General features: G+C 42.3%; 50 protein-coding genes, 8 tRNA genes and 1 pseudogene (1 of these 59 running past the window's edge). 12 read left to right on the top strand and 47 right to left on the bottom strand.

The features are described from left to right. From AC04Q4_RS15075 to AC04Q4_RS15035, 9 genes are all read right to left on the bottom strand, one after another. Nucleotides 1-464, bottom strand: the beginning of a protein-coding gene (locus AC04Q4_RS15075) for a DUF4832 domain-containing protein (protein WP_243251474.1). The gene continues 901 nt to the left of window position 1, outside the view; the window shows 464 of its 1365 coding nt (coding positions 1-464); it begins with the start codon at nt 462-464; the stop codon falls past the left edge of the window. Further along, nucleotides 457-1128 carry a DUF4956 domain-containing protein gene (locus AC04Q4_RS15070; RefSeq protein ID WP_008707171.1) on the bottom strand — a complete coding sequence of 224 codons (672 nt, stop codon included), beginning with the start codon at nt 1126-1128 and terminating at the stop codon, nt 457-459. The genes AC04Q4_RS15075 and AC04Q4_RS15070 overlap by 8 nt, the downstream gene beginning before the upstream one ends. Beyond that, a complete protein-coding gene (locus AC04Q4_RS15065; protein WP_055199889.1) occupies nt 1125-1877 on the bottom strand; it encodes a polyphosphate polymerase domain-containing protein in 753 nt (250 codons plus the stop codon). Before AC04Q4_RS15065 ends, AC04Q4_RS15070 begins: the two co-directional genes overlap by 4 nt. Then, the gene (locus tag AC04Q4_RS15060; RefSeq protein WP_476389242.1) at nt 1864-3648 is read right to left on the bottom strand and encodes a CotH kinase family protein; all 1785 of its coding nucleotides are present in this window, start codon (nt 3646-3648) and stop codon (nt 1864-1866) included. Before AC04Q4_RS15060 ends, AC04Q4_RS15065 begins: the two co-directional genes overlap by 14 nt. Then, nucleotides 3635-5104 carry an exopolysaccharide Pel transporter PelG gene (gene pelG, locus AC04Q4_RS15055; RefSeq protein WP_476389241.1) on the bottom strand — a complete coding sequence of 490 codons (1470 nt, stop codon included), beginning with the start codon at nt 5102-5104 and terminating at the stop codon, nt 3635-3637. Before pelG ends, AC04Q4_RS15060 begins: the two co-directional genes overlap by 14 nt. Further along, a complete protein-coding gene (gene pelF, locus AC04Q4_RS15050; protein ID WP_476389240.1) occupies nt 5085-6527 on the bottom strand; it encodes a GT4 family glycosyltransferase PelF in 1443 nt (480 codons plus the stop codon). Before pelF ends, pelG begins: the two co-directional genes overlap by 20 nt. A gap of 5 nt (nt 6528-6532) precedes the next feature. After that, on the bottom strand, nt 6533-8362 hold the full coding sequence (locus AC04Q4_RS15045) for a DUF2194 domain-containing protein (RefSeq protein WP_476389393.1): 1830 nt from the start codon (nt 8360-8362) through the stop codon (nt 6533-6535). Next, complete coding sequence (locus AC04Q4_RS15040) at nt 8359-9036, bottom strand: hypothetical protein (RefSeq protein ID WP_476389239.1); 678 nt, start codon at nt 9034-9036, stop codon at nt 8359-8361. The genes AC04Q4_RS15045 and AC04Q4_RS15040 overlap by 4 nt, the downstream gene beginning before the upstream one ends. Nucleotides 9037-9248: 212 nt before the next feature. Beyond that, the gene (locus AC04Q4_RS15035) at nt 9249-11357 is read right to left on the bottom strand and encodes an NAD-dependent epimerase/dehydratase family protein (protein WP_476389238.1); all 2109 of its coding nucleotides are present in this window, start codon (nt 11355-11357) and stop codon (nt 9249-9251) included. Nucleotides 11358-11594: 237 nt separating this feature from the next. Between AC04Q4_RS15035 and AC04Q4_RS15030 the strand changes: the two genes are divergently transcribed. Next, on the top strand, nt 11595-13337 hold the full coding sequence (locus tag AC04Q4_RS15030; RefSeq protein ID WP_476389237.1) for an IS1634 family transposase: 1743 nt from the start codon (nt 11595-11597) through the stop codon (nt 13335-13337). A 686-nt stretch (nt 13338-14023) separates the two neighbouring features. Then, complete coding sequence (locus AC04Q4_RS15025; protein ID WP_476389236.1) at nt 14024-14413, top strand: hypothetical protein; 390 nt, start codon at nt 14024-14026, stop codon at nt 14411-14413. A 5-nt stretch (nt 14414-14418) separates the two neighbouring features. Here AC04Q4_RS15025 and AC04Q4_RS15020 read toward each other — a convergent pair whose 3' ends face one another. The 3 genes from AC04Q4_RS15020 to AC04Q4_RS15010 all read right to left on the bottom strand — a co-directional run bounded on the left by AC04Q4_RS15020 (nt 14419) and on the right by AC04Q4_RS15010 (nt 18616). After that, nucleotides 14419-14883, bottom strand: coding sequence for an HAAS signaling domain-containing protein (locus AC04Q4_RS15020; protein ID WP_476389235.1), 465 nt, complete (start codon nt 14881-14883; stop codon nt 14419-14421). 365 nt (nt 14884-15248) lie between these two features. Then, nucleotides 15249-16493: a galactokinase family protein gene (locus AC04Q4_RS15015; protein WP_195456050.1), complete on the bottom strand. Its 1245-nt coding sequence runs from the start codon at nt 16491-16493 to the stop codon at nt 15249-15251. A gap of 161 nt (nt 16494-16654) precedes the next feature. Further along, the gene (locus tag AC04Q4_RS15010) at nt 16655-18616 is read right to left on the bottom strand and encodes an alpha-L-rhamnosidase-related protein (protein ID WP_476389234.1); all 1962 of its coding nucleotides are present in this window, start codon (nt 18614-18616) and stop codon (nt 16655-16657) included. A gap of 263 nt (nt 18617-18879) precedes the next feature. Between AC04Q4_RS15010 and AC04Q4_RS15005 the strand changes: the two genes are divergently transcribed. Next, nucleotides 18880-19770 carry a helix-turn-helix domain-containing protein gene (locus AC04Q4_RS15005; protein ID WP_476389233.1) on the top strand — a complete coding sequence of 297 codons (891 nt, stop codon included), beginning with the start codon at nt 18880-18882 and terminating at the stop codon, nt 19768-19770. A gap of 27 nt (nt 19771-19797) precedes the next feature. Here AC04Q4_RS15005 and xylB read toward each other — a convergent pair whose 3' ends face one another. From xylB to AC04Q4_RS14980, 5 genes are all read right to left on the bottom strand, one after another. Next, the gene (gene xylB / locus AC04Q4_RS15000) at nt 19798-21255 is read right to left on the bottom strand and encodes a xylulokinase (protein ID WP_173739057.1); all 1458 of its coding nucleotides are present in this window, start codon (nt 21253-21255) and stop codon (nt 19798-19800) included. Nucleotides 21256-21398: 143 nt separating this feature from the next. Then, nucleotides 21399-22883, bottom strand: a complete 1485-nt coding sequence (locus AC04Q4_RS14995; protein WP_119239178.1) for an L-fucose/L-arabinose isomerase family protein — start codon at nt 22881-22883, stop codon at nt 21399-21401. 95 nt (nt 22884-22978) lie between these two features. Continuing rightward, nucleotides 22979-23596: a DUF4867 family protein gene (locus tag AC04Q4_RS14990; RefSeq protein WP_476389232.1), complete on the bottom strand. Its 618-nt coding sequence runs from the start codon at nt 23594-23596 to the stop codon at nt 22979-22981. 134 nt (nt 23597-23730) lie between these two features. Then, nucleotides 23731-24621 (bottom strand): helix-turn-helix domain-containing protein, encoded by an 891-nt coding sequence (locus AC04Q4_RS14985; protein WP_476389231.1) that lies wholly within the window; start codon nt 24619-24621, stop codon nt 23731-23733. After that, a complete protein-coding gene (locus AC04Q4_RS14980) occupies nt 24605-25579 on the bottom strand; it encodes a bile acid:sodium symporter family protein (protein WP_173739060.1) in 975 nt (324 codons plus the stop codon). Before AC04Q4_RS14980 ends, AC04Q4_RS14985 begins: the two co-directional genes overlap by 17 nt. A 176-nt stretch (nt 25580-25755) precedes the next feature. On the opposite strand from AC04Q4_RS14980, the gene AC04Q4_RS14975 reads away from it, so the two are divergent. After that, on the top strand, nt 25756-28371 hold the full coding sequence (locus tag AC04Q4_RS14975; RefSeq protein WP_476389230.1) for a YfhO family protein: 2616 nt from the start codon (nt 25756-25758) through the stop codon (nt 28369-28371). Beyond that, on the top strand, nt 28368-29309 hold the full coding sequence (locus tag AC04Q4_RS14970) for a glycosyltransferase (RefSeq protein WP_476389229.1): 942 nt from the start codon (nt 28368-28370) through the stop codon (nt 29307-29309). Before AC04Q4_RS14975 ends, AC04Q4_RS14970 begins: the two co-directional genes overlap by 4 nt. A gap of 5 nt (nt 29310-29314) precedes the next feature. On the opposite strand, the gene AC04Q4_RS14965 is transcribed toward AC04Q4_RS14970, so the two are convergent. Together AC04Q4_RS14965 and crcB are read right to left on the bottom strand one after the other, a co-directional pair. Further along, entirely contained in the window at nt 29315-29878 is a 564-nt protein-coding gene (locus AC04Q4_RS14965) for a prolyl-tRNA synthetase associated domain-containing protein (RefSeq protein WP_412333514.1), read from the bottom strand. 22 nt (nt 29879-29900) lie between these two features. Then, on the bottom strand, nt 29901-30266 hold the full coding sequence (gene crcB, locus AC04Q4_RS14960) for a fluoride efflux transporter CrcB (RefSeq protein WP_173739064.1): 366 nt from the start codon (nt 30264-30266) through the stop codon (nt 29901-29903). Nucleotides 30267-30452: 186 nt separating this feature from the next. On the opposite strand from crcB, the gene AC04Q4_RS14955 reads away from it, so the two are divergent. Continuing rightward, nucleotides 30453-30896, top strand: coding sequence for a transporter (locus tag AC04Q4_RS14955; protein ID WP_476389228.1), 444 nt, complete (start codon nt 30453-30455; stop codon nt 30894-30896). A 114-nt stretch (nt 30897-31010) separates the two neighbouring features. Here the strand turns inward: AC04Q4_RS14955 and AC04Q4_RS14950 are convergent, their stop codons facing one another. Next, nucleotides 31011-32576, bottom strand: coding sequence for an alpha-L-rhamnosidase-related protein (locus tag AC04Q4_RS14950; protein ID WP_476389227.1), 1566 nt, complete (start codon nt 32574-32576; stop codon nt 31011-31013). Between the two features lie 299 nt (nt 32577-32875). Between AC04Q4_RS14950 and AC04Q4_RS14945 the strand changes: the two genes are divergently transcribed. Continuing rightward, entirely contained in the window at nt 32876-33931 is a 1056-nt protein-coding gene (locus AC04Q4_RS14945) for a helix-turn-helix domain-containing protein (protein WP_476389226.1), read from the top strand. On the opposite strand, the gene AC04Q4_RS14940 is transcribed toward AC04Q4_RS14945, so the two are convergent. The 7 genes from AC04Q4_RS14940 to AC04Q4_RS14910 form a co-directional block, all read right to left on the bottom strand. Continuing rightward, nucleotides 33928-34674, bottom strand: coding sequence for a copper homeostasis protein CutC (locus tag AC04Q4_RS14940; RefSeq protein WP_476389225.1), 747 nt, complete (start codon nt 34672-34674; stop codon nt 33928-33930). The genes AC04Q4_RS14945 and AC04Q4_RS14940 overlap by 4 nt on opposite strands. Before the next feature lie 4 nt (nt 34675-34678). Next, the gene (locus AC04Q4_RS14935) at nt 34679-35686 is read right to left on the bottom strand and encodes a calcium/sodium antiporter (protein WP_476389224.1); all 1008 of its coding nucleotides are present in this window, start codon (nt 35684-35686) and stop codon (nt 34679-34681) included. 350 nt (nt 35687-36036) lie between these two features. Further along, nucleotides 36037-36846, bottom strand: a complete 810-nt coding sequence (locus AC04Q4_RS14930) for a Cof-type HAD-IIB family hydrolase (RefSeq protein WP_476389223.1) — start codon at nt 36844-36846, stop codon at nt 36037-36039. 15 nt (nt 36847-36861) lie between these two features. Further along, nucleotides 36862-37092 (bottom strand): purine biosynthesis protein PurH, encoded by a 231-nt coding sequence (locus AC04Q4_RS14925; protein WP_173739093.1) that lies wholly within the window; start codon nt 37090-37092, stop codon nt 36862-36864. 413 nt (nt 37093-37505) lie between these two features. After that, the gene (locus AC04Q4_RS14920; RefSeq protein ID WP_015543171.1) at nt 37506-37901 is read right to left on the bottom strand and encodes a protein-export chaperone SecB; all 396 of its coding nucleotides are present in this window, start codon (nt 37899-37901) and stop codon (nt 37506-37508) included. A gap of 10 nt (nt 37902-37911) precedes the next feature. Continuing rightward, a complete protein-coding gene (locus AC04Q4_RS14915; RefSeq protein WP_173739092.1) occupies nt 37912-38148 on the bottom strand; it encodes a hypothetical protein in 237 nt (78 codons plus the stop codon). Further along, nucleotides 38148-38735 carry a poly(ADP-ribose) polymerase family protein gene (locus tag AC04Q4_RS14910; RefSeq protein WP_173739091.1) on the bottom strand — a complete coding sequence of 196 codons (588 nt, stop codon included), beginning with the start codon at nt 38733-38735 and terminating at the stop codon, nt 38148-38150. The genes AC04Q4_RS14915 and AC04Q4_RS14910 overlap by 1 nt, the downstream gene beginning before the upstream one ends. A gap of 259 nt (nt 38736-38994) precedes the next feature. Here AC04Q4_RS14910 and AC04Q4_RS14905 point away from each other — a divergent pair. The 3 genes and pseudogenes from AC04Q4_RS14905 to AC04Q4_RS14895 all read left to right on the top strand — a co-directional run. After that, nucleotides 38995-39202 (top strand): annotated as a pseudogene (locus tag AC04Q4_RS14905) (transposase zinc-binding domain-containing protein); the annotation flags it as partial. Between the two features lie 273 nt (nt 39203-39475). Further along, nucleotides 39476-40717: a substrate-binding domain-containing protein gene (locus tag AC04Q4_RS14900; RefSeq protein WP_476389222.1), complete on the top strand. Its 1242-nt coding sequence runs from the start codon at nt 39476-39478 to the stop codon at nt 40715-40717. After that, on the top strand, nt 40611-41480 hold the full coding sequence (locus tag AC04Q4_RS14895; protein WP_476389392.1) for a diguanylate cyclase domain-containing protein: 870 nt from the start codon (nt 40611-40613) through the stop codon (nt 41478-41480). Before AC04Q4_RS14900 ends, AC04Q4_RS14895 begins: the two co-directional genes overlap by 107 nt. A 140-nt stretch (nt 41481-41620) precedes the next feature. On the opposite strand, the gene AC04Q4_RS14890 is transcribed toward AC04Q4_RS14895, so the two are convergent. The 7 genes from AC04Q4_RS14890 to AC04Q4_RS14860 form a co-directional block, all read right to left on the bottom strand. Beyond that, complete coding sequence (locus AC04Q4_RS14890) at nt 41621-41998, bottom strand: leucine-rich repeat protein (protein ID WP_173739089.1); 378 nt, start codon at nt 41996-41998, stop codon at nt 41621-41623. Continuing rightward, nucleotides 41925-42245 carry a hypothetical protein gene (locus AC04Q4_RS14885; RefSeq protein ID WP_476389221.1) on the bottom strand — a complete coding sequence of 107 codons (321 nt, stop codon included), beginning with the start codon at nt 42243-42245 and terminating at the stop codon, nt 41925-41927. Before AC04Q4_RS14885 ends, AC04Q4_RS14890 begins: the two co-directional genes overlap by 74 nt. Before the next feature lie 427 nt (nt 42246-42672). Next, nucleotides 42673-42746: transfer RNA gene (locus AC04Q4_RS14880), tRNA-Arg, on the bottom strand. A gap of 158 nt (nt 42747-42904) precedes the next feature. Next, the gene (locus AC04Q4_RS14875; protein WP_195456057.1) at nt 42905-44137 is read right to left on the bottom strand and encodes an ABC transporter permease; all 1233 of its coding nucleotides are present in this window, start codon (nt 44135-44137) and stop codon (nt 42905-42907) included. After that, nucleotides 44130-45950 (bottom strand): efflux RND transporter periplasmic adaptor subunit, encoded by a 1821-nt coding sequence (locus AC04Q4_RS14870; protein WP_476389220.1) that lies wholly within the window; start codon nt 45948-45950, stop codon nt 44130-44132. Before AC04Q4_RS14870 ends, AC04Q4_RS14875 begins: the two co-directional genes overlap by 8 nt. A 6-nt stretch (nt 45951-45956) precedes the next feature. After that, a complete protein-coding gene (locus AC04Q4_RS14865; RefSeq protein ID WP_173739085.1) occupies nt 45957-46664 on the bottom strand; it encodes an ABC transporter ATP-binding protein in 708 nt (235 codons plus the stop codon). 253 nt (nt 46665-46917) lie between these two features. After that, complete coding sequence (locus AC04Q4_RS14860) at nt 46918-48312, bottom strand: aminopeptidase (RefSeq protein ID WP_119239194.1); 1395 nt, start codon at nt 48310-48312, stop codon at nt 46918-46920. A gap of 200 nt (nt 48313-48512) precedes the next feature. Here AC04Q4_RS14860 and AC04Q4_RS14855 point away from each other — a divergent pair, with 200 nt between their 5' ends. After that, nucleotides 48513-50225 carry a P-loop domain-containing protein gene (locus AC04Q4_RS14855; RefSeq protein ID WP_476389219.1) on the top strand — a complete coding sequence of 571 codons (1713 nt, stop codon included), beginning with the start codon at nt 48513-48515 and terminating at the stop codon, nt 50223-50225. A 274-nt stretch (nt 50226-50499) separates the two neighbouring features. Here the strand turns inward: AC04Q4_RS14855 and AC04Q4_RS14850 are convergent, their stop codons facing one another. From AC04Q4_RS14850 to AC04Q4_RS14800, 11 genes are all read right to left on the bottom strand, one after another. Then, entirely contained in the window at nt 50500-51231 is a 732-nt protein-coding gene (locus AC04Q4_RS14850; RefSeq protein WP_173739083.1) for a histidine phosphatase family protein, read from the bottom strand. Nucleotides 51232-51320: 89 nt separating this feature from the next. Next, the gene (locus tag AC04Q4_RS14845) at nt 51321-51731 is read right to left on the bottom strand and encodes a metal-dependent transcriptional regulator (protein ID WP_173739082.1); all 411 of its coding nucleotides are present in this window, start codon (nt 51729-51731) and stop codon (nt 51321-51323) included. Nucleotides 51732-51850: 119 nt separating this feature from the next. Beyond that, nucleotides 51851-52438 (bottom strand): TetR/AcrR family transcriptional regulator, encoded by a 588-nt coding sequence (locus tag AC04Q4_RS14840; protein ID WP_173739081.1) that lies wholly within the window; start codon nt 52436-52438, stop codon nt 51851-51853. A gap of 284 nt (nt 52439-52722) precedes the next feature. Beyond that, the gene (hydE, locus tag AC04Q4_RS14835) at nt 52723-53763 is read right to left on the bottom strand and encodes a [FeFe] hydrogenase H-cluster radical SAM maturase HydE (protein ID WP_173739080.1); all 1041 of its coding nucleotides are present in this window, start codon (nt 53761-53763) and stop codon (nt 52723-52725) included. Between the two features lie 282 nt (nt 53764-54045). Continuing rightward, entirely contained in the window at nt 54046-54798 is a 753-nt protein-coding gene (locus AC04Q4_RS14830) for a tRNA threonylcarbamoyladenosine dehydratase (RefSeq protein WP_173739079.1), read from the bottom strand. A 177-nt stretch (nt 54799-54975) separates the two neighbouring features. Next, nucleotides 54976-55059: transfer RNA gene (locus AC04Q4_RS14825), tRNA-Leu, on the bottom strand. 24 nt (nt 55060-55083) lie between these two features. After that, nucleotides 55084-55156: transfer RNA gene (locus tag AC04Q4_RS14820), tRNA-Val, on the bottom strand. Between the two features lie 9 nt (nt 55157-55165). After that, nucleotides 55166-55239: transfer RNA gene (locus tag AC04Q4_RS14815), tRNA-Asp, on the bottom strand. 23 nt (nt 55240-55262) lie between these two features. Then, nucleotides 55263-55336: transfer RNA gene (locus AC04Q4_RS14810), tRNA-Ile, on the bottom strand. A gap of 4 nt (nt 55337-55340) precedes the next feature. Continuing rightward, nucleotides 55341-55413 (bottom strand) — tRNA-Thr (locus tag AC04Q4_RS14805). A gap of 54 nt (nt 55414-55467) precedes the next feature. Further along, nucleotides 55468-55539: transfer RNA gene (locus AC04Q4_RS14800), tRNA-Glu, on the bottom strand. Between the two features lie 309 nt (nt 55540-55848). On the opposite strand from AC04Q4_RS14800, the gene AC04Q4_RS14795 reads away from it, so the two are divergent. After that, nucleotides 55849-56415 (top strand): flavodoxin family protein, encoded by a 567-nt coding sequence (locus AC04Q4_RS14795; RefSeq protein ID WP_173739078.1) that lies wholly within the window; start codon nt 55849-55851, stop codon nt 56413-56415. A 117-nt stretch (nt 56416-56532) separates the two neighbouring features. Here AC04Q4_RS14795 and AC04Q4_RS14790 read toward each other — a convergent pair whose 3' ends face one another. Further along, the gene (locus AC04Q4_RS14790; RefSeq protein WP_173739077.1) at nt 56533-57426 is read right to left on the bottom strand and encodes a ribokinase; all 894 of its coding nucleotides are present in this window, start codon (nt 57424-57426) and stop codon (nt 56533-56535) included. 94 nt (nt 57427-57520) lie between these two features. Continuing rightward, nucleotides 57521-57593, bottom strand: a tRNA-Asn gene (locus AC04Q4_RS14785). Nucleotides 57594-57671 lie beyond the last annotated feature (78 nt).

The raw sequence follows: 57671 nt of genomic DNA, 5'->3' as shown, positions 1-57671 counted from the left end.
TGATATTGTATCATCTGTTCATTATTATAATCAGGAGCATATCCCTTTCCATACTCCATATCATACCAGGTTCCCGCATGATCAGTTTTGTCATATAGCCATTGTGGAATGTCCATATGCTCTTCCTCCCCGGGAATGTCACACACAAACCTCAATACCAGGTGTTTCCCTTCTTCTCTCCATCTGTCAGTCTGATTTTCTCTTTCGATTTTCTCCCAGTCATATTTTCCTTCCTCCGGTTCCAGTTCAGCCCAGGTAATATCCATATACAGTAAAGATATATCGTCTCCTACTGTTTCTTCCCAGGCACAAGGTGCATATCCCATTAATGGATTTCCAAAAACTTCTTCTGTTTTTTCATATATCTGAGTTTTTCTTCCAAATACCATCCATACTCCTGCTGCTATAATAACTAAAAGTCCAAAACCCACCAGAACCAGATATCGTTTCTGACATTTAGCCATGATATTCTCCATTATACTGAATCAATGTAACATCTTCCACTCCACCGATATCCCGGATTTTTTCCATGAACTCCATATCATTCTGTCTGCAATATATTTCAACTGCCATTTCTGTTTTTTCATTGCGCATAGTTTTTGATTTTACAAAATATTTTCTTTTTCCAAAACAGCGGATAATTTCATCTCCCGCCTGAGTTCCCTGATAATGAATCACTGCAATATAAATTCTGCCATTTTGTTGTTTGTGATAAAACAGGGTGATCATCAGAATGATAATCACAGCTGTCAACAGAGTTAATGCATACATACCTGCGCCGGCCGTAATCCCCGATGTGATTGCCCAGAACAGATACAGAAGATCCATCGGATCTTTAATTGCTGTACGAAAACGTACAATAGACAATGCACCAACCATACCAAGAGAAATCACAATATTGCTGCTGATTGCAAGTGTTACCATACAGGTAAGCACTGTCATTCCCACAAGTGTAACTGCAAAACTTCTGGAGAAAATAACTCCAACATAAAATTTCTGATAAACCAGATAAATCACACTTCCCAAAATCAAAGCCACTGCCAGAGCAGCCAATATCTTAGGTATATCATACTGACTGAACATTCCTGATTCCAGTACGGATTTTTTTATCATATCCTGTACACTCATCTTATCATCCTCCCCTGTGTATCATACCAATACTCAAATCCATTCATGTACCGCGTTTTTTCATAACACAGTACATATTTAGAAACTGCTGTAAATTCTTCTGCCTGCGGCGGCAGAAGATTTCTCAGAATCTGAGGCAGCAGCTCTGTAAATTTCACTTCCATGATCAGTTTTCCCGGTTCCAGTACAGATAAAGCCGGAAGCGTACTGTCGAAAATATCATAGCTTCCAACAGCAGCTCTGACATCTGTATCAAATGTGATCCTAACTGTTCCCTCATCCATAATCCATGGTTCTCTCTCATAATCTACGATTGTTCTCGGCCGCATCATATTACTCATACATTCTGTGTAAAATTCCCTGCAAAGATTATACGGACTTTTCAGAAGAAATTCATACTCGCCGGAAAGAATTTTTTGCACCTCATCTTTTGTCAGCGGAGCATCTTCTTTATAAATATAACTGCCGAACTTCTTTTTTCTCTCCAGCTTGATACTTTCAGCACTATAATTATAAATTCGTATCCTGTATTTCTTCCTCATAAGAACGCCGCTTTCCTTTTCTTCATATGCACTGTTCCAGTAATCATCAAAATACAGGCTCCGTATCAGATATCCTCCATTTTCTGCATGAGGATCCAGTTTCATAAGTGGCTTCATCCGAAGATTCAGGACTTCTTTCTCACTGGTACTGATAAGATATTTCCATTCATTACGAAAATGTTCTTTCTTCCTGTCAGCCTTCTTCATAATTGTCTTCCTCTACCGTACTATCTTCTGTTATGTAAAAGCACTTCATACCATAATGTTTTCCTTCATCTGTTACATAATAATCAAATGCATCCTGCGTTTTTCCAGATGTATTTGTTGCTCTTACTCTCACAAAGTACTGTCCTGCTTCCGGAAGGTCCATCTCAGCTTCCGGAACAGTCAGGGTTGTGTTCTGATAGATTACATCCTGAAACAGATAATCTCGCGCAACCTCTACAGAATACGTAATGTCCTCTGCGTCCAGATCATAAGATACATCCCAGTTAAATTTCAGCTTATTACCGTGTATTGTCGGAACACCTATATAAAATGGCATTGGTGTTTCCAGGCTTTCCAGATATAACTGATAGTTCTTCTCTATCTCATCAGGAAGTGATGCTGCAATCTGATCGTATTGTTCAGATGTAAGCGGTTCATACTCTGCATCAGGCATCGAATATAAATAGGGCTTCAGTATGTTCTTATAGCTCTCTATCTTTGATGTGAGCATATCTTTGTTCAGATATTCCCTCAGATCCAGAATGGCATCATTTAATTTTTCCCGGAAAGACCGTGACTTCAGACACCTTTGAAACAGAACATTTCCCCAGTAATTACTGATTCCCTTTTCCCAGCTGCCCTGATCCGAAAAATTCTTTAATTCATATTCCGATCTCATCAGACAGCCATCGTTATCCCAGGCAATAAAGTACCAGATATCTGAATTCAGAGGACTGTATAAATAAACATTTCTGTTCTGTGTGTCTACGTTTCCCATCAGAATCTGAAATGCCATCCAGTAAACAATATTTTCTTCATCAAAATGTTCTTTCAGTACATCTTCAATCCCTATAGAGTAATCATTCAGATCTGTCAGCATATCGATCAATTTGGTATGATCTGAATCCCCTTTTATTTCCAGCATTTTTTCAAAGGCTGTTTTATCATATCCTGCATCATCTTCTTTTTTTATAATATCTTCGTAACGATAGAATTCAAAAGAATTAATCTTATACAATTGTCCGTTTGAATCCAGTCCATGACTCTTTAATGCTGTCTTATTCAGTTGTTCAACCTGTGTATAAATTCCATAATCCTCAAATTTTCCACCTGATTCTTCTGTATTATCCTTTACATACAAATGCACAAACTGTGTACGTAAACCAACCATCTGAGGAATTCCCCTGATCAGATCATATGCCAGCTTATTTCGAAAGCGCATTCCTTCTGTCATATGTTTATTCAGGTTAATGGTTCTCTGTCCTCTCCACGTTCCTTTATTCTTTTTTAACTCAATTTTATAATTTTTTTGTGCATTCTGGCTGGATGTCTGGCCTCTGATCTGAACAGTTGCATTAGGCACGCTTTCTCCATATCCGACTTCCCCTTCTATCGGTCCATTCTCATCTCCCACCTGTAAAAGTCCTGCCACCTGATATCTCTCCACTCCCATATCTTCGTAGTCATAAACAGAATAGCTGTTGATTTCCTCCCATGTATGATATGTATTTTCGGATGAATTTCCCTTAGATACAGTAAGATACATGGTAACAACACTGGTATCATCATCATTTTCATACAAAGAATCCTTATCTCTTAAATGCATCTCATTGATTTCTGCTTTTTCTGTCTTTACCTGTTCTGTTTCGTTATCTTCCTGTACTGCCTGATCCTGCGAAGAGTTTCCCGCTTTTTCCAGAGTGCAGCCTCCACAGAGAGAAAGGCTGACTAATACTGCACTTATCAGATTTATTTTTTTAATTCCTGTCAACGTTCGTTCTCCTTTCCAGTTTCTCATCCATAAAACATCCGATTCTGGTAAATACCCCCGATTTGTCTTCTGCTACCACCGGCTGTATGCTGAGAATATAATATGACAGACGTCTGGTATAACGTTCCAGACGGATCATAACTATAAAATAAAACAGTACACATCCTGCCAGAAACCCAAAGCCATAATATACCTGCGGACAAAACAATGAAATCACAGTAAACACAGAAGTTCCCACGGCAAAAATTACAGAAGCAGCCAATGCTCCCCTGTAATCTGTAAAATATAAAAGAAGCAGAAGCATCGTATTTGCAACTGCATAAATGCCGTACCCAACACAAAGTGTCCGGAAATATCCATACATCAGATCATTAAATCCCAAAGGAAGGTACTTCAAAAGACTCTCACCCACTGAAATCGCCAGTGCAGTAGTCAGTAACTGCTTCAAAGCGGTATATTTCAATTCTCTGTTCAGTACATCCAGCATTTCTGTACCAGCCTGCATAATATCCTTAATGGTTCCCCCATCATTAAATAAACTGTAATAGTTCCTGTATTTCGGATAAAAATTAACTTCTACAGAAACCACAAAATTTACAGTGGTAATCAGAATTGTCAGAAATGCAATCAATGCCGGTACGTCATGAGACGGTGACCCATAAAAAAGCCCTTTTACCTGTTTCCCCAGCGGTCCGGCCCACATGATCACAAGATGGGCAAACAGCCCGATATTAATGCAGAGTCCTGTAAATGCCAGAGGCAGAAACTCATCTGCCCATCTTAAAAATAAGAATGCACTGATATCACTTTGCGGAAAATACTCATACAGCAAAACAGCATCCCATAAAAGCATGATCCCATATCCAATGCATACCGCAGCCATCAATGCCTCCACATGAGAAATTCCCAGAAACAGCAATAAGGCTCCCGAGAGAAAAGTAACAGCGATTGCAGCAAGAAAGGATAACATAATTCCTCTGTAATCTTTAATTGCAGTAAGATAACTCATTGCATTCCATGTAACGATCAGTTCTCCAAACAGCCCAAAACATAAAAACTTATCTATAAGCCCAACTCCGGAAAATATCAGAAAAATCCCATATAAAATTCCTCCTGCAATGAGCATTAAGCCTGTCGAACCCCAGAAAGATGACAGAACAGCCTCATTTTTTTCTTCATAAAGCATATCTGCAATAAATCTTATTACTACCATTGATAAGAAACTGGTTACCGTCAATGATGCAAGAAGTGTATATGTGATCATGCAGACCAGTAATTCTCTGCTCTGTTTCGAAGCGCCTGTCCTGTCACACAAAAACATAACCCCCAGCAGAAGTACGATACCAAGCAGCATGGGACCGGTACAGATAATCCCTGCATATCCATAGGCGCGGAAAGAAGCAAACAGCCCTCTTCTGCTGAACAGTTTTTTGAGTTCAAATCCAATCCCTGCCATATGCTTCCTCTACCTCCCTGTAAAGTTTTCTATATTCACTGATCATGCGCTCATGCCTGTAATATGCCTTAGTTCTTGCCTGTCCGCTTTTTCCCATCCTGATCCGCCTTCTCCTGGATTCACACATTTTTTCCATAGCGGCAGCAAGTCCATCCCTGTACATGGGCGGAACACAATAACCGGCACATCCAAAATTATCTCCTTCTTTTCCATTCAGAAGTTCCCGGCAGCACCCTACATCAGTCGTTACACATGGGCGTCTGGCTGCAAATGACTCCAGCACTGATAAGGGTTGTCCTTCTGATATACTGGTAAGGATCGTAAAATCCAGTTTTCTCATATACTGTACAATATCTACCCTTCCGGTAAAGACAAGGTTCCTGATATCCAGCTGCTTCACCAGAGCATAACACTCATCTGCATATTCCTCGTCATCTACCCCTCCCAGAATATGAAGTCTCACATTCTCCATTCTGGATGAAAGTTCATAAAATGCATATATCATAGTCTTTATATCTTTGATGGGTGCGAGACGGACTACCGCACCTATATCTACCCATCCATCTTCCTCTTTCAGAGGGATCTGTGACAACCTGTCATAATCAATACCATTTTCGATTACTCTGCATTTCTCTGCATCACAGCCAATCTGTATTTGCGTAAGCATCGCATTCGTAAATAAACTGGTTACCCGAAAAGCCCTTTTATAAATTGCTTCTGATAACATATAAAAGAAAGAAATCCACTGCTTTTTAAATGATGGGATTACCCATTTTGCCCTGATGATCTCTTCCTCTCTTTCTCTTGTATATATTCCATGCTCTGTAAGTAATACCGGTCTCCTGTAAACATATCCTCCAAGGCAGGCAAGAAGTCCCCCGTATCCTGTTGAAATGGCATGATAGGTATCTGCCTGAGGAACCTCAGAACCCAGAAGATATAAAACCGGAAGCAGCATGGAACGCATTGTATGAAACGCATCCGCAAATGCAATATACGGATATTTTTCCAGACAGCTCGCTGTTAATATATTTAAAAACTGCTCACTTTTCAGAAATGACATCGGATTCATTTTCCGGTCGTGATATAAATGGAACAATACTTCCCAGTCAGGATGACTGCATTCCATCAATTCTCTTAAACTCTTTGTTTCTTCTTCCGAAAAATGATTGATTCTGTACCGCTGTCCATTTGGGTTTCCATATTCCTTCAGTTTTAATGCATCATCCAGAAATACCTCATGGACTTCCACCACATTATCCGGCAATTCATAGACAAATTTTCCACGGTCACATGCATGTGCTCCTATCACCCACAGTACAAACTCATGCTCTTTCATAACAGTGATATACTGATGCATCCATGTAGAAACTCCACCATGCACATACGGATAACAGCCTTCCAAAACCAGACAGATTCTCAATTCTCTCACCTTATTTCTATTTTCACTGATTTCTCTTTTGCCCGAAGCAGATAGAGATTTCCGGTAATATGCGTCAGTTCTCCACCTTCTATATTACCCGGAGTCCCTTCATTCATTCTTATCATAATATAAGCTTCATCATAAAAATTATCTAATTTAAGATTAAGTTCCTGATCTGATACATCCTTATCGATCACCAGTGCCCCATACCGCTGTATTGCGCCTGATAGTTCGGAAGCAGTAAGATTTCTCAGACATGGAGCTGAAGTATACAGCCAGTCCATATATTCATCCAGCCGTTTTTTCAGTTTCTCCCATCCCAGTCTGGCACCTCTGTCTTCATCCAGCAGATCATCCGGATGCATAAAATGTGTATTGACAAAATGCATATTCAGTTCAGATACAGCCGCAAGTTCCATATAATCATCAATCACAGCACCTGAAATAATACGGGGCTGTTCCACAATTCCATCTTCTGCAACTTCAAACTCCTGTGTATATGCCATATCTCCGACAAAATAATTACTTGCAATTGTACGTATCTCCGGAAATTCTTTTACGATCATTTCCCGCCCTTCATCTGACAGTACATTAGACGGCGGTACATAAACAGACAACTCTGTCCCCGGAAACATCTCTTTTCCAAACCGTATCAGCTCTGTCATGGCTTTTTTCATTGCATCATAACTCTCCCATGTTTTGTATGGAAGGATATTTGCATAATCCACATTTGACAGGCTCAATGGCTGATGATTATATCCATGATATCCCAGTTCTCCTCCCTGATGAAGCAGCATATTCCCAAAATACTGAAATCTCTGCACATCTTCCTGTTCCACAACATTTCCAGACACATCATCTTCATAATTATCAATAATAACACCTGTATATTTCACGCCGTGTTCCTCTGCCAGATCCAGCATATCCGGCCACCAGATATTTGTATAAAACGCTTTGATGCTGAGACCATAATCACGTTTGATATATGTTCCGTCTCCACTCGGCACAGGAGATGGAAAATCATCCAGATAGAATACAGATCCATTAAGCACCGGGTAAACCATCACATCTGTCAGCAGACTATAGGATGCCGCAAAGAATCCTCTTGTGACTTTTTCACATAATCCAAAATTGTCAACTACAAACTTACCTTTTCCATAACTGTTTTCCCAGATAAGCGGAACCTTATTTTCATCATCTGTCCATGCATAAACCTTCGCCGTTTCTCCAACACTTACTTCCCATGCTGAATCATATGCGTCCGGAATCTGGTAAGATCTTCCCCCTCCGATCATGAAATCATCATCAATATAGATTTTATCTACCAGAACATTTCCATAATCAGAGTCTGTAATTCCCAATTTCTGCTCAATGATCGAAACATATATATCCTTCTGAAGTGTTAATGCAAAAAGAACACGTCCTCCTTTTTCTACCCAGTTTCCAATCTTTATAACTACATCCTTCAATGGGTTCAGATCCGACATCAGCACCACTATTGTTTCATAGCCTGAGAAATCAGGAATCTCACTCTGTCTGATATCTGCCAGATCTACTCCTGTTTTCATATCCATGAAAATTCTTTCAAACTGTTCCCATGCCTCCACACTGTCTGCCTGACTGCTGTCCATCAGCACCAGACAACTGCTCTCAATATTTTTGACTGCCTGTTTTTCGGTTACAACAGTATCCCTGTCCAGATATGCATTCTTCTTGATATCTGCCTGATACTGAATTCCTGAACGCTCTGTCCAAAGCACCACACTGATTGCCAGAAAAACTCCCAGAATAACAGTCATACCCTTAAATCGAAAAGACTGTAAATATTTTATCATTCCTGCCAAAAAGCCAATGCCTCCTTTCCTTTCGCCGACAGATAAATATGCTCCTGCTGAATCTGCTCTAATGTTTCCCTTAATTCTTTTCCCTGTTTCAGTTCTACGTAATATCTGATTCTGAGTATCCAGTATTCTTCATTTCTGTGCCACTTCTTATCTATTCTTTCCAGGCTTTTAAGAACCTGTTCATACTCCTTCATCTGCATTTGATTCTCAATCAGACATACATATGTATGAAGATCCTCTTTAAATTTCAGTTTTTTCTTCAGGAGTTTTATATATTGATTTCTTTGCACCAGTTCCATCTGTCCTTCCAGAAGTCCCTGAGATAAATACTCCTGAAGGAAATCACAGTACTCTGAAATAAGCTGTTGATTTTCCGGTTCTTTTGCATATCTGTATTCTATCTTCTGCAGTCTGCTTTCATATTCCTTAGACAGCTCTACCATTCCTGTGATCGCATAATGCACAACCTCTACATCTTCATTCATCCTTGCCTGTTTAAGCATATCTATGTAATTCTCCGGATCATCATTCAATACATTCATAATCAGATCACGCCTCATAGCGGCTTCATCAATAAGAAGCGCTTCCTCCAGTGGCACAATATTTCTGTCACTTTCTTCTTTCGGTGCTATAATGCTCCTGTAAATTTCTTCATTAATCTTCATTTTTTCTATTCCGATTTCACGCTTTTTATCCTGGTGAAAAAATATCTGGAAATGCAGAAGCAATACACAGATCGTTCCCCATACCGGTACAAAGATCACAGGTAATATGAGATACCTCTTCACCTTCAGTAAATGGGAGTTTATTCCTGTCCATACCAGAACACAACAGATAATATGAAATATAATAAAGACAACCCCTGTTATACTCTGTATCATTCTTCGTCTACCCTGCTTTCGTTACGGGTGTCAATCACTCTGCAATGAAATCCGTTTTTTTCAATCCTTTCAATTACTATCGGTAACGTGGCATCATCCACCTGCGACAGGATCAGATAAAGTTGTCCATCCTCCGCTATTCCCAGTATGTCATTCTCTCTGATTTTATTTCTTAATATCCTGTCTGTTTCCTCCAGTGTCATTTCCGGATTTTCAATCTGCAACAGAGCATATGATCCTATTTTCTGCTCTTTTATGGAATGAAATAATTTCAGTCTTTCCATAAAATACTCTGTTTTTAATATATGAGTTCCTTCCACATATTCCCTGTCTTTGACTGCTTCCTGATATTCCAGTGCACGCAGCAGAGAGACTTCTACCAGACCACATAAAATTTTGATAAGATTCAGATAATACAATGTCATCTGATTACTGGCTGCATCCTGAATAAATACCAGCATTACAAGTTCTCCATTTCTCTTTATCCCTGCAATATATGCCGGATATCCGGCAAGCAGTTCCCTGTTCCTCCAGACCTCATCCTTTTCCAACGTTTCTATCGCATTCTGATACTCTTCAACCCTTATAGAATTTGGCATTTTTCTGCGAATTTCAGGTGATGACATTTCCATCCTTCCAAAACGTTTCCATGAATCCAGTGAATAAAGTACAATTGTATGATTTTCCAGAATATCTTCCATTACCCTTATGGTTTCCATAAACAGTTTCTGTGGCTGTATCACATCCAGCTTTCTTGTTATATCAAAAATTTTTCCAAAGCTGTCCCTGCTTCCGAGAATCTGCTTCTTATATTGTCTTTTATCCTGAAGCGTCTCCTGATACATTTCCTGCATAAAGAAAAATTTTTCCTTGATCAGTCTGTTTTCTTTTGTTACAAATTCTATATCCTCTTTATTCTTCAGCCTTATATAACCACAGACAGCACCTGCGGCAAAATAAAAAATAAATGGAATCCAGTTAGAAGCCTCATAAAACAAAGTATATATGTTTACATTCTCCTGCCTGTATGCTGCAATCAAAGAACAGGTTTCCAACACAGCTGCTGATATTCCATAATTAATTCCATAAAGACTTCCCATGAATACAATAAATACAAGTCTCAGGTCAATCATTTTAAACTGGGCATAAGTTCCTGTATATCTGTTTAAAAATTCAAATAAAATAAATCCTGAAAGCAATTCCAGAATATGAACCAGCAAAGTATTTTTCGATATCCAATTCCTGATATTTGCAAAATGTCCGGAATCTGAATCTGATAATTTTTTATACTCCTGATACATCCCGGGAATATCTTCAAAAACAGATATCTTTGGAAACCACCCATATTCATATCTTATGATCTGATCATCCGGCTGTACCTTATAAATCTGGCCGCTGTTCTGGTAGCTTACATCCAGCCTACCGGGAATTGTTTTTCTGATTTCTTTTTCCAGATCACTGAAACTCTGCCCGAAACAATCCGGAACATTTAGACAGCATTCTTTTCCCCAATTATCATATACTTTATAAAGCAGTTCTGCCAGATCATCCATACATAGGAAATAAATATTTTGTTCCGGCGATTCCTCAAAAACAATTTTTCCGCTTTGTTCTGCCGCTGTAAATAGCTTATAAAAAAAATCCTGTGTGTATACCGCTGAATATAAATGAGGAATTCTCAGAATCTTGGTGTTTATCTGATACATATTTCCATATTCCATAACTACATTTTCTGCTGCGGATACCAGAAGTGTTTTTCCACTTGTAATATTATAAATGCTCTCCTGGCAGGTCAGATACAACATTCTTATTTCCTTATTCTTTTTGCATAACTGAAGTATCTGTCTCAGTTGTTCCAGTTCTCCAATCATCCTTCCATGCATGGTCAGATAATTTGAAAAATAAACAATTCTTTCAAACTCATATGTTTCGAAAATCTCTTTCAGTTCTTTCTCATCTTTTATGAACGGATGAGATAATATATTCTTTTTTCGATTTGATTTCAGCATCTCATTTCCCAGCACAACTACATCACACTCAGGAAATGATTCTTCTATAAAAGTTTCTGTTACATATCCTGTATTTCCTGCCAACAATACTTCCATACTTATTCACCTCAATAAAGTAAAGTATAACAAAGTTATTTTTTCTTTTCAATATCACCACTTTACAACTTTTTCATAAAAAATAATCGTACAGGACTCGGGAGTTTGACAGTTGAATAATTAAAAATCACCCTGCAGGCCTTATAAAACCTGCATTCTTTATGTCAAATTTCATGTTTTTGTATGTACTTGTTTGTAATAGTGTGGTATAATGGAAGAAAAAAGGATTTATTTATCATGTATATCGCAATCACAGGCAGTAAAAATAATAAAGATGTATATATTTATCGTTCCTTCCGCAAAGAAAACGGAAAAGCCTCTTCATGTATTTATAAAAAACTCGGGAAGTACAATCTCCTTCTGGAACAGTTTGATGGAGATGAAGACAGGTTGATGGTGTGGGCAAAGGAACAGGCAGCAAAAGAAACAGAACTTTATAAGCAGCATACCGGAAAAGTGTCTGTAGAGTTCTCCAAAGCTGCAACTATCCCTATGAATGAGCGTCGTTCTTTCAATGTTGGATATCTGTTTCTTCAGGAACTGTGCACTCAGCTCCGTTTAGACAAAGTCTGTCGGACAATCAAAAGCAGACATAAATTTAAATATAATCTGAATGCAATACTCACAGATCTCGTTTATGCAAGGATTCTTTCCCCAGCCAGCAAGCTGGCCAGCTATGAGTACTGTCAGTCTCTATTGGAACCGCCTAAATACAGTCTCCAGGACGTATATCGTTCTCTTTCCGTGATCGCAGGGGAATCTGATTTTATACAGAGTGAACTTTATAAAAATACAAATTTTCTCTATCCAAGAAACGATCGTGTCCTTTATTATGACTGCACGAATTATTACTTTGAAATCGAAGAAGAAGATAATCTCCGACGCTATGGAAAAAGTAAAGAAAACCGTCCTAATCCAATCGTAACTATGGGATTGTTTATGGATGCAGATGGCCTTCCTCTTGCCTTCGACATCTTTCCGGGTAACCAGAACGAACAGACGACTTTGAAACCATTGGAGTCTAAAATCCTTCAGGATTTTAATTGCAGCGAATTCATTTATTGTTCGGATTCGGGACTTGGAAGTACAGCCAACCGAAGATTCAATCCCTTAAGAAACCGCGCTTATATCATCACACATTCTTTGAAAAAAATGAAAAAAGAGGATCGTGAGATTGCTCTGAACCCGACTCAGTTCCGCAGGATCGGAGCGGATAGATTTATAGACATCCGCACGCTGGACGAATCGGATGAAGAAGTCTATAACACGATCTACTACAAGGAAATACCTGTTGTTACAGGTGACATGGATGAGACTTTAATTGTCACTTATTCTCCTAAGTACAAAGCCTACCAGAGAAAGATCCGCGCCCGACAAATTGAACGGGCTGAACGGATAATCACAACACCTGGGCGCAAAAGAAAAGGGAAGAGCCAAAACGATCCTATGCGTTTCGTAAAAAAGACTTCCGTTACTACTGCTGGTGAGATTGCTGAAAAACAAGTTTACGATCTTGATAAAGAACAGATCCAGAAAGAAGAAATGTATGATGGGTTTTATGCAGTTATCACAAACCTGGAAGGTGATGTTTCAGAGATCATAAAGATCAATAAACAACGCTGGGAAATCGAAGAAAACTTCCGGATCATGAAAACAGAATTCGAAGCAAGACCAATATATGTCAGAAGAGAAGATCGGATAAAAGCCCATTTCATGACTTGTTATATCAGCCTTCTACTCTACCGTCTACTGGAAAAGAAACTTGGGAATCTTTATACAGCAGACCAGATATTGGAAACATTACGCTCTATGCAAATGACTCTGCTGAACACAGCGAGCGGATATATACCCTCTTATACAAGAACTGAACTAACCGATGCCTTGCATAAAATATTTGATTTTAGAACGGATCATGAATTCATTACTAAAGCAGATATGCGAACCCTCATCAAGAATACAAAACAGATAAAATCAAAGTAAGAATAATATAGTACATATCGATGCAAAAAGAAAAACGGCCACAATACCCATATTTACTGGGTTTGTAGCCGTTTTGTCACCTTACAACTGTCAAAGATGGGATTATACAACGAAAAGACATTGATTGGTAGACTTCATAAATATTTTTCAGCATATTTTGAAACTTTTTCAGCCCCAAGTGCTGAAATGCTGTTTCTGTTGATACTCTCAATACTGGCTTTGGAGTCGGCTCATTCCATACGTTTTTTGTACCGACACTTTTTATCCGGTATTACGACAAAGTCGCTGAATGCCTTTTATTATGCGTGTTCCTATAGAATCTGGTTTCTATCATTGAAGAATATGAAAACCTTGATCTGATTGGAAACGCAAGATCCGACTCTGTCATTTATGACTTTGCCCCGGCTCCTACAGGTCACAGGGGCAGACCAGCAAAACACGGAAGGCGTCTTTCAATAGAAGATGATTTTACTCTCTCTGATGAAAAGGCTGGCGATTATTATACCGGTGTTCGCCGTGTCCTGACAAATCTTTTTGGAACACGCGAGGTTCTTGCTTATGTTACATCAACAGCCAGAACCGTAGGAACCAAACGCCTGTTTTTTAGCACGATATCGCCCGAAGAACTGCAGATTTTCTGTGCATGGCAGGAATCTTCACCTTTAAATCAAACCGGAAGTGACCGGATGAAATATATTCCGCTATTTCTTTATTCGTTTCGCTGGAATATTGAAATCAGCTACTATGAACAGAAAACTTTCTGGTCACTATGCAGCTACATGGTACGGAGCTGCAAGGGCATTGAGATGATGATCAATCTGATCAATGTTGCTTATTGTGTGATGAAGTTATTGCCATATCAAGATGAAAGCTTTTCTGATTTCCGAGATAAAAGCGTGCAGGATTTCCGTTTTGCATTAAGCGAGCGTATACGCCAGCAGGTATTTTTTGCCACTTTCGTGAAAAACATCGAAATCCGAATAAAATCATCCTCAGTAATAAATGCCTTAAAGCGGGCGATTGTTAAGCAGGAGCATTATTTTATAAAGTTGTACAGTGGTATTATAATATTATAGGACAATTATGCTCTTCTTTTCTTAAACCATGATATCAGATACAAAACTATACAAAAAGTTATCACAAAAGGAGCAACTGCTACCAAAACGGTTGCCAAAAGTATCACAATTATCACTGCAATGGCGATCACAATTGCTTTTCCGTACCATGTGCCAAGATCCAGTCTGTAGCTTTTAGTCCGACTGGTTGTATTTCCGGTACTGTTTTCTGCATAGTCATCAGAGCCGTAGCTCTCCTCTGCATACCCTGATTCATCATAAACTTCTGTTCCATCATCTGTATCAATAAGAGTTCTTGCGATCAGTCTTGGATCACCAAGTTCTGCAAGCACATCTGTCTCACTTCGTCCGCTGCGGACCTGAGACTGGATATAATCTTCATAATACCGTACATGCGCCGCAGCCTTTCCCTGTGCCATCTGCCCGGACAACTGCCCTCTCAAAATCTCCAGAAATTCTCTTCTGCCCATATTTATCCGTTTAACCTCTCTTTACAAAGTATAATATCGTGATATACACAAATCAGGCCGTTACATACAGCTTCTTCAATCTTCATGTATATATATGATCATAATTTTTCCTCATTATACCATACTCTGCCATATCCATTCAGAAACAAACCATAAAATTTTGATTAAAAAATCGGAAGCATCCGTCAGAAAAAGCGGCCCTTCATGGATTGCCTGATGCAAATGCAAAAGCTATCATTCCATGTTCCGGCCGCCTTTTTAACGTAGAAATTTATCTATTATACCTGTTTATCTGTGTTCTGATCATCTGATATGTATCGATGCATTACCCGACCCATATGATATGTTTTATCTGATGATCCGTATTATCCGATATGTACAGCTCCTGTGCTGCGGATGTTCATCGGGTAAACATTCTCGCGTCCAACATACTCAGACATGTAATCTACATAAGCGTCTGTATCTTTGATCGGCAATACGCACATGATAACACCAGCAAAACCGCCGCCGTGAACTCTGCAGATACCTGCACCGATCTTGTTCAGGAAAAGTTTGGTAAGTGCAAGGCTTAATGTGATCTTCTGCTCCTTGCAGTTCTGGAGAGAATAACAGTTCTGCAGCCACTCCCAGGAAGAATTTCCGGATTCCTCGAGAAGACGTAAGAATCCCTCTCCATCTTTGTTCTCAACAGCTTTTACAGCATCTGCAACGCGTCTGTTTTCTTCATAGAAGTGCATAGCACGGAGAACAGCACGGTCATTCGGGATATCCTTAACATGAGCAAGAAGCTTCTCCATGTTGGACTCGCAGAGAAGCTCTACGCCCATAGCTTTTGCAGCTTCTTTCATCTCCATAGGAATCGAAGAATATTCCTCGCTGAGATCTGCATGACCTTTTCCCGTATTTACGATCACAAGTCTGTAACCCATATCCTCGAAGGAAAAAGCGATCTTCTCACAGCTGATATTCTCTTTGTCAGAAAAATCCAGAAGGATCGGGCCGCCGGCAGCGCATGCCATCTGATCCATCAGGCCGGAAGCTTTTTTCCAGTATACATTCTCTGCGTACTGTCCTGCTCTTGCGTACTCACCATACTCAAGTTTTCCTTCATTAAAGAAATGATTGGTAATGGCACAAACAAGCATCTCAAAAGATGCGGAAGAGCTGACACCTGCTGCTGCAATAACCTTAGTGGAAACATAAGCATCAAAACCGCCTGTTGCATAGCCTTTTTTCTGCATATATTCCATGATACCTGCAACAAGTGCATCTGTTCCCTTTGTGTATCTCTCTGTGCTGAGCTTGTCAAGGTCTACAACCACTTCCTGTTTGTATCCTTCACTTACCATATGGATCACATTGGTTCCGTTAGGGCATGCAGCACCAATAGTATCAAGGTCGATACTTGCAGCAATGATCTGTCCGCCGTTATGGTCAACATGGTTTCCGATGATCTCCGTACGTCCTGGTGCAGTGAAGAATTCTGCATTGTCATGATGATACTTTTTCTCAAAGTTCTCTGCCAGGCTTGTAAAACGCGCACTGCTCTCTTCTGTTTCTCCGTAAATTTTTTTCAGCAGGTCTGCTGATGGAATTTTGATTGCTCCCATTTTAATTTCCTCCTGTTTTTCGCAATATTCCGGGGTTCATCACTCCGGTGATCTCTTTGTCCGCGGCCGCCGTACCGGCTGCTTGTTTCCGTCACATCAGTGTATCTTTATTATAACAGCCTTACTATCTATGTCCATAAAGATTTTGCGTAAAAACAGTATTATTTTGTGGTCTGAACCATTTTTCCTGGCTCCAGTGCATATTCTTTTCCACCATAGATCAGAATTCCACCGGAAACGCTGCTCTCTACTGTCAGAGTCTTCTCATCCCACTGTACATGAACCAGGCCGCCTTTTACAGGGAAAGTGCAGTCCATGATCTCAAAAGTCTCTGTCTCAGGCTTTACAGTGAAGGTCTTATATGCGGTATCTGTAAGCTGGATGCCTGCAAAATATCTACCAAGAAGATAAATCGGGCTTGCAGCCCATGCATGGCAGAAGCTCTTTCCAAAAGGATCTCCGTACATCTCATACTGTTCCTCCGGCTTCTTCTCCGGATCAAACTCCTCCCAGAATGTGACAGCTCCCTGTGCGAGCATGCCGCCCCAGTAGCTCTCCATCATCTTCTTCACATTATCAAAACGTCCCATCGCGCACATGGCCTCAAGCTCATAGAACTTGAAGTACGGAGTTGTGATCTGTGGGATATCATCATTCTCGATCACATTTTTCATCAGAAGTTCTTTGCGCGCATCATCTGCAAAGCCAAAGAGGATTGCAAAAATATTGGCATGGCGTGTCACATTGTTCTTTCCTGATGAAAAGCTGTCGATGTATGCGCCCTTTTCTTCATTCCAGTAAAACTCCTCAATCTGCGCTGTCAGTGTCTTATATTTCTCCTGCCACTGGGAACCGTCACCAAGAACAAGCTCATCTGCCTGCGCCATAGTCTGATAGCACATAGCAAGAAGCATCTGCTCTGCACAGATTGCGCCTTCTTTGTCTATATCAGCCCAGTCAACAAAGATCCAGTCACCTTCGCGTCCTACGATAAAGCCATTCTCATCCAGCTGACCACCCAGGAAATCCATCATTGCAGTCATTCTCGGATAGATTGCATTTACAAACTCTTCGTCACCCGTCATGCGGTAATGATTCAGGATTCCAATGACCCAGTACATAGAATAATCCACGATGGTATTGATATGCTGGCGGATCGGGCTGTTTCCAATCAAAGCCCAGAGAGTTCTGCGGTTGATGTCCTCATCAAACATCAGATACTGGTTTACAAAATAGCTCTGGTATGCATCTCCGGACCAGATCCAGCGGTCGCGTTTAACACCGTCAATAAAGAAGATTCCGCTGCAGAGCTGAAATGTCCACACTGCCACATCCCAGATCTTATTGATCAGTTCATCTGAAGAAGAGAAAGATGCGCGAACCGGGATGTCCACATACTGATGGATCGCCTTAATACTGATCTCATCTTTATGTGCGCCCGGCACAAACACATAGCGAAACGCTCTCCGGATGATCTCATCTTCCGGCGCATGTAAAGTCTGGCTGTAATAGCAGTTTACTGTATCTCTGGCTTCAGTCTCAGACTCACCGTAACACAGTGTCATCTCACGGAATCCTTTCGGGAACTCTGCCTTCAGAACAGCTGTAAGCTCTGTCTCAAATACGAACAGGACACCGCTTTCATCCTCACGGATCTCAGACGGCAGATATTCTTTTTCGTCGTATACCCATACGGACGGGTTCTGCTCCCTCGCTGTGTAGATCTCATTATACCCTACAGGTACCGGATTGCTGACAAAATCATCCGCAAACCATCCCCTGTCTGAGGTGATCGTTTCGCCCTCGATACGCACAGACGGAACTCCTGCCGGCATTCCTGCGTAGATCTCAAATTTCTGTTTTCCGGGACCGCATACTACCGGCTCCCCAAACCTCTTCTTTATGTCATTTATGCGGTAATAACCGAGACAGTTTGCGTACACTGTAACGGTCTCCTCTTTTTTCAGATCATATTCTCTTGTAAAACGTACATGCTTTCTGCAGTCATCCAGGTGATAATATGCCGGCCAGATAAAGCCTCTCTCCTCCCTGCTGAAATTCTGCAGCATTCCATGATAGACTTCAAAATCTCCCGGATACCAGATCCAATGTGATATATTCATATATTTTCTCCTTTATCATAACTGTTTATGTTGTTTTTTGTTCTTTACCGCGAATTATCTTATCCTATTTTATCACTTCTGTCCATGCACATATTGTCACATGGCATGGATTTATCGTTACTGTTATCATTGTTCACAGGTAATACTCCGTAAAATGTTTTTGTAAACAAAGTTCACAGAAAAATCTCTAATCCTGGTATGATACTTTCCTTCCGCATTTCTTTCTGTTAAAATAAAGTTCAGAAAAAGGGGGAACGTTTTTCATGCAGATCATCACCAACACAGTCGGAAAAGAACTGAAAAAGCACGGCGACAGTGCATTTCCGTGCCTGGTAAGCTATGAATGTCTTTCCGGATATGAATCCGGATCTTTTCTCTGGCACTGGCACCCGGAGATCGAGCTCACCTATGTGGAAAAAGGTGAAATGCTCTACAAAGTCAATCAAAACACATTTCACCTTAAGGAAGGCCAGGCACTCTTCGGCAATGCCAATGCTCTCCATGCAGGATATATGTACCATAACCAGGACTGTAAATACATTCCTGTCACCTTTGATCCTAAACTGATCTACGGTTTTTCAGGCAGTATCCTGTTCCAGAAATATACAGAGCCTGTCCTGCGCAGTTTTTCCCTCTCTGCCATCCCCCTGGATTTTTCCAGTGAATGGCATAAGGATGCTGTGGAAGATATCCGGCAGATCATAGCTCTGGACAGCCGGCATACTCCCCTGTACGAGTTTGATATTATTTCCAGGTTGCAGCACTTCTGGAAAATTTTGTGCGAAAACATGCTTTACCGTGCTGTTCCTCCATCCGGTCAGGATGAGGAAAACTACCGGCGGATCCGTAAGATCATGTCCTATATTGCAGAACATTATTCCGAAAAGATCCTTCTGGAAGACATTGCGGAACTGATACATTTAAGTCCCAGCGAATGTAGCCGTCTCTTTAAAAAATGCATGAACATCACTCTGTTCGGATATATCCAGGAATACAGGATTGAACGCAGTCTTGAGCATCTCAGTGATTCTTCCTGTTCGATCACGGAAGCCGGATTGATGTCCGGTTTTTCGGACTCCAATTATTACACCAAGGTTTTCACAAAAATAAAAGGCTGTACGCCAAGACAATACAGAAAAAATCAGGAGCTGTGATTTCTTTTCTCACATGCTCCTGATTCGTTAAAACAGCTCTTTCATAGTCGGATACAGTTTGCGGAATTTCTGGTATTTCTCCTCATATTTGGCAACCAGTTCCGGATCCGGCTCTACGGTATCTACGACTTTAACCATTTTTTTGCAGATAGTCTCTACATCCGGATATGCGCCGCAGCCTACTGCTGCCAGCATTGCACCACCCATGGACGGACCTTCCTCATTCTCCGGCACATCAACTTTCAGGTTCATCACATTTGCGATGATCTTTTTCCAGAGAGGACTCTTAGCTCCGCCGCCGCAGATCTTTGTGCGCTCGATATTGATTCCAAGGCTTCTTGCAACCTCCAGGGAATCACGAAGTCCGAAAGCAACGCCTTCCAGAACAGCCTGTGTCATATCTGCTCTTGTGGTATCCATGGACATTCCGAAAAATACGCCTCTTGCATCCGGGTTGTTATGCGGAGATCTCTCTCCCATCAGATACGGAAGGAAGAATACCTGATTCTCACCAAGCTTCCGGATCGGTGCCTGCTCTGCCACGAAATCCTTTGTCTTAAGAATCTCCTCAGACCACCATTTGTTGCAGGATGCAGCACTTAACATGCAACCCATAAGGTGATAGCTTCCATCTGCATGGTCAAAAGAATGAAGTGCATTGTTTTCATCTACTCCGAAATCTTTGCTGGAAATAAAGATGGTACCGGATGTTCCAAGGGAAATGTTGCACTGGCCATCACCAACAGTTCCTGTTCCAACAGCTGCTGCAGCATTATCGCCTGCTCCTGCTACAACCTTCACATCTTCTGAGAAGCCAAGCTCTTTCGCTACTTCCGGTTTCAGAGTTCCAACTACCTGCCAGCTCTCATACAGCTTCGGAAGCTGCTCCTCTGTGATATGGCAAATCTCAAGCATCTCTTTTGACCAGCAGCGATTCTTCACATCAAGAAGGAGCATGCCGGAAGCATCGGAAACATCTGTGCAGAAAGATCCGCTTAAACGATATGCAAGATAATCTTTCGGAAGCATGATCTTTACTACTTTTTTGAAATTCTCTGGCTCATTTTTCTGCATCCAGAGGATCTTCGGTGCTGTAAATCCTGCAAATGCGATGTTTGCCGTGTACTGGGAAAGTTTGTCTTTTCCGATGACTGTGTTCAGATATTCTGTCTCCTCGCCTGTACGTCCGTCATTCCAGAGGATCGCCGGACGGATCACATTGTCATCTTTATCAAGTGTTACAAGGCCGTGCATCTGGCCGCCAAAACCGATTCCTGCTACTTCTTTGCGGTCGATTCCTTCTGTGAGTTCTTTGATCCCTTCCATGCTCTGGGTGAACCAGTCTTCCGGATTCTGCTCAGACCAGCCCGGATGAGGGAAGAACAACGGATATTCTTTTGATACGATGTTGCAGATCTTTCCGGATTCTTCCATAAGAAGAAGCTTTACAGCTGAAGTTCCAAGATCAACGCCAATATAATACATAATAATTTTTTCCTCCTGTAAATACAGAAACCGCGGCTCTCAGTTCGCAGCGTCTGCACGCCTGAGAGCTCGCGGTTTCTGAATCGTACTTGATTTAGCAGGATCAGTCCGCATCTGCGGATGATCTTATCTGCCTGTTTTAATTATCTCCAAGGATTTTCTGTCGGATATCTTACGCCTGCCGGCTGGTTGTAACCAATCTCCTCAACCGGTACACCGATGTATTTGAATACCTCGAAGAGAGCTTTTCCGTGATGTCCGAATGCTACAGCTCCGTGATGTGGGAAGCCTCCCTCGATCAGTACATGGCGGTAGAAACGTCCCATCTCCGGAATTGCGAATACACCGATAGCTCCGAAGGAACGTGTTGCAACCGGAAGAACTTCACCATGTGCAATGTATGCACGAAGCTTGTTGTCAGCTGTGCTCTGCAGACGGTAGAATGTGATATCTCCAGGTTTGATATCTCCCTCAAGAGTTCCGTTTGTAACTTCAACCGGAAGGGATCTTGCCATGATCATCTGGTATTTCATCTCACAGAAGGACAGCTTGCTGGATGCCGTGTTTCCACAGTGGAATCCCATAAATGTATCCTGAAGTGTATAGTTGAATTTGCCTTCAATGGACTCTTTATACATATCCTTCGGTACGGAGTTGTTGATATCAAGAAGTGTAACGATATCATCACTTACAACCTGTCCGATGAACTCACTTAATGTTCCGTAGATATCAACCTCACAGGATACAGGAATGCCCTGTGCTGTCAGACGGCTGTTTACATAACATGGAACAAATCCGAATTGTGTCTGGAATGCCGGCCAGCATTTACCTGTCAGTGTTACATATTTACGATATCCTTTGTGATCTCTTACCCAGTCTTTCAGAGTCAGCTCATACTGTGCAAGTTTCGGAAGGATCTCCGGTTTCTTGTTTCCTGCGCCAAGCTCTTCTTCCATCTCTTTAACGATTGCCGGGATTCTCTCATCACCTGCATGATTGTTGAATGCCTCGAAAAGATCCAGCTCTGAGTTCTCCTCAATCTCTACGCCAAGATTGTAAAGCTGTTTGATCGGTGCGTTGCATGCAAGGAAGTTTGTAGGACGCGGTCCGAAGCTGATGATCTTCAGGTTGCTTAAGCCCTCGATTGCTTTTGCGATTGGAAGGAAGTCATGGATCATATCTGCACAGTCTTCTGCGTCACCTACCGGATACTCCGGAATATAAGCTTTTACGTTACGAAGCTGCAGGTTGTAGCTTGCGTTCAGCATACCGCAGTAAGCATCTCCACGTCCCTGGCAAAGATTGTCCTGTGTTTCTTCTGCTGCTGCGATGAACATCTTCGGTCCCTCGAAATGTTTTGCAAGAAGTGTCTCGGAAATCTCCGGTCCGAAGTTTCCAAGGTATACGCAAAGTGCATTACATCCCGCTTTTTTGATATCTTCAAGAGCCTGAACCATATGGATCTCGCTCTCTACGATACAGACCGGACACTCATAGATATCTTTTGCATCGTATTTCTTTGTGTAAGCTTCTACAAGAGCTTTTCTTCTGTTTACGGAAAGGCTTTCCGGGAAGCAGTCTCTGCTGACTGCAACGATTCCAACTTTAACCTCTGGCATGTTGTTCATAATTCATTCTCCTTTTTGAAAAATACCTCTCTGCACTTGAGACAGGCAGATCATTAATTACTTTTATTTCATCTCTGAATGGTTCTGAATATTTCTCATTCAAGTGTGATATTCTCACCTTTCAGGCCGTTGAATGCGCCTTCGATCTTCGCATCCTCATGGGCAATGAGCCATTTATTTTTGGCTGTCATAAGACCATCCTCACCATCTTTCGGCATCGGGAAATCGATGTCTGTGTTGGTTCCTCTTGGAAGAACGACTACACACTGGAATCCGCTCTCGTTCACATGGCATGGTGCATAGTGAAGAGTTGTTGCATAAACCTCGATTCCTGTTCCTGCCGGCACAAGGAATGCCTCGATCTTAGCTGTGTCATATGTAAAATCCGGTTCAATATCCTGCTGATGTCCGATGAGCAGTACCAGATCTGTCACTGCTACGTTAATCTCGGAATTGCGGTGGTATTCTACAGCGTTCAGTTTCCTGTTGTGACCGTTGCAGTATCCAATCTCGATGGGTAATCCGCCGAAAGCTCTGTTTCTCAGGTCTTTCTCCACCTCAAGAACTTCAAGCTCCTCTACAGATGGAACATATACGACATCTTCCGGAACCGGTGTATGTTTCATCTCTTTCAGAAGTGCACTGAAGTTGTATCCTTCCAGAACTTTTCCGTATTTGCGGAAAGCCGGATCTGTTACTTTCTGAATTTTCACGGTTTTAGCCTCCTTATAGAGTTACTGTTTCACAGCTTCATTCGCTGTTTCGTTTTCAACTGAAAAAAGCATACCACATCATGGTATGCTTTTCGCCGTTTTTCTTGTCTCATTCATAGCACTTTTTTGACATTTTATTTTTTCTGGCGTTCCACCTTGCCCGGCAGGATGCCGTACCGTTTCACAAATTCCTTGGAAAAAGCCCTGCTGCTTGCAAAACCGTTGTCAAGTGCGATAAAACTGATCGTATGATCGGTATTCAGAAGCTCTTTATAGGCATACGCCATGCGGATATCCTGCAAATATGTCTTAAAATTGACCTTCGCATACTTACGGAACATTCTCGAAAGATATGCGTCAGAATATCCGAACATGGCTGCAAGGCCGGAAAGCCTGAGATCTTCTTTGTAATGCTCTCTCATATAAGTGGTAATTTTTGACAAAGCATCCAGTCTACGGCTGTTTTTCAGCTCACTTTCCTCCACCTCTGTGACCCTGTAGGTGGAAACCATGCAATAAAGAATCTCGTAAAAGACAGCCCTGGCACGGAACTCATAGCCTGTCTCCCTGGATACATACACCCGATATAATTCCCGGATCAGGAAAACCATGCGGCTGTCGTTTTCCGTTGAGCCTGCATTTATCTGTTCCGCTTCTGTTCCTTCAGATGTGAAACGTAAAGTCTTATTCTGCGAAGTGTTTCCACTATGAAACCTGATAAACCTCTGCGCTGTAAAATAATCCGTAAACTGCTTCAGCGGGATCTGCAATACAATCGTCTCATTCCGCACCGGTGCCTGGATAGAATGTACTTCATTGGAATTAATGATCAGAAACTCTCCTGCCTTCAGCGGATATTCCACCTCATTAATATAGAAAGAAAGATTTCCTTCCATCACAGTAAAAATCTCGATAGATGTATGCCAATGTTTTTCCCTGACATAATTTCCGTTTCTTCCTTCAAAGAGAAAAAGCTTGAAAGGAAGTCCCTCATCGGGAATGATCAGTTCATGCTGAAACTCCATAGCCCGCCTCCTTTTCCCGCTGTTTCGTCTGTACCCGACGTACCATACTTCCATAAAATGCTGCAAGGATCTGCTGGAACAAAGTTCCGATCATAACCGGAAACAGTACTTCTGCCGGAAAATACGCTCCTGCAATTACAGCTCCTGCACTGATGTTTCTCATACCAGAACCATAGATCATGGAAACTGTGGACTGTTTATTCTGCTTCGTGAAAATCGCGATCAGCCAGCCGATAGCATAACCTCCAGCTGCCAGAACAAGGATCGTTGCTGCTACTTCCAGTCTTTCTCCATTGAGGTGTTTCATATACGGGGAAACCTTGGAGGAATTGGATGTCACCACGAATATCAGGCATATTTTTGAAAAAGGAGCCAGTTTGGATGGCCAGGTCTCCATTACTTTTCCATGGCTGAACTCATTCAGACACATGGCAAGGACTGCCGGAAGAGCGATCATAAATACCAGCTCTTTCATCATTCCCATGGTATCCATCTTCACACTTGATCCTACCAATATCTTCAGAGCTGCAGGGATCAGAAACGGGGCCAGGATCGTATCGATCACAACCAGGGAAAGAGAAAGCGGACTGTTTCCATTATAGATCGACACCCACATTAAGCTGATCACAGCTGTGGGAACTGAAAATTCCAGAACCATTCCTGTGATATAATTCGCATTTCCAGGAAACAGAAGATGTCCCAGACCGCAGGCGATCATCGGTACAAGAGCATGAAGCACAAGCAGCATCAAAATCAGCGGAAGAGGTCTCTTAAATACATCTGCCACATCCCTGAATCTGGACTTCAGTGCACCGACAAACGTCATAAATGCAAAAGCATAAGTAACATACGGTACACCATGCTTCGCAATATCCGGAAAAAACACGCCCGTCAGAAGACAGACAGGCGTTACAAAAGCCATCCATTTCTCTATAAAACTGTTAAATTTTCCCAGCATATTCCACCTCATTGCATTTTTACTTTATTATCTGTTTTCTTTATTTCAGTTTAACATAAATTTAGTTCAACGCAAGAGAAATATAATTTACAGGACTGGACATATATCTGTATTATGATACAATATAACCAATTTTGTCACTGAAATTTTAATCATATGTTAGGAGCACTATATCTATGAAAAAGAACAACCGACAACTGTGTTTTTATTCCTTTACAGTCACTTTGCTGACTCTGCTGCTTCTGTTCTGGCATTACGGATACGCACCTTTTGGCGATAATTCCTTGGCCTCACACGATGCCGGCATCCAATATCTGAACTTTTATTCCTATTTTAAAGATGTTTTATCCGGAAAAAACAGTCTTACCTATACCTTCAGCAAAACTTTGGGCGGTAACTGTATCGGTGTCTTCAGTTACTACCTTACTTCACCTTTTATGCTGCTTTCTGTATTTTTTAAGAAATCACAGCTCCATAGTTTTTTTGACCTTCTTGTAATATTGAAGCTTTCCCTTGCCTCTTTTACATTCTGCTGGTTTCTTATTGGCCGCTTCCGGAAATATCTTGCAGACAGATCTGACCTTGTCAAAAATTCCTGTATTGTCATACTGTCTGTAAGCTACGGACTCTGCCAGTACAATATTGCCCAGAGCAGCAATCTGATGTGGCTGGACGGTGTTTATATGCTGCCTCTGATCCTTCTTGGAGTATACCGGCTTCTTTATTCGGGATCTGTCTGGAAGCTCACTGTTCCGGTTGCATTATCCATACTTTTCAACTGGTATATCGGCGGCATCAACTGCCTTTTTTCCGGGATATGGCTGCTTCTGGAACTCTGCATTTATCTGATCTCATCAGATTTTTCAAAGAAAGCCATAAGTCACTGCCTCCGTTCCATTGCACGCTACCTGACAGCTATGATATCCGGCGTATTATGCAGCTGCGTGTTGTTCCTCCCTACAGTTTCTGCCATGCGAAATTCCAACAGAGGAGCACTTGATTTTTCCACGCTGCTGAATTTTAATTTTACCGGAAATTTCTCCACTGTTTTGTCCAATTATGTTTTTGGCTCTGTCAGTAAAGAAGGAAGTGTTTCCCTGTTCTGCGGAACTTTTGCCATAACCGGACTGATCGCACTTTTTCTGTCCGGAAAAGTTTCCGCAAGGCTGAAGACTGTTCTGGGAAGCTTCGCAGTACTTTTTGTCATGATCCTTTACTGGGAACCTTTTTGCACTGTATTTTCGCTGTTTAAAGCGGTCAGCAGCTTCTGGTATCGTTATTCTTACCTGACGATCTTCGGAATTCTTTTTATTGCCGCATTCTTTTATCTTGCGTTCCTTGATAAAGAAAGCCCGTTTATTCTGATCCGAAGCAGTGTTATTTTTGCCGGGCTTCTGCTCCTGCTGCGTCATAATGCAAAAGGAGACAATGCTCTTCAGCAAACCTGTACTACTGTTCTGATCGCCTTTTTTACAGCTGCTGCATTTTCCATATTTACTGCATTTACCAGACAGCAGCTGAACCTGTACCGCTGGACTGCTTTTATCGCCGCTGCCGGCCTGATTCTGGGAAGCACTGCCTATAACACCAAGCTTCTGATGGATGAATATCATGTTTCTGAAGATGCCAGCTATAAACTTTATTCAGCCATTACTCAGAAACAGATCCGTGATATCCAGAACATGGATCAGAGTCTGTACCGTATTTCACAGACTACCACGCAGAAAATGCTTCCAAGTAATACTACTTCCAACTATGATGAAGCTTTCGCTTTCAATTACCGCTCGATTTCAGGCTACACCTCATCCCCCGATGATAACCAGCGTGATTTTCTGGAACATATCGGTTATACCAAATGCGGAGAAAACATGAATATTACCAATGCATCCGTGATTGGTGCAGATGCTCTTCTTAGTGTAAAATATACTCTGTCTCCTTATAAGATCAATGGACTTGAAGAAGTTTCTTCCATAGATAATGATCAGGACAAAAAAATATACCGGAATCCCTACGCTCTTCCTATGGGACTGATCTACACGGATTCCCGGATCAAAAATGAAGAAGCAGATATATCCAATCCTTTTGAGTATCAGAATTACCTGTACAGCCTGCTATACGGCAAAAAGGTTTCGGTTTATGAACCGCTGGATTTTTCCAGAACTTCTGAAGGTGACTCCAAAAAACACAAAGCACAGTCCTACTCCATTGATCTGAAGCAGGGAAATTATGTTTTCTATGGAAATATTCCGTGGGATGCTCTCATGGATAAGGCCATGCTCACTGTAAAAAATAAATATAAAACCAGATACTCCTGGTGGCTGGCTCCGTCTGTGTTCTATATCCCGGCAGATCAAAATGAATCGCAGGCAACAGTTTCCATCAGCTCAAAAGCAGGTTATTACATACGTCCTGACGCAGAACAGTTCTATGGTCTGAACCTAGATACACTTTCTCAGGTTACTCAAAAGATTTCATCCAGTCAGCCAGATGAACTTACCATAGAAAACGGATACGTACATGCTGTCTGCAATGCCACATCTGACAACCAGAGGCTATATCTCTCTGTCCCGTACGATAAAGGCTGGAATGTTTATCTCAACGGAAAGAAAGCCTCCTATGATCTCATTGACAACTGTATGTATTCCATTCCTCTTGAAAAAGGTGAAAACACGATTGAGATGAAATATACATGCCCGGTGCTCTATGCTGGCATTGCTGTTTCTGTTTTTGGAATCCTGTTGACAATTACCGTTACTTTAGCAGAAAATAAGAAACGGAGGTTTAAAAAATGATTTCTTTGATTATACCATGTTTTAATGAAGAAGAATCCCTTCCTCTTTTTTATCAGGAAGCGTCTTCTGTCCTTTCAAAAATGGACTGTGACTATGAATTTATTTTTGTAAATGATGGTTCCAGAGACCGAACCCTTGAGATTTTAAAAGAACTTTCAGAAAAAGATCCTCATGTGATCTATCTTTCTTTTTCCAGAAACTTCGGAAAAGAAGCTGCCATGTATGCAGGCTTCTGCAACGCCGGAGGTGATTATGTGGCAGTTATGGATGCCGATCTTCAGGATCCGCCGTCTCTTCTTCCTGAAATGATGAAAAAACTGGAATCCGGCGAATATGACAGTGTTGCTACAAGACGTGTCAGCCGTGACGGTGAGCCACCCATCCGGAGCTTTTTTGCCCGGAAATTCTATCAGATCATCAACAAGATCTCAGATGCGGATATTGTTGACGGTGCCAGAGATTTCCGCCTGATGAAACGCAGCATGGTGGATGCCATCATCTCCATGAGCGAATACAACCGTTTCTCCAAAGGAATCTTCGGATGGATCGGTTTCCGTACATATTGGCTCCCATATAAGAATGTCGAGCGTGTAGCCGGTGAGACAAAATGGAATTTCTGGAAGCTTTTTAAATATGCAGTCAGCGGCATCATTAATTTTTCCCAGGTTCCCCTGACTATTGCTTCCTGGTTCGGGACTGCCATGACCGGATTTTCTTTCCTGACACTTCTTACTATTATTATAAGAAAACTGATCTTTGATGATCCGGTTCAGGGCTGGGCTTCCATTATCTGCGTGATCATCTTCATCGGCGGCCTGCAGCTTTTCTGTCTTGGAATTATGGGACAGTACATAGCCAAAACTTATATGGAGGTCAAGCACCGTCCCCACTATATTATATCAGAGTCCAATAAGAAGGACTTTACTCCCGTACACTGATCTTTCTATTCTGTCGGCAGCTCTACCACCTGATATTCGTGGCCGAGGGCCGGCAGAATTTTTTCTTTTACATCACTGGTTTTCATCAGAAGACTTGAAGTATTGATACATGGATGGCACCCGAAATATTTCTCTTCCAGCACTTCCCTGTCAATTACCAGATGAACTCTTTTTTCTTTATCAAAGATCAGTCCCATCAGGCTAAGTGAACCTGGTGTGATGTTCAGATACTCTTCCATCTGCTCCCCATCTGCAAAAGAAAGCCTTGCTGTTCCGATCTGTTTGGACAGAAACTTCGTCTTAAACGGTTTCTCTGCCGGGATCAGAAGCAGATAGAAATCGGTTTTCTGACGATTGCAGAGAAACAGATTTTTACATATTTTCGCACCCAGAAGTTTGTCTACTTCCTCGCAGGCCTCCATTGTCATCAGTGCCTCATGATCTGCTCTTTTATATTCAATTCCCAGACTGTCCAGAAAATCATACACCCGGATTTCTTTCTCCAGACGTCCTGACGAATCTTCCGGTCTTCCTGTGTAGATGGTTTTGTCAATTCTTGGTTCTTCCATGATTTTCCCTCCCGTTTTTATTTTATCTTACAAGCAGCTGTCCGCAAAAAACAGCCAGAACTCCAAGTATCGCACTTAATATCACATAAAGAAGTGCAAGTCCTGTCTGTCCTTTTTCCATCATGGCTCCTGTCTCATAGGCAAAGGTTGAAAATGTTGTAAAGCCTCCGCAGATCCCTGCTTTCAGAAATAGTACAAGCCTTGGATTCAGGGCTGTATTTTTTGCAGCTGCAGCTGCAACGATTCCAATCACAAATGCTCCGATTACATTGGTGATCAATGTTTTTACAGGAAATCCCTGACTGGTCTCTATGGGCAGAAGTCCCAGAAGATATCTGCACACAGATCCAATGAAGCCTCCCATTCCTACAAATAAACAGTTTATCATCGTTCTTTCCTCCCACTGCATTATAGCAATCCGCCAAACGATCTGCAACCCGGCAATGTTTGAAGAATAATACATCCGCAGAAGTTCAGTTCATGATATACTGAATTTACAAACTCACAGGAAATGTCCTGCTTCACATAGATTTCTCAACTCCTGTACAACCATTGCACCAGAAAGGAAATCAATATGAACAACCGAACTGCCGTTAATCACAGAATCCGCAAGCATTTCAATGAGCTGATCTACAATGTAGCCCGTTATACTGAGATCGTTCTGTCCATTGTGATCCTGATTGTGATCGCACTGTCCGGTCTTCGGCTAATCTATACAACAGCCGGTACTTCCATACTGAATATGGACACGGACTTTTTTACCACCTTCCTGTCACAGGCTTTGTCCCTTGTGGTAGGTGTTGAATTTGTAAAAATGCTCTGCCGCCATTCTGCACAGACTGTTGTGGAAGTTCTGCTTTTTGCCACCGCAAGGCAGATGGTCGTGGAACATCTTGATCCTACCCAGACACTAATCGGAATCATTGGAATTGGCATTCTTTTTGCCATCCGAAAGTATCTCATGACAGACAGCGATGACATGACCCCGCATCTTCATGAGGAAAAAAGCGAAAAATAAAACCAGCCTGTATCAATGCGTTACTTATATAGCATTAATACAGGCTGGTTCTTTTATTTCAATTTTCTTAAGTTTATTTGGTTAAATTATGTAAACTGAACATTCAAATAATTCTCAGAAATATTTTCTCAGCAGATATGTCGGTGTGCAGCTCCATGCGTGGCAGTAGCTGTTTACAATACTGGAACCATACGGTGACTCAGCAGGATTTTCCGGATTGTAAAGCTCCCAGAAGGTATCTGCTCCGTGTCCGATCATTCCGCCCCAGTAGTATTTCATATAGTCCATAGCCTGCTCTTTTTTGCCAGTGAGCAGAAGAGCCTCTACAAAATGGTGGTTCATATACGGGGAAACCATACCCTTCTCCGGTTTCATGGCAATCACCCGATCAAGGATCTCTCCGCATGTTTTCACATCAGCAACCTCTGCAAGGATCATCCATACCTGGTTTGCATAGTTGATCTGACGCTCTTTTCCGCTTACAAAAAGTCCTGCTTTCTCATCATAAAGATATTTCCAGGCAGCCTCTGTTTTCAGACGGATCTCCTCAGACATTTTCTCTGCCTCAGCTGCATCTCCAAGAACCTCTGCGATCTTCTGAACACGTTTTGCACAATAGATGTAAACACCCTGGACACCACACTGTTTATCCAGTCCCTCTGTCCAGTCGATAAATCCCCAGAAGCCTTCCTGATCTTTCAGGATATGCTTCTCATTGAACTGCTCTGCTGCAACTTCCATCTGACGATATGCACATTTGCTCAGATCCTTCAAAGTTTCCATATCGCCGGATGCCTGATAATAATCATAAAGTGCTGCTCCGAAGAACATGGAATAATCCAGAAGGAATGTATCATCTGCGATCACTTCCGGCTCTGTAAACAGGCAGGCACTTACCTGACCATTGTCCTTTGTCTGTCCTGCAAAAAGATACAGGCAGCGTTTTACAAGGTCATAGTTTTTGAAGGTTTCATAGTTTGCCAGAGCCTGCAGTCTTAAATCTCCAAGCCACAGACGGCGGTCTCGCTTAGGTCCATCCTCAAAAACATCCTGCATACAGTTCTGCAGTGTACGAAGGCTGACACGGTCAAGTTTCTTCACCATCTCATCCTCAGTCTCAACCGGTTTCACATCATCCAGGCTGACAGAAGAGACGCTGCGGCATACAACATCCTCTACTACTAGCTGCCATTTCATGGATGTATCAATCGTCTCAATCTCAAGATAGCGGAACGCATATCTTCTCGGAAGTACCAGTGTTGCAGGAAGTACATCGATATGGAACCACTCCTCCTGAATCCATCCGCGGCTGATCCATCCGTCATACTCTTCAGATTTCTCAGTCATTTCCTTTGCGATCTCGCCGAATTTCAGTTTAAAAAATGCCGGTGCATCCTGAGGGCTTCCAACAGAAGCAAGCTTCAGTGTCACATATCCAACCTGATGATCCCCGAAATCCAGGCAGAGCTTATCACCTTTTTTCATATGATAATTCTGCATGTTATCCACAGAATCTCTGTGAAGAACCTCAGGATATACACCGTCTGTTTCACGAATATCCACAATTTCAACCGGACGCACCAGAGTTTCTTTTAACTGCGGTGCACAATCTGCGGCTTTTTTCAGGAAATCTTCGTTGGATACACGTACCATATTTAAATCAATGCTTACTTCTGCCATGTTATTTCTCCTCTCAGATATGTAATATTATTTTATGATCTTAAATGCTATATGCTGTTGTAAAATCAGTTCCCGTTTCTTAAACAGAATATCTGATATCGCAGCTATTCTCCGTCTGCATTCATCACTCCGGAAGCTTTCTGCTCTACTCTATATCTTAGCGTTTCCATTCCATTATACAAGTGCGTTTTTTTCGGAAAAGAACTGATATTTTTTTCGTTCTTTCTGCGTTCTGCAATCTATGATATACTGAAAAAAAACTGATTTTCACCAAATTACTTATCTGGAAAGGAACATCCATGCAGATCTCCAAATCAGATTTTCATCAGTATCTCTCAGAATACACAGAAGATGAGATTTTTTACCGAAATATTTATCTTCAAAAAAAAGAACACCCGGAAACCTTCCAGGAATATCTTCACAGCCTGGATCCGGATTACATCCGTGACCAACGGCTGTATGTCCCGGAGCTTCGTCAGGAACCATGGTTTCCTTATCTTGGTGAGAACGATATGTTCGCAAACATTCCAGAGAATATCATTATCAGCAAGCATTACCGCTATACTCCGGAGTTTACCCACAAGCATGATTTTTTTGAAATCCTCTGCATTTATGATGGCACTGTGAGCAACCAGATCCAGGGAATCCATCATACTCTGCATACAGGTGATATCTGCATTATCCCACCTAATACCCAGCATAGTCTGGGAATTTTTGATGACAGCCTTGCCTTTAATATTATTGTGCGGGCATCTACTTTCCAGAGTACTTTCTTCCAGTCACTTGCCGCTGACAGCGCACTTGCGAAATTTTTTTCCCACGTGCTCTATCAGAAAACAGAGGGGAACTTCCTGATCTTTCATACAGGCGAAGATGCGCGGATTCGTTCCACTCTGGAGGATCTTTACATTGAATATATGCTTCACGCCAGATACCGCTCCGCTTTTCTTAACGCCCAGCTGATGATGCTGTGGGCCCGGTTGCTGCGTTATCATGAGAATGATATTGAATCCATTCTCACAAAATCTTCCGGCAACAGCAGTATTTCGGAGATCCTGAATTATCTCAGCCAGAATTACCGTACAGCCACACTCCATGACACTGCTGCACATTTCGGATACAGCACCTCCCATTTCAGCACACTTATCAGGGAAGGTACAGGCCGCACTTTTCTTACTATTATAAAAGAGCTGAAGCTCAGCCAGGCCAGCCGTGCATTGCGGGAAACCTCTCTCAATATCAGCTCCATCTGTGAGCTTACCGGATATGAAAATCCGGAGCATTTTATGAGATTATTTAAAAAGACATATGGGATGACCCCCGGAGAATACAGGAAGGAGCACCGTGAAAATTAAATTTTATCCAGTTCCGCCTTTGCCGCCTGCACAGCTTTCTCACTGGTCTGGTAAATGGTATATTCACTTAAAGAAGGCAGCCCCATATTAACGCCGTCCTTCCGGTATTCCATCCTGCTGTCCAGTTCTGTTTTTCCAGACATATGATATGCAGTTACTCCGCTGAGAGGATAAAGTTCTCTGATTGCTTCTGCACAGATTCCTCCGCCTGCCTGAATCTGAATCCTTCCAGCTGCCTGCTCTTTTAATTCTTTTAATAATACAGCTCCTTTTAACGCACTGTTCTGCTGCCCGGATGTAAGAATGGTATGGATACCCAGCTTTACTGCCTGCTCCAGTGCCGTTTTCGGATCTCTGCACACATCAAATGCCCTGTGAAGTGTAACAGACATCCCTTCTGTCGTTTCCATTAATTTTTCCATACGTTGGATATCCAGAGTTCCATCCGGCAAAAGCATGCCGATCACCACACCTTCTGCTCCCAGTTCCCGGTACATTGCTGCTTCCGCACAAAGCATTTCAAACTCAAATTGTGTATAGCAGAAATCTCCGAACCGCGGTCTCAACAAAACATGGATCGGAATTTTGCTGTATTTCCGGATCGTTTCAAATAATTTGCAGCTGGGTGTCGTTCCTCCGATCACCAGATTCTGACAAAGTTCCAGGCGATCTGCTCCACCTCTTTCTGCTGCAAGTGCAGATTCCACAGAATCCACACAGACTTCCAGGATTTTTTTGTTCATTTTATTATCTCCATATAATATACCCTGCATAGATCAGATACAGGCACACCATGGAAATTCCCTCCTTTCGGCTGATTCTCTGCTTTGTCGCCGCATAGATCCACACAATCAGAGAAAATACGATCAGAATCACAATATCAATAATATTCTCCCGGATCAGTGCCACCGGATTGATGGCAGATGCAACTCCGAGAACCATCAGAATATTGAAAATGTTGGAGCCTACCGCATTTCCCACTGCCATATCCACTTCGTTCTTTCTGGCTGCAACCACGGAAGTTACCAGCTCCGGAAGGGATGTTCCGATGGAAACAATAGTAAGTCCCACCAGTGTCTGGCTCATTCCAAGATCAATGGCAATGCGGCTGGCAGCATCTACGGTAAGATCTCCGCCAAAAGCAATGGCAAGTGCACCTCCCACAATAAAGAGGATACTCTTCGGCCAGGAAAGGATGCCCATTTCTTCTTCCAGCTGTTCAATTCCTTCCATGTCCGCATTTTTTCCTGCTGCTCTGGCCTTCATGGCACTTCGGATCATAGCCACAATATAGCCTGCAAAAAATCCCAGGAGTATCATTCCATCCAGATGACCAAGTCTCATCCCTCTCTTATCTCCCACTGCCAGGATTCCAAGTCCCAGAAGAAGAAGCGCACAGATCAGGGAAAAAGGAATGTCTCTCTTGATAGTTTCCTTCTGCACCAGAATTGGCGTCAGGATGGAACAGACTCCAACAACCACCATCAGGTTGAAAATATTGGAACCTACCACATTGCTGACCGCAAGTTCATTATTATTGACCAGTGATGCAGTGACACTGACTGCAGTTTCCGGAAGAGATGTTCCCATTGCCACGATAGTGAGGCCGATGATAATCGGCGGCACCTTAAGCCTTTTTGCTATGCTGGAGCTTCCTTCCACAAAGAAATCCGCCCCCTTCATCAGGAAAGCAAAGCCGATCACAAGAAAAACCAACACAAGGATCAGCGGTGAACTGTTTACCAGATTTTCCATTTTTCTTCTTCTCACTTTCTTTTTTCATTTTCCATGACCTGCGGATTCGCCTCCTGCCCTGCGAAAAAATATCTTTCTGGCATTCTGTTTCGATATAAAAAAGACCCATGTATGCCCTGCTATAAAAAATACAACAAAACATACATGAGTCTCATTCTTTAAGATTTGCCAGGTTTTTCAGAAAAAAACCGGGTCTGTTGACAAATCACACTTACGTGCGAACTACTCCCTCATGGAATTAAAATTTTCATTTTTTCAATTTAACAGAATTGTTTTCAAAAGTCAACCCCTGGCCGGTGACTTTTATTTACTCTTTTATTTACTGAAGCTACATATTATATATATCTTTATCATTTTCCGCTTTCAGAAACAATCCCTTTCAGAATCTGTAAAACCCCATCTTCACTGTACGACGGGCATACATTCTTGGCTGCTGCCTGCACTTCCTCTCTGGCATTGGCTACCGCATAGCTCATTCCTGCTTTCCGGAGCATTGCGATATCATTGAGGTTATCTCCAAATGTACAGGTTTCCTCCGGAGAAATCCCCTGGCACTGCTGGATAAACTCTACAGCTGTACTTTTTTCGCCTTCCGGCGGGGTACTGTCCATCCATTCTTTTCCGGCCGCAGCCAGTGTTACTTTATCCCTCCATGCCGGTGTAAAATACGGTGCACAAAGCTCCTCGCACCGTTCCTGATGATAAACAGAAAATTTCAGAACCTGTTTTCCCTGAAGAGAAGAAAGATCGTCCACTTTTCTCATATCATAGCCATAGGAATCCCGCAGCCACCGGAACATCCTCCCATTTTCATTCTCCGCATAGCAGCACTCCGGTGTGGCAATAAAGCAATCACATTCCGGCATTTTTTCTTTTACCATACGGTGCATGCGTTTCCAGGTCTCATCCGGAAGTGTATGTACCTTCAGGATCTTGTCATTCTTCCGGATCACTGTACCGCCATCCGACACAAAATACACCAGATCCTGCACCGGCTCAAACAGCTTTCTCTCACTGTCATACTGCCGCCCCGAACACACCACAAAGGTGATCCCCAGCTCGGTCAGTTTCCGGATCACTGTCATATATTCCGGATTGATGGTCATTGTCCCGTCTTTTACCAGAGTTCCATCTACGTCTGTTGCGATCAGTCTTATCATGTTGTTTTTACTCCTCTACATCGGACAGCTTCTTTTTTCCTCTTTATCCATATCTCCACGGACATACCTGGCATTAAATTCCATATTGATCTCACGTATCTCTTTCTTTCCATCAATATAATCCTGATACATATCCACAAGTCTCGCCATACAGCCATCACAGTTTGCGGAAATATTTCCAAGAGATTCCTCTACGATCTGTTTACGTTCTTCTTTTGTTGTATCTTTGATCAGATATCCTGGCATTGTTTTTTCCTCCTGATAGATTCACCTGTATTTCAGGTGTTTTGTACTTTCATTATTGTTCACTTTTTCTGTGAAAAAAGCTGTTTGTATCAAACAAACAGCTTTACAAAAATTTTCCTTTTCTGTTTTTTTATTCTACTCTGACCTAATGTCAGTGTCAACACAATTTACTTACTTTCACCTGATATCACTCCGTAAGATTAACAGTAATAAATAACACATGCACAAGTTCTTCATTTCTGATTATAAATATCTATAAATTTATGTAGCATGCAGTTTTTAGGTCAACAACTATATTTTTTATAAAAAAAGAAACGAGCACCCCACCCAGGCAATAGCCGTACGGTAACAAACCCGTTTCTTTCTTTTTTAAGAGTACTATAATCCATATACTGATGTCAACAGCATTTATGTTAATTTTTCTTTTGATCATTCAGCATCGCAACAATATTCATTGCCGGTAATAAAATAGGTGCCATTCCCGGCTGAGTTGTTATGGTAGAAATATAGCTTCTAATATATGGGAACAGAATAGCAATAGCATTTCTTTCAAGAATACTCATGTTTTCCTGCTGAGTATTGAATATTGCTCTTCCTTTTACCCAAACACATACTTTTTCATCTTGATCTGCAACTTTAGTTGTAAGAATAAGTTCAAACTTATCATCACCGATTTTATTCAGACTATGATCAACCTGAACTCCTAACTCCAGATCATCTAACGATCCATCTTTTTTTCTAAAGCTACTTTCTATAATTTCAATTTTGTCTAAAATAAGAGCACTTTCATATTTAGATCTGACTTCCATATTTTTTCTCCTAGCATGCAATTGCGTAATCATCCATAAAATCAAACTCTGGCTTTACATTACTTGTATTAATGTTGTTATTCGAATAATCAAAATACTTCTGAGGCGGCGTCAAAATCTGTTTTACATCTTCCTCTGTAATTGCATGCACTCCCTCTGCATCTCTTATCATAGGAGTTTTAGCAGTTTTACTCAATTCAACATTATACTTCTCGCACAATGAAAAGAACAATTCTTTATCTAACATTAAATCACCTCTTCTTCTTCATTATATATTAGTTTTGTTGATTTAATACATTCTTTTTTTGAAACACAAATTTGACGTTCATTAAATCCAAGGCCTGTAATATTCATTATTTTCTTCTGTAATTCTTTATCCTTCTTGTTTCTTCGCATTGTATAACCTGCATAATCTTTCTGAAATGTTCTGGTAATAACAGCGATATTCTTTTTTTGCTTATAATAATCAAAGAAAAAAGCACGAAAATTTTTATCATCAAATACAGGCATATTTCCAGAACAATTTTTTTTAATTTCATCTATGCATTGGATAATCTCAGCGAAAAATGCATCCAGTTGTTTATTATCATCCAAATCCAATACTTCTTCATCCGGTGCTTCTATAGTCGCCCTAAAAATCACTCTTCCAAAATCGTTATTATGTAAAACAGCTGTTGCAGACCACCATAATGCTTTCTCATAATCATCAAAAAAATATACTCCCTGTCCCAACCAATGATCAGCACGATAGTTACATTTCGCAGGATCAAATCCATTGCTTTCTATACTGTCTTTGTGTTTTGAACAGGTTCCATGATATCCTATTTCATTCATTCTTTACTCTCTTTTGGATTTTTATCAACGTCACTTTTTAAATAACTCAATTTCAGATTTTATTCAATACAGATATGATTATATATTTTACCACGCTCAAGCAAGCTCTGCAATCTCATTTCCATACAATAACAATAGAAGAATTTTTTTATCACTTTTACTTTTTCAAGATCACTTTCCTTTTATCTCACTTCAAGCCACTGGTCAATGTTCCCAAAATGTACCGCCTGCAGGTTATCTACATCAACCAGTTGTGGGAAGCTGTTTCTGCCCTACCTGCGGAAACAAGTATTCCATGGAACGCACTACTTCCATGTCTTTTAAACTTGTTAATGTCTAGCACCGCCATTGTGTTTTTACTATTGATAAAAACCTTCGTGACTTTTTTCTTGAAGACCGTACTCTGCTCGACTGCCTCTTTCACTGTTACCAGTGTCGTCTCACGTATGTTCTTCAAAATGAATAAGTTTAAATGATGACGAAGGAGAACGCCTCAGGCGGTATTTCCTATAAAAGAAACGTGCGCCGCCAGGCGCACGACGCAGATATCGCTCAGGCACTGGACGCAATTTAATAGAATCAGGTATGTTTCGAAAAAGGAAGAACTCAACGCTGTTCTTCCTTTTTTTGTGCTTTATTTTGTGGATTTTTCATATGTATTTTTTTGTATTAATGATATATTATTGGTATAATATACAAAAAATAACTTGTTCACTTGCATATGGAGGTCTAAAAAAAAAATGAAAAAATCTGATCGCTACAATATCGGCATTCTTATTGGTGGCGTGCATACTTATTTTCCCAAAGAACATATCCGCGGCATTACCGAAGCTGCCAGAGAATTAAATGTTAATGTGTGTTTCTTTCTCGGAACACAGACCAAAGATTTCTTTGAAGATCTGCTAGGTGGAACTCACAAAGATTCTTTTGATTATCAATTCAAAACTATCCACGATTACAGTCTTATCGGTGGTCTTGACGGATTGATCATCAACTACGGAACTCTTGGGCTTCAATTAAAGAATGAAACTGCAGAAAGATTTGCATTGAAATTTAATTCGATTCCTACAGTATTTCTTACAGAGATTGTTCATTCTCCAAACTGTCATTCCCTGATCTGTGACAACAAAAACGGAATCCACATGGTCATGGAGCATCTGATCAATGAGCATCATTGTCGAAAAATTCTTTTTGTAGCGGGTCCTTCTCAGAATACTGATGCAAATGAACGCAAAAACACATATCTTGAAAGAATGGCTGCACACAATCTGCCGGTCACTCCACAGATGATCGCACAGGGTGACTACTCTGAATTTGTTGACCGCCAGGTTCAGCACCTTCTGCATGATAATCCGGATGCACAGGCCCTCGTATTTGCAAATGATGAAATGGCATTTTCCGGATACCGCGTGTGTGAACAGCGTGGTCTTAAAGTTGGCAAGGATATCCTCATTACTGGTTTTGATGACTGCGAGCGTGCTTCCGGTATGGAGCCTCCTCTTACAACCGTTCAGCAGGATGGCGTCCTGATGGGAAAAATGGCTGTCTATGATCTGATAGCCAAACTGGAGGGCAGGGAAGTTTTGTCCCGAAGAGTTCCTGTTTCTCTATGTGTCAGAGAATCCTGTGGATGTCAGGAAAAAATTCCGGAAATCCGCAGTACTCCTGTAAACCTTACTGAACAGATTCATAAGTTAAATCGCACAATCACAAATATGAAACTTGAACTGATCAACTTTCAGAGAAAGTCCTGGTTTATTCCTTACTTAGCCAGAAATCTGAATGACTGTATGGATGATGAATATGCTTTTCTTCTGTCAGCAATGGAAAACATGCGTGAGCTTCGAACCAAATGTACTTACCTCTTTCTTCTGGATGAACCAGTCATCTATCATCAGAATGATGAATGGATATCTCCACAAAATCTTCGGCTTGCCTGCCTATTATCGAGACGAAGAAACAGCTGCTTTTCATCTTTATGACCGCCAGCCTGTAAACGCTGAAAATGGCATCTGTCAGTTAATGGCAGATAACGACCGTCACCAGTTTATGGTATTTCTGCTCTTCTCCGGAGAAAAACAGTATGGTCTTCTTGCATGCGATATCCAACCGGAAGAATTTCCGTTCTTCTATGTGATAAGCCTGCAGATTGGCCTTTCTCTTCATTATCTTGAAATCAGTAAAGTAGAAGTTCTCCGTCGTCAGGAAATGTCCAGGGATCTTGAGCTTGTCCGTGAACGTAACCGGGAACTTGGATTAATCTCCAAATATGATGAACTGACAGGACTTCTTAACTTAAGAGGTTTCACTGAACAGATCAAGAATTTTTGCAGCAAAAGCGAACATCAGCGCGCCTATATTATCTGCGCTGATCTGGATCACCTTAAAGAAATCAATGATACGTGGGGACATCCAGCAGGCAATTTTGCCCTGCGAAGTGTCGCTAATATTTTTAACGGCTGTCTCCGCAGCCAGGACATCGTTGCCCGCACTGGCGGTGATGAATTCCTGATCCTCCTTAACTGTCAGGAAAAAAACTTCCAGGATATTTTCCGCAAACGAGTCCGGGATGCATGTGCTGCTTTTAATGCAGAATCCGGCAAACCATTTCTCGTGGAGGTTTCTCTTGGAATCACCGAATTCAAGCCAAGCCCGGAAACAGATATTCCTGCGATCATCGAACACGCTGACAAAGACCTTTATGAAGCCAAAAAGCTCCGCAAAAACTCCGTTCGTCGACCGTAAAACGGGATGCAGTATATTTTAAAATGGTCGCCAATCTGGCGACCATTTCTGTATTTAAGCTTTAAATCAGATTCCATATGCACTAAGTATCTCAGCAATATCCGGCATCGGATCCTCCGGCATGGAACAGGTACCTCTCTTCACCTGCGCACCTTCGCGGCTTCTTCTTCGTAACCGGTAAGGTATAACTTACTCGGGTCATCCGGAAGCTCTTCAACAGAAAAGTATGCATGTTTAACCTCTGTATTCTGGTTTCGCCATACCCGGCACTCCAGTCCCAGTGTATCAACGAGTGCCTGAACGTCCAGCATCTGCTGCTTGCTACACTTTTCGTTCAGATCTATGTCTCTCAGGTATTCACATCTATCAAAGGCGTTATCCGAAATTTCCGGCAGCTCCAACCCATCCATATAAACGTAGGTAATAGGAGAATTGTTAAAGCAATTATCCCCTATCTTTTCCAAACTTGTCGGAAGAAATACTCTCTGTAATCTTGAAGCTTCCAGGATTGTCCACACCTATACATGCCTGCGCTTCACAGAAAGCACCTACCGGTACGGATTGTGCATACTTTGTAACATCTCCCGGATAGGAATATCCCATCTTGCCTGTGCTGTCCACAATTCCATCTTCAAGACTTACATACAGGCCGTCCATAATGCCATCTTCATCTACATATCCGATATTTTCATAGGTATATGTCACAACATATACTGCTGCCGAATTTTTATCACTGTATTCATTGCGGTCTTTTGTTTCTTCCACGGAATTGATCGTTATTTTAAACTGGCCTTCTACAATATAAGCCGTCTTAATGCAGCTGGTCTTCCACTCGATCAGATTCGTGCAAACTTAGGACATGCAAGCCTTACGACCACGTTGAGATACATATATAATCCACTTACACCAGAAGAAAGCCTGAAGCTTATGGAAAAAGCATTTGATGATTAAACATCCTCGAAATAGATAAGTCACAGGTTTTTACACAAACCTGAAAACGAAAAAAAGCCGGAAACCATTGATTTTTCAAGGTTTCCAGCTTCTTAAATTAGCGTGCGTTAGAGGTTGCTGCGTGCCAGTGGCACGCGTTTAGCAACGACCGTAGCGGAGCGGAGATCGAACCCGTTCGAGTCCGACCCGGACTCGAAAAAAAATAAGACACAGCTTAACGCTGTGTCTTATTTTTTATTAACGTGCGTTAGAGGATTCGAACCCCCGACCTTTTGGTCCGTAGCCAAACGCTCTATCCAGCTGAGCTAAACGCACATCTTTGTTGCTTTTCCTTTGTGATATTTCGTATCACCGCTGCAACAATATGTATGATACTCTAAGACCTATAAAATGTCAAGGGTTTTTTGAAAGTTTTTTTATTTTTTTTCAAAAATATTTTTTATTGCTATTTTTGATGCAAAAGCAACAGTTCTTTAGTTTCTCCGCAGTGCCTCGATCGGGCTTAATTTAGCGGCCTTTCTCGCAGGATAGATTCCAAAGAACACTCCCACTGCGCAGGAGAATAACGTTGCTGCCAGAACAGTTCCCACACTGATTCCTGGTGTGATCGTCATTCCCATACTGCCGCTGATCACCGCGCAGATCGCATAACCACCTGCAATACCAAGGACAATGCCGATCAGGCCACCCATAATGGTCAGAATCGCTGCCTCTGCCAGGAACTGCAGCATGATTGAAGAAGTTTTTGCACCAAGAGATTTACGGATACCGATCTCCCTGGTACGCTCTGTCACGGAAACCAGCATAATATTCATAACACCAATACCGCCGACCAGAAGTGAAATTCCCGCAACAAAAGAGATAAACGCAGTCACCATGCCAAGCATCTGATTCATGGATTTCATGATATCCTGAAAGCTCTGCACCTGGAAATAATCGTCTCCTGCGCTCTGATGACGGCGCTCAAGAAGATTCACGATCTTATCCGCAACCAACTGAGAATCCAGCGTCTTATCTGCCTGCACTATGATCTGATAAAATTCTCCGCTGCTTCCTGTGAAATCATCCATTGCTGTATACGGCACATAGATAGTCACAGGCATTCCCTCATAGCTGTAGCTTACAAATGTTCCGTTCTCCTTCTGGGTGGTAACACCGCAGATGCGGAAAGTTTTGGTCAGATCATAGCAGGTGACATCCAGCGTCATTCCCACTACATCATCCGTTCCGAAAAGACGTTTCGCATCTGCATCGGAGATCACGCAGACATTCTTGCCTTCCTCAACCTCTTTTGCTCCGAAATAGCTTCCGTATTTCATTGTTGCATTATCCACAAGCTTGGCATCCTGGGCCTCTCCAGTTACAGACAGGGAAAAATTTCCTTTGCCAGTCACAGTTTCTCCGGAATAGGAATCAGACACATTAACGCCCTCTACTTCCTCCAGCTCCCGGACAGCATCAATGTCCTCCGGCTCTATCCACACTCCGGCTGTAGTGGCCTCGTCACTGCAGTAAACAGCGATCTGTCCGCCGCCGATATCATTGATCTCACTGTTCATCTGATTCTTCGTACCTTCACCGATAGACACAATGGCAATCACCGATGCGATACCGATAATGATACCCAGCATGGTAAGAAAAGATCTTCCCTTATTGGCCATGATATTGTGGATTGCCATTTTGATATATTCATAAATATTACTCATTGGCAGTCTCCTCAGCATCTGCTGTTCCATCACTGCTGTCTGCCAGTGCAGCCTGGGCAGTCATTCCCTCTTCCAGAGAACCAAGATCCTCGATCACCTCGTCACCGGCTTTGATTCCGTCTGTAACCTCAACAGCATCCTCAGAACTGATTCCTGTTGTGATATCCTGTCTTGTGATCACACCATCCTTCAAAACATAGCAGAAAGATCCATCTTTGCCGATATTTACAACGCCAGCCGGAAGTGTTACCACATTTTCTGCCTTCTCCGCATAGATCTTTACCTTGGCATCAACACCCAGGAAAATATCCTCATCCGGTTTATCAATGCTGACAGTTGCTGAGATCAGTGTGGATCCTTTCTCATTTGTTGTTGCAAGATGACTGATCTTGGTTACTTTTCCAGTGTATTTCTTATCACCAATGGTAATGTCTGCAGTCTGGCCTTCTTTTACTTTTGCATAATCATATTTGGATACATTAATATCAACGCTGACCTTATCTGTGCTCTGCAGGGTAAAAAGCTCCATTCCCTGTGTCACAGTCGCACCCTGCTGTACAGCTGTCTTGGAAATAACACCATTGAAATCGGCCTTGATTCCTTTTTTACCCTCTGCAACAAGCTCCTTGGCTGACTTCGCATCCAGCTCGGTCAGGTTGTTGGTAAGACGCAGCTTCTCTTTCTCTTCCTTGGTAAGGCTTGTAGAATCTGCCTCTGCAATGGATTTCTGAGATGCAAGATCGGACTGGAGGTCAGCAAGATCGGAGCTTGCCTGTTCAATGGCATTCTCGATCCCTGACGTATCAACGGAACTGTTTACTGCTGCTGAAGTATCGCCTGCCTGATCTGTAAGATCCTGTCCGGAACCTTCTGTTCCGTCTGTCACAAAATCCTCCTGTCCGGTGCTGGCAAAATCCGCATACTCCGGCATTTGGGGCTGGTTCGCCTTTTTGTCCTCATACGCTTCTTTTGCCTGCTGGCTGTTGATCTCAGCCTGGCTTCTTGCTGCCTCAGCATCATCCAGAGCCTGTGCATTCTCATCAGAAGGATCTGCCTGCCACTGTGCAAAAGCCATCTGATAAGCAGTATCTGTCTGATTATATACGCCCTGTGCCTTGATATAAGCAGTATTCAGCTCTCCAAGCTCTTTCTGGTACGCAGGAAGTGTCTTGGTCTGATATGTATTCAGTGCATCTGCATAAGCTCTCTGACTTTCCGCCTCAGCCTGAGCCTGTGCGTCTGCTTTCGCCTGTGCCTCAGCGGCAGCCTGTGCAGCCTGAGCCTGAGCTGCTGCCTGTGCGTCGGCCGCTGCCTGAGACTGAACAGCTGATAACTGTGATTTCAGTGATGCAAGATAATTCTGCTTGTCTTTTACCTGCTGTTCCAGAGTAGCAACCTTGGATTTCGCATCTTTCTGCTTCTGGTCTGCCTGATTCGATTTATTAATGGAATTCTTATAATCATATTCGCCGGACTTTACATTCAGCTCTGCCTTCTGATTATCCCGCTCCAGATCCTTCAGTTCAAACTCCACAAGCTTCGTTCCTTTGGAAACAGAATCTCCGTCTGCAAAAGACACCTTTTTCACCTGTGCATTTACCGGTGAATAAAAAGTCTTCTGCTCATCACTGACTACAGTACCTGTGGCATCTACGATTTCCTCCACATCTCCTGTCTCAGCTTTTGTGACAGAAACCTGGGGAAGCTGTGCTTCTCCTCCTGTGCCGCCTGTCACTAAATAAACACCGCCTGCCACTACAGCTGCTGCAACAATACCGATCGCGATCTTTTTACCCTTTTTACCCTTTTTCATCTTTCTTTATGCCTCCTCGACAAATTCTTCATTAAGCATATCTGACTCAATCTTTCCATCCATGATACGTACTACCCTTTTAGCCTGGGCTGCAATTCCATTGTCATGAGTGATCAGGATCAGTGTCTCTCCTAATCTGTGCATACCTTTAAGGATCTCCATGATCTCCCTACTTGAGGCAGAATCCAGATTTCCAGTCGGCTCATCTGCCAGGATCACCGGAGGTTTCGCAGCAATGGCCCTTGCGATAGCAACTCTCTGCTGCTGTCCTCCGGACATTTCACTCGGCTTATGGTCCATACGTTTCTCAAGTCCTACCTTTTTCAGGGATTCCACCGCAAGCTTCCTTCTTGTTTTCCGGTCGATCCCGCGGTAGATCAGCGGAAGCTCTACATTCTCAATAGCTGTAAGATTCGCGATCAGGTTAAAACCCTGAAAAATAAAACCAATTTCTTTATTCCTGACTACAGAAAGATCATTATCCTTCATCGTAGATACATCTGTTCCATTCAGATAATATTTCCCGGAAGTGGGCACATCCAAACATCCCAGCATGTTCATAAAGGTGGATTTTCCAGAACCAGACTGTCCGATGATCGCCACAAACTCGCCTTTTCGTATCTCAAGGTTCACATGATCCAGTGCACGTACCTCGTTTTCTCCGGGATTATAGATCTTGCACAGATCCACCACCCGTACCAATGTTTCTTCCATGTCTCCTCCTCTTAGCTGTAAAGCGGATATCTGCCATCCGCTTTCGCTGTTTACATATCAAACGGATATCCGCAATCCGCATTCGTCACGTAGCTCTCACCGAATAACCGCTTCGCAGTTTATTTGATTAAAAATACAGAGCAGTATCTGCAGGGGAACAGGCTGCTCTGTTTTATTACCGGGGAAAAATCCCTCTCATTTATTCATAACGAAAAACATATCTGAATGGATTCAGATCCTGAACAGAAATTTTTTATGCTTCAAGAAGAAATGCCTTGTACGCTTTATATGCCTCGTATACATCTGCCTTGCTTGTAACTTCCCACGGAGAATGCATGCTCAGCACAGCCACACCGCTGTCAATAACTTCCATTCCATAAAGTGCGGCAATGTAAGCAATGGTTCCGCCACCGCCAAAATCAACTTTTCCAAGCTCTGCTGTCTGGAAAGCAACATCGTGATCATCAAAGATCTTGCGTACTCTTGCAACATACTCTGCGTTGGCATCGTTGGAACCGGATTTACCTCTTGCTCCGGTGAACTTATTGAGAACGATACCTCTTCCAAGATACGCTGCATTCTTTTTCTCAAAGGCCTCACTGTACGCCGGATCATAGCCTGCACTTACGTCCGAAGAAAGCATGCTGGAATTGCGAAGTGCTCGTCTCACTGCCAGCTCAGAATAGCAGCCCATTCCATCCAGAAGCTCTGCCACACTGTTCTCAAAAAATCTGGACTGCATACCGGTTGCACCAACGCTTCCGATCTCTTCTTTATCTACCAGCAGGCAGCATCCTGTACGCTTCGGTGTCTCATTCATCTCAAGCATTGCTGCAAGGGAGGTGTAAGCACAAACCCGGTCATCCTGTCCGTAAGCTGCGATCATGCTTCTGTCAAGTCCGCATTCTCTCGCCTTGCCGGCCGGAACGATCTCAAGCTCTGCTGAAAGGAAATCTTCCTCCTCAATACCATATTTCTCATTTAAGATCTTCAGAACATTCTGTTTCACAGCTTCTTTCTTCTTGTCATCCGGAAGATCAGCAAGCGGTCTGCTGCCAATGAGAATATCGAGGCTCTCACCCTCGATCACCTCTGCAGCCTTCTTCTGAAGCTGCTTACCTGCAAGGTGGATCAGAAGATCTGTGATATAAAGAACCGGATCGTCCTCATCCTCGCCAATACTTATGTCAACTACACTTCCGTCTTTCTTTACAACAACGCCATGCATAGCCAGCGGCAATGTTACCCACTGGTATTTCTTCACACCGCCATAGTAATGGGTATCCAGATAAGCCAGATCTGTGTCCTCATAAAGCGGATTCTGCTTAATATCAAGACGCGGGGAGTCAATATGTGCGCAAAGAATGCTCATGCCTTTGGAAAGCTCCTCTGTTCCCACATGAAACAAAGCTACGATCTTCTTCATGCCAACTGCATAAACCTTATCGCCAGCCTGGATCTTGTCTCCTCTGGAGATCTTCGCCTCAAGTGCCTCGTAGCCTGCTGCCTCTGCCTGCTTCACGATCTCTGTAACGCACTCGCGCTCTGTTTTACCTTTATTGAGAAACTCTCTGTAAGCCCTGTTAAGCTTCTCCATCTCATTTTCATCTGCTTCCTTATAGGAAAGCCATGCGTTTCTTCTTTCCATCTGATGGTCCACCTTTCTTCTATAAGATTGCGGATCCTGCCTGCAAAAAAATCTGACAGTTTCCGTTTCTCATCATATTATCTGCAATCTGTCTACTATTATAGGTCAAACAATTTTAAATTTCCACCGCAATTCCCATTCTTTACAAAATCTTTATGATTCGCTATAGTAATTCTTAAGAAATTCAGGAGGAAAAAAACATGCAATCATCCGATCAGCTTCAGACGCTGCTTCATTCTGTTAACCGAAAAAGCTATCCGGCATACAAATCTCTTCGTGGTGCTTACCAGTTTGACAGATATATTTTGTCCATTGACCATGTGCAGGGAGATCCCTTTGCTTCTCCTTCTCATATCAGTGTGAAACTTACTCACCGGGATACCGGATTTCCTGCGGAGTATTACAAAGGTACCCTTACCCGCATCACACTTGGCGATTTTCTTAACCGCCAGTTTGAGCAGCAGATCAGCCGCTACACCTTCCGGGCAAAAGGCTCCGGAAAAAGCGGTCTGATTTCTGTCAGTCACTGTGGTCAGGAAGTCCTCGCACGCACAGCCTGTGAAGTGACCGAAAAAGGCATCACAGCCCGTTTCTTCATCGGATTCCCGGCTAATGGCCGCACCATCAACTCTCCCGAGCTTGAAAAAATCTTCTTTGATTTTCTCCCGGTATGTATCCACAAAGCATTTTTTTACCGGAATCTGGATGCCGGCCGACTGAAACAGGCTATCGAACTTGCTGAAGACCAGGAATATATCCGCAAGGAACTGCACAGACGTTCCCTGGCAGCCTTCATAAATGACGGTGCAATACTTCCCCGAGAGAGCGGTATTTCCTCCCGTCCGATGAAAGATTCCGTTCCTTTTGTTTCCCCGGAGCACTTACGTATTTCTCTTGATCTGCCCCATAAAGGAACCATCACAGGCATGGGGATTCCATGCGGCATTACATTGATCGTAGGCGGCGGATACCACGGCAAATCCACCCTTCTCAATGCTCTGGAGCTTGGTGTTTACAACCATATTTCCGGAGATGGACGGGAATATGTGATCACGGACGATTCTGCCCTGAAGCTGCGCTCAGAGGATGGACGTTTTATTAAAGACGTGGATATCTCACTTTTTATCAACGATCTTCCAAATAAAAAAGACACACGCTGTTTTTCCACAGAGGATGCCAGCGGCAGCACCTCTCAGGCTGCCGGTATTATTGAAGGAATGGAAGCTGGAAGCAAAGTTTTTCTTCTTGATGAAGATACTTCTGCTACAAATTTTATGGTGCGGGATTCTTTCATGCAGCGGGTGATCTGCCGGGAAAAAGAGCCCATCACGCCATTCCTGGAATGTGCCCGGGATCTGTATGAAAAGGCTGGGATCTCCACAGTTCTGGTTGCCGGAAGCTCCGGAGCCTTTTTCCACATTGCAGATACTGTGATCCAGATGGATAACTACCGCCCTGTTGACATCACTACTGCCACACATAAGCTTTGCAGCGAATATCCGCTTTCTGCTGCCGAGCCCCCATCGTTCCATATGCCTGACAGCCATCGTATCATGACAAAAGCCAAAGCCGCACCGTCCCGTCACGGCCGCCCCGGCCAGCCGGAACGCCTGAAAACAAAAGTTCATGGAAAAGACAGCTTCTCTCTTGGAAAAACAGAAGTTGACCTCCGCTATATCGAGCAGCTCACAGACTCCGAGCAGACCGCTTCCCTGGCACTGCTTCTGAAATATGCCATTGAGCACCTCATTGACGGAAAACATACTTTGCCGGAGATCGTTGCTTATCTGGATACACAGCTCCATAAACAAGGCCTGGCGTTCTTCTCCGAAGGAAATTATATTCCCTGCGGTTATGCCATGCCACGTATTCAGGAAATCTATTCCTGCTTTAACCGCTACAGACGCCCTTGATCCAATAATTACTCACTTTTATCCGTAACTCAAAACCACCGTTCTGTCGGCTCTGTCTTGCTAACTGAACGGTGGTTTATCTTCATACATATTTTAGGGAAAGGAAAGAGTTTTTCTTAAGAGCTTCTGTTCTCTTAAGATGTTTATATCATACAGGATAAATGTGAGAGAAATTTGTACAATTTCTAATAAATTTATAAAATTTATTAACGAACTGTAATCATTTCCCAAAATAATCCTTTCATCCGGTACTTCGGACTGTTTTTCACAAAAATCAGTCGTGTCTCTGCTCCTGATTATCGTATGTCTCACAGAATCTGGCGGCAAAAGCCGGGGGCTCCTGGTGTGCATAGAGATGTGAGATATCTCCGAAAGAACTCATACGGAAGGATGCAATGCCTTTACGGCGTTCCTCCGTTGCCAATGTGCTCACAGATGACGGTGCAGCGCAGAAATTCTGCAGCATCACCAATGGTGAAATACTGAGAAGATAGCTGATCAGCACACAGCTTACTCCAAAATGGCAGAAGAAAACCAGCGTATCTTCGTTGGCTTTCTCTGCTCTGTAATAATGTCCTTCACGGACATATCCATGCTCGGCCAGCACTTTATCAAAACTCTGTGTTACCCAGTCATATTCTTCCTTCATATGACCTTCCTGCAAAATATCATTATCCCACCAGCGGTCAAAACTGTAGAAATTCTCCACTTTCGTCCAATCCTGCGGAAGCCAGTCCCAGGGAATGATCTTCTCACCGTTTCTGTCCGGTCTTCTGATCTGAACATCAAACTCTCTCAGCCACTTACACTCTGTCGCTGATCTGCCTGTTTTTTTCAATGTGCAGGAAGCAGTATCCTTCGCTCTTCCAAGCGGTGAGACATAAAAATCCCTGACATCAAGTGCAGCGATCTTCTCGGAGAGAAATTCCGCTTCTTTCCAGCCCTTTTCTGTCAGGGAATCTATTGTATAATCCGGGTCTCCATGTCGTATAAAAAGTAATTTCATCTTTTTTGTGTCCTCCATTTTATAACCTGGATTTCCATTATATTCTTATTTTTTCTGTTGTCAATTCCTGTTGTCTTTTTTTCAGCTGTTCAGGCTTCACTCACAGCTTTTTTCTTCGCTGCATTCTCCTGCTCTCTCAGCTCGTGAACCGCCTTTTTCAGCGCCTCAAAGCTCTCTTCACTGATGATATGCTCGATCCGGCAGGCATCGTGAAGAGCTGTTTTTTCCTGGACTCCCAACATGATCAGCCAGGAAGAGATCAGCTGATGACGTTCGTATACCTTGTCTGCGATCTTATGACCTTCCTCCGTCAGACGGATATCTCCGTTATCTGCAACTGTGATCAGATTCTTCTGACGCAGATTTTTCATGGCAACACTGACGCTCGGCTTCTTAAAACCCATCTCAGCCGCTATATCCACCGCTCTCACAAGCGAGCTCCTGTTTCCCAAAATCAATATGGTTTCCAGATAATCTTCTGATGATTCATTTGATCTCATGCTATTTACACCTCCATCGGTTTGTTTAAACTAACCAAGTTAATCATAGCATACTTTCATTGATTGGGCAATGGTTTTCCGAGAAAAAAAGCCTGACAGCTTTTACTGCCAGGTCTTTATCATTTTTTGCTGATTTCTTCTGCCACAATCTGAATACTCTGATCTGAGCAGCGCTTTAACATTCTGGAAAGCTCCAGAAGTTTTTCCCTGGAATAATTTCCCTTAAGCAGTTCTCTGTAGCCCTGCATCTTCATTCCGGTCAGGATATGTACCAGATCATTATCTGCTTCTTTTCCGCATTTTTTCCGGAAATTCTCCTGAAGAAGCTGTTCCATTTTTGTGCAGGTATCCTCCCAGAAATTTTCGTATCTGGTTCCTTCTGCACCTTCCATGAGAATTCTCGCAATGTCTCTGTTTTCCCAGACAAATTCCATAAAAAGCTGATCGTATTCTTCTGATATCGTCTGCTCTTCGTTTTGGGAATCTGTCAGTTTCCCGGCTATCTGCTCCATTTCTCCGACCGTTTCCTCCACGATCTCCTCAAAAAGAGCTGCTTTGCTTTCAAAAAAGAAATACAAAGCTCCCGTAGTCACATCTGCTTTTTTGCAGATGGCACGAAGAGAGGCTTTCAGAAACCCTTTGTCCCTGAATTCTTCCTTTCCAGCCTCCAGAAGTCTGCTCCGCACAGCACTTTCTGTTTTTTCCATATTGTACGCACTCCATTATTTATTTCCTGCTTACTCCGCCTGCAGGAAAATTCCGCTTATTTCTGACCTATATCTACACTCAAAATTATATTATAGTCATAATAGATTGTTATTAATATATCAATAGGTCATACGGATATTTTATAATAAATCTTGTTAAAATGGAAGAGTTGCTGAGTAAATTCTCTTCACTTATTTGCAGCTTGCCTCGTGACCAGCAACTCTCCTTGTGATGTATACAATTTATGCTAACTGCATAAATCCACACGGTATGTCATCACGCCCTATATCATGGGAGAATCTCCGCGATCCGTGACGATCTCATATCCTACGGATCTTGCACGCCTGGAAAGGCATCCTCTGCACTCCGCAGCTTCTTCACCTGTGCATATCTTGTTATCATAAAGTTCATACTGTTTTCGATTTTTTACAGGGGAAAGGTTCGGCATCACTACATTGGCTCCTGTCTGAAAGCCCTTTTCCCGTCCTCTTGGGTCAAGAGTGCCCAGTGCTGTTGTAGCCGGAAGAAGAACCTTCGGCAGCATGATCCGGATCACGGATAACAGTAAAAGCGTCAGCTCCACATTTCCCGCCTCTTCCTCTGCAAATTTTGTGTCATGATGGGGAATAAAAGGCCCGATCCCTACCATATGCGGATTTAGTTCTTTCAGAAAAACAAGATCCTCTGCCAGATTTTCCATTGTCTGCCCCGGTGCGCCCACCATAAAGCCAGCTCCGATCTGGTAGCCCAGCTCTTTCAGATCATAAAGACACTGCTTCCGGTTGGAAAGACTTAGATTCTCCGGATGAAGATAACGGTAATGATCTTCATTAGCTGTCTCATGTCGTAGAAGATAACGGTCTGCTCCTGCTTCCCGGAATTTCCGGTAGCTCTCTTTCGATTTCTCACCAATAGACAGGGTAATCGCACAATCCGGATAATTCTTTTTTATTGTTTGGATTATGTCAACCATACGTTCATCATTAAACCACGGATCTTCCCCTCCCTGGAGTACAAACGTTCGAAATCCCAGCTCATGTCCATTTTCACAGCACTGAAGGATCTCCTCTTTTGTCAGACGGTAACGTACCGCATTGGTATTGGAACGGCGGATGCCACAATAATAGCAGTCATTTCTGCAGTAATTGGTAAATTCCACCAACCCTCTTGTATATATTTTATTTCCAAAATATTTCTTCTGAATGCGGACAGCTTCCTGTTTAAGAAGATCTATCGTCTTCTGATCCTTATACAGCTTCAGAAGCTCCGGATATTCCTCCTGATCAAGCTGTCCCTGTTTAATAAATTTCTCTGCAATCCCCATAATTTACATACCCTTCTCTTTTATTTACAAAAGCATTTATACAGCATTTCCGGAAATCAATGCATCAAGTTTTGACTATTCTCCTCTGTTATGCTTCTGTTCTCTCACCAGATCTATCTATGAATATATTTTATCATAAATAATCTGACTATTCTATAAAAAAGAATCTTTCGCGAACTCAGTTCTGACATAATAAAACGGATACCATACAATAACTGCACAGCATCCGCTTCCATCATAATATATAACTATCGCACTCCCATAAATTACTATAATTCCTGATTACTTGATCAGATCTTTCACAACCTCACCTGCAATGATCAGTCCTACCACTGACGGAACAAAAGCATTGCTTCCCGGCACCTGGCGGCGCTGAGTACATTTTCTTTCCGTTCCCGGCGGACAGATACAATGTGATTTGCAGCTAATTGCCATATCATCAATTGGTGTCACAGGTTTTTCCTGGGAATAAACGACTTTCAGTTTCCTGATCCCACGTTTCTTCAACTCACGGCGCATAACTTTTGCCAGAGGGCAAACGGATGTCTTATAGATATCTGTCACCATAAAGCCGGTAGGATCCATCTTGTTTCCGGCTCCCATGGAACTGATGATCGGTGTTCCGCTGGCCTTAGCCTGCTCTGCCAGCATCAGCTTGCCTGTTACTGTATCAATGGCGTCTACAACGTAATCATACTGTGAAAAATCAAAGGAATCTGCTGTTTCCGGTACATAAAAAGTCTTATGAATATTTACTACTGCATCCGGATTGATCTCAAGGATACGGTCTCTTGCAACATCTACCTTATATTTACCAACAGTTTTTCTGGTTGCGTAAATCTGACGATTGATATTTGTCAGACATACTTTATCGTCATCGATCAGATCCAGTGTTCCAACACCGCTTCGTACCAGTGCCTCTACTGTATATCCGCCAACGCCGCCAATTCCAAATACAGCAACTCTGGCATTCTTCAGTTTCTCCATTCCTTCTTTTCCAATCAATAATTCTGTTCTTGAAAACTGGTTCAGCATTTTTGCATTTCTCCTTATATTTTGTGCTTGTTCTGTTATATTTACATATCGTTTTCTGCTCTGTTTTTATGACTGCCAGGATTCTATCATTTATATATGTCCTTGTCAATATCCCTACTGATATACTAGGAATATATAGTATAAAAAAAGATTCCCTGTTTGGAATCTTTTTTATACTGCGGGTAGCCGGACTTGAACCGGCACGGAGTTGCCCCCGAGAGATTTTAAGTCTCTTGTGTCTGCCTATTCCACCATACCCGCATATTCAATTAAATTGTTCAAAAATGGGGCCTATAGGGCTCGAACCTATGACCCTCTGCTTGTAAGGCAGATGCTCTCCCAGCTGAGCTAAGACCCCAAATATGAACGACCCAGAAGAGACTCGAACTCTCGACCTCCGCCGTGACAGGGCGGCGCTCTAACCAACTGAGCCACTGGGCCATACAAATATAAAACTTATAAAATGGACCTTCGGGGACTCGAACCCAGGACCGACCGGTTATGAGCCGGTTGCTCTAACCAACTGAGCTAAAGGTCCAAAAAGCCGATGATCGGACTCGAACCGATAACCTGCTGATTACAAATCAGCTGCTCTGCCAATTGAGCCACATCGGCGTATTAACACCCAATGTTGAATCGAGTCAAATGAAAATCCCGTTTAGTTTTAAGTGACTCCAAGGGGATTTGAACCCCTGTTACCGCCGTGAAAGGGCGGTGTCTTAACCGCTTGACCATGGAGCCATATTTTTTATTTGTTTTTCGCTGTTTCGTATTTCCCTCAGCGACGAGTTAAATAATACCATACCTTTTTTATAATTGCAAGCATTTTTTTGAAAAATTTCAATTTTTTTTACAAACCTGCAAAACATGCCAAAACTCCTTATAAAATAAGCTTTTCAGGGGCTCCCTTTCTCTCTCAGAAATGATTCTTCAAAAAATTTTTTTCTGTTTTTTCGAACATTGACATTATTTTTTCCCTGTATATAATTGAAAGTATAGCAGCATTCAAATCCGACAGCCGCTATAATAATATATGAAAGGATGACTACAATGAAAGTTTTATTACTGAACGGCAGCCCACGCAAAGAAGGCTGCACCTATACAGCACTTACAGAAGTTGCAGAAACCTTAAAGAAGAATGGTGTGGAAACTGAGATCTTCCAGGCTGGTGATCCTTCCAGGGAAAATATTGCTGCAGCCGCAGCTATTATGAAAGAATCAGATGCTCTTGTTGTTGGCTCTCCCGTTTACTGGGCTTCCCCATCCGGACAGATCATCGAGTTCATGGATAAATTCGCTTCCATGGCCGGAAAGGATATGATCCATAAACCAGCCGCTGCTGTTGCTTCTGCAAGACGTGCAGGTACAACTGCCACCCTTGACGTACTGATCAAATACTTCACCTACCATCAGATGCCGGTTGTATCTGGTAACTACTGGACCATGGTACATGGCAATACACCGGATGATGTTCGCAAGGACGAAGAGGGCCTGCAGATCATGCGCACACTTGGAAATAATATGGCATGGCTTCTGAAATGTATTGAAGCAGGTAAAAACGCAGGAATCGATGCTCCTGAAACAGAGAAGAAAATCATGACTAATTTCATCCGATAAATAAGACGAACATTCTTTTAAATTATTTCCATATATAAGATATAGCCAGCAAGGAAAAGTGCTTCCTCTGCTGGCTATATTTATACCGTATTCACTATTCGAACGTATAAAATTTTATTACAGATCTTCTCCCAACGCTTTCATAACCTCATCCCTCAATGGAATCGATGCGGCAGCTCCCGGCCTTGATACAGCGATGGAAGAGGCTTTTGCGGCCATTCTGAGTCCCTCTGCCTGCTTCATTCCATCCAGGATAGATGCAATAAAATATCCGGTAAAAGTATCTCCTGCAGCTGTGGTGTCCACTGCTTTAACCTTGAAAATATTCTGTCTGCAGATACCCGTTTCATCCTGATACATGGAACCATCTCCTCCTAATGTCAGAACTACCGATGCTTTCGGATACATCTCTTTAAATTTCTCCAGGATCTTATCTGGTTCCTTCTCTCCTGTGATTTGTCCACCTTCGATCTCATTTACCAGAAACATACCAACTTTATTCAAATCACATTTTTTCAGATTATCATTATATGGAGATGGATTAAGAAAGATCTTCATCTCTTTCTGACTGGCTCGCTCAATAATGTAATCCAGTTCATTGATCTCATTCTGCAGAAGCAAAATATCTCCTTTTTCAAAATATTCTAATACCTCATCTGCAAATTCTCTTGTAATGCTTCTGTTAGCTCCGCCATAGAGAAGAATGCAGTTCTGTCCATTTTTGTCTACCTGAATCACAGTATGTCCGCATGGACCGGAAATTTGACGTATAAATTTTGTATTTACATTATTCTCCCTGCAGGCTTCCAAAAGGATCTCTCCTCCTTCACCGATCATTCCTGCATGATAAACCGTAACTCGCGCCTTTGCAAGTGCAATGGACTGATTTAATCCTTTTCCTCCACAAAAAATCTTCCTGTCTGTAGATGCCTGTGTTTCCCCCGGAATTAAAATACTGTTAACCTGATATACATAATCCACATTTAATGACCCAAAATTCAATACCTTCATAAAAACCCTCCATCTGTATTGTCTTATGTACTCTATATTTTATTATATACAAAAAAATCCTGCAAACATAAAGTTTACAGGAAATAAAAAAAAGCTCCCCCTGTTGGACTCGAACCAACGACACTGCGGTTAACAGCCGCATGCTCTACCGACTGAGCTAAGGAGGAATATTTAATTTAAGGCTTGTACCTTAAAAACTACATACATGTTTGTTGATGGTCAATCAAACTCTTCGAATCAATTCT

Source organism: Blautia sp. HA8986 (assembly GCF_056504635.1).
The sequence above is the reverse complement of the archived record's forward strand: the minus strand, read 5'-3'. Positions and strand labels throughout refer to the sequence as shown.

Coding starts and splice junctions, on each gene's coding strand:
- AC04Q4_RS15070 (WP_008707171.1), bottom strand. CDS start 1,128: ATGAGTGTACAGGATATGATAAAAAAATCCGTACTGGAATCAGGAATG.
- AC04Q4_RS15065 (WP_055199889.1), bottom strand. CDS start 1,877: ATGAAGAAGGCTGACAGGAAGAAAGAACATTTTCGTAATGAATGGAAA.
- pelG (WP_476389241.1), bottom strand. CDS start 5,104: ATGGCAGGGATTGGATTTGAACTCAAAAAACTGTTCAGCAGAAGAGGG.
- AC04Q4_RS15045 (WP_476389393.1), bottom strand. CDS start 8,362: ATGATAAAATATTTACAGTCTTTTCGATTTAAGGGTATGACTGTTATT.
- AC04Q4_RS15040 (WP_476389239.1), bottom strand. CDS start 9,036: ATGAAGATTAATGAAGAAATTTACAGGAGCATTATAGCACCGAAAGAA.
- AC04Q4_RS15035 (WP_476389238.1), bottom strand. CDS start 11,357: ATGGAAGTATTGTTGGCAGGAAATACAGGATATGTAACAGAAACTTTT.
- AC04Q4_RS15030 (WP_476389237.1), top strand. CDS start 11,595: ATGTATATCGCAATCACAGGCAGTAAAAATAATAAAGATGTATATATT.
- AC04Q4_RS15025 (WP_476389236.1), top strand. CDS start 14,024: ATGAAATATATTCCGCTATTTCTTTATTCGTTTCGCTGGAATATTGAA.
- AC04Q4_RS15020 (WP_476389235.1), bottom strand. CDS start 14,883: ATGGGCAGAAGAGAATTTCTGGAGATTTTGAGAGGGCAGTTGTCCGGG.
- AC04Q4_RS15015 (WP_195456050.1), bottom strand. CDS start 16,493: ATGGGAGCAATCAAAATTCCATCAGCAGACCTGCTGAAAAAAATTTAC.
- AC04Q4_RS15010 (WP_476389234.1), bottom strand. CDS start 18,616: ATGAATATATCACATTGGATCTGGTATCCGGGAGATTTTGAAGTCTAT.
- AC04Q4_RS15005 (WP_476389233.1), top strand. CDS start 18,880: ATGCAGATCATCACCAACACAGTCGGAAAAGAACTGAAAAAGCACGGC.
- xylB (WP_173739057.1), bottom strand. CDS start 21,255: ATGTATTATATTGGCGTTGATCTTGGAACTTCAGCTGTAAAGCTTCTT.
- AC04Q4_RS14995 (WP_119239178.1), bottom strand. CDS start 22,883: ATGAACAACATGCCAGAGGTTAAAGTTGGAATCGTTGCAGTCAGCAGA.
- AC04Q4_RS14985 (WP_476389231.1), bottom strand. CDS start 24,621: ATGGAGTTTCAGCATGAACTGATCATTCCCGATGAGGGACTTCCTTTC.
- AC04Q4_RS14980 (WP_173739060.1), bottom strand. CDS start 25,579: ATGCTGGGAAAATTTAACAGTTTTATAGAGAAATGGATGGCTTTTGTA.
- AC04Q4_RS14975 (WP_476389230.1), top strand. CDS start 25,756: ATGAAAAAGAACAACCGACAACTGTGTTTTTATTCCTTTACAGTCACT.
- AC04Q4_RS14970 (WP_476389229.1), top strand. CDS start 28,368: ATGATTTCTTTGATTATACCATGTTTTAATGAAGAAGAATCCCTTCCT.
- AC04Q4_RS14965 (WP_412333514.1), bottom strand. CDS start 29,878: ATGGAAGAACCAAGAATTGACAAAACCATCTACACAGGAAGACCGGAA.
- crcB (WP_173739064.1), bottom strand. CDS start 30,266: ATGATAAACTGTTTATTTGTAGGAATGGGAGGCTTCATTGGATCTGTG.
- AC04Q4_RS14955 (WP_476389228.1), top strand. CDS start 30,453: ATGAACAACCGAACTGCCGTTAATCACAGAATCCGCAAGCATTTCAAT.
- AC04Q4_RS14950 (WP_476389227.1), bottom strand. CDS start 32,576: ATGGCAGAAGTAAGCATTGATTTAAATATGGTACGTGTATCCAACGAA.
- AC04Q4_RS14945 (WP_476389226.1), top strand. CDS start 32,876: ATGCAGATCTCCAAATCAGATTTTCATCAGTATCTCTCAGAATACACA.
- AC04Q4_RS14940 (WP_476389225.1), bottom strand. CDS start 34,674: ATGAACAAAAAAATCCTGGAAGTCTGTGTGGATTCTGTGGAATCTGCA.
- AC04Q4_RS14935 (WP_476389224.1), bottom strand. CDS start 35,686: ATGGAAAATCTGGTAAACAGTTCACCGCTGATCCTTGTGTTGGTTTTT.
- AC04Q4_RS14930 (WP_476389223.1), bottom strand. CDS start 36,846: ATGATAAGACTGATCGCAACAGACGTAGATGGAACTCTGGTAAAAGAC.
- AC04Q4_RS14925 (WP_173739093.1), bottom strand. CDS start 37,092: ATGCCAGGATATCTGATCAAAGATACAACAAAAGAAGAACGTAAACAG.
- AC04Q4_RS14920 (WP_015543171.1), bottom strand. CDS start 37,901: ATGGAAGTCAGATCTAAATATGAAAGTGCTCTTATTTTAGACAAAATT.
- AC04Q4_RS14915 (WP_173739092.1), bottom strand. CDS start 38,148: ATGTTAGATAAAGAATTGTTCTTTTCATTGTGCGAGAAGTATAATGTT.
- AC04Q4_RS14910 (WP_173739091.1), bottom strand. CDS start 38,735: ATGAATGAAATAGGATATCATGGAACCTGTTCAAAACACAAAGACAGT.
- AC04Q4_RS14900 (WP_476389222.1), top strand. CDS start 39,476: ATGAAAAAATCTGATCGCTACAATATCGGCATTCTTATTGGTGGCGTG.
- AC04Q4_RS14895 (WP_476389392.1), top strand. CDS start 40,611: ATGAACCAGTCATCTATCATCAGAATGATGAATGGATATCTCCACAAA.
- AC04Q4_RS14875 (WP_195456057.1), bottom strand. CDS start 44,137: ATGAGTAATATTTATGAATATATCAAAATGGCAATCCACAATATCATG.
- AC04Q4_RS14870 (WP_476389220.1), bottom strand. CDS start 45,950: ATGAAAAAGGGTAAAAAGGGTAAAAAGATCGCGATCGGTATTGTTGCA.
- AC04Q4_RS14865 (WP_173739085.1), bottom strand. CDS start 46,664: ATGGAAGAAACATTGGTACGGGTGGTGGATCTGTGCAAGATCTATAAT.
- AC04Q4_RS14860 (WP_119239194.1), bottom strand. CDS start 48,312: ATGGAAAGAAGAAACGCATGGCTTTCCTATAAGGAAGCAGATGAAAAT.
- AC04Q4_RS14855 (WP_476389219.1), top strand. CDS start 48,513: ATGCAATCATCCGATCAGCTTCAGACGCTGCTTCATTCTGTTAACCGA.
- AC04Q4_RS14850 (WP_173739083.1), bottom strand. CDS start 51,231: ATGAAATTACTTTTTATACGACATGGAGACCCGGATTATACAATAGAT.
- AC04Q4_RS14845 (WP_173739082.1), bottom strand. CDS start 51,731: ATGAGATCAAATGAATCATCAGAAGATTATCTGGAAACCATATTGATT.
- AC04Q4_RS14840 (WP_173739081.1), bottom strand. CDS start 52,438: ATGGAAAAAACAGAAAGTGCTGTGCGGAGCAGACTTCTGGAGGCTGGA.
- hydE (WP_173739080.1), bottom strand. CDS start 53,763: ATGGGGATTGCAGAGAAATTTATTAAACAGGGACAGCTTGATCAGGAG.
- AC04Q4_RS14830 (WP_173739079.1), bottom strand. CDS start 54,798: ATGCTGAACCAGTTTTCAAGAACAGAATTATTGATTGGAAAAGAAGGA.
- AC04Q4_RS14795 (WP_173739078.1), top strand. CDS start 55,849: ATGAAAGTTTTATTACTGAACGGCAGCCCACGCAAAGAAGGCTGCACC.
- AC04Q4_RS14790 (WP_173739077.1), bottom strand. CDS start 57,426: ATGAAGGTATTGAATTTTGGGTCATTAAATGTGGATTATGTATATCAG.